At 62.8% G+C, this 53,767-nt stretch carries 52 protein-coding genes and 1 riboswitch (1 of these 53 only partly in view); of the genes, 16 read left to right on the top strand and 36 right to left on the bottom strand.

The annotated features are described in order from the left end of the window. From ACIQTW_RS17155 to ACIQTW_RS17130, 6 genes are all read right to left on the bottom strand, one after another. Positions 1 to 419: serine dehydratase beta chain (locus ACIQTW_RS17155; protein ID WP_402939262.1), on the bottom strand; the 419-nt coding region annotated here is incomplete at its 3' end. A 419-nt stretch (positions 420 to 838) separates the two neighbouring features. Continuing rightward, positions 839 to 2,158, bottom strand: a complete 1,320-nt coding sequence (gene glyA, locus ACIQTW_RS17150) for a serine hydroxymethyltransferase (protein ID WP_402939259.1) — start codon at positions 2,156 to 2,158, stop codon at positions 839 to 841. Further along, complete coding sequence (gene gcvH / locus ACIQTW_RS17145; RefSeq protein WP_090821801.1) at positions 2,155 to 2,538, bottom strand: glycine cleavage system protein GcvH; 384 nt, start codon at positions 2,536 to 2,538, stop codon at positions 2,155 to 2,157. The genes glyA and gcvH overlap by 4 nt, the downstream gene beginning before the upstream one ends. A 432-nt stretch (positions 2,539 to 2,970) precedes the next feature. Next, positions 2,971 to 4,119, bottom strand: a complete 1,149-nt coding sequence (gene gcvT, locus ACIQTW_RS17140; RefSeq protein ID WP_402939256.1) for a glycine cleavage system aminomethyltransferase GcvT — start codon at positions 4,117 to 4,119, stop codon at positions 2,971 to 2,973. 12 nt (positions 4,120 to 4,131) lie between these two features. Beyond that, complete coding sequence (gene gcvP, locus ACIQTW_RS17135; protein ID WP_402939253.1) at positions 4,132 to 7,020, bottom strand: aminomethyl-transferring glycine dehydrogenase; 2,889 nt, start codon at positions 7,018 to 7,020, stop codon at positions 4,132 to 4,134. A gap of 137 nt (positions 7,021 to 7,157) precedes the next feature. Further along, positions 7,158 to 7,256: riboswitch (glycine riboswitch) on the bottom strand. A 74-nt stretch (positions 7,257 to 7,330) separates the two neighbouring features. Continuing rightward, a complete protein-coding gene (locus tag ACIQTW_RS17130; protein WP_402939250.1) occupies positions 7,331 to 8,845 on the bottom strand; it encodes a PucR family transcriptional regulator in 1,515 nt (504 codons plus the stop codon). 188 nt (positions 8,846 to 9,033) lie between these two features. Between ACIQTW_RS17130 and speB the strand changes: the two genes are divergently transcribed. From speB to ACIQTW_RS17100, 6 genes are all read left to right on the top strand, one after another. Continuing rightward, positions 9,034 to 10,038: an agmatinase gene (gene speB, locus ACIQTW_RS17125; RefSeq protein ID WP_402939248.1), complete on the top strand. Its 1,005-nt coding sequence runs from the start codon at positions 9,034 to 9,036 to the stop codon at positions 10,036 to 10,038. Further along, positions 10,035 to 11,489 carry a purine-cytosine permease family protein gene (locus ACIQTW_RS17120; protein WP_402939245.1) on the top strand — a complete coding sequence of 485 codons (1,455 nt, stop codon included), beginning with the start codon at positions 10,035 to 10,037 and terminating at the stop codon, positions 11,487 to 11,489. Before speB ends, ACIQTW_RS17120 begins: the two co-directional genes overlap by 4 nt. 27 nt (positions 11,490 to 11,516) lie before the next feature. Beyond that, the gene (locus tag ACIQTW_RS17115; protein WP_402939242.1) at positions 11,517 to 13,034 is read left to right on the top strand and encodes an aminobutyraldehyde dehydrogenase; all 1,518 of its coding nucleotides are present in this window, start codon (positions 11,517 to 11,519) and stop codon (positions 13,032 to 13,034) included. Next, on the top strand, positions 13,031 to 14,356 hold the full coding sequence (locus tag ACIQTW_RS17110; RefSeq protein ID WP_402939239.1) for a D-arabinono-1,4-lactone oxidase: 1,326 nt from the start codon (positions 13,031 to 13,033) through the stop codon (positions 14,354 to 14,356). Before ACIQTW_RS17115 ends, ACIQTW_RS17110 begins: the two co-directional genes overlap by 4 nt. Positions 14,357 to 14,523: 167 nt before the next feature. After that, complete coding sequence (gene mscL / locus ACIQTW_RS17105) at positions 14,524 to 14,988, top strand: large conductance mechanosensitive channel protein MscL (protein ID WP_402939236.1); 465 nt, start codon at positions 14,524 to 14,526, stop codon at positions 14,986 to 14,988. 154 nt (positions 14,989 to 15,142) lie between these two features. Further along, on the top strand, positions 15,143 to 16,036 hold the full coding sequence (locus tag ACIQTW_RS17100; protein ID WP_402939233.1) for an amino acid-binding protein: 894 nt from the start codon (positions 15,143 to 15,145) through the stop codon (positions 16,034 to 16,036). A gap of 79 nt (positions 16,037 to 16,115) precedes the next feature. On the opposite strand, the gene ACIQTW_RS17095 is transcribed toward ACIQTW_RS17100, so the two are convergent. From ACIQTW_RS17095 to ACIQTW_RS17080, 4 genes are all read right to left on the bottom strand, one after another. Then, positions 16,116 to 16,463, bottom strand: a complete 348-nt coding sequence (locus ACIQTW_RS17095) for a hypothetical protein (protein WP_402939230.1) — start codon at positions 16,461 to 16,463, stop codon at positions 16,116 to 16,118. Positions 16,464 to 16,590: 127 nt separating this feature from the next. Further along, positions 16,591 to 17,964 carry an NAD(P)(+) transhydrogenase (Re/Si-specific) subunit beta gene (locus ACIQTW_RS17090; protein ID WP_402939228.1) on the bottom strand — a complete coding sequence of 458 codons (1,374 nt, stop codon included), beginning with the start codon at positions 17,962 to 17,964 and terminating at the stop codon, positions 16,591 to 16,593. Then, a complete protein-coding gene (locus ACIQTW_RS17085) occupies positions 17,961 to 18,335 on the bottom strand; it encodes an NAD(P) transhydrogenase subunit alpha (RefSeq protein WP_402939223.1) in 375 nt (124 codons plus the stop codon). Before ACIQTW_RS17085 ends, ACIQTW_RS17090 begins: the two co-directional genes overlap by 4 nt. Further along, entirely contained in the window at positions 18,335 to 19,561 is a 1,227-nt protein-coding gene (locus ACIQTW_RS17080) for a Re/Si-specific NAD(P)(+) transhydrogenase subunit alpha (protein ID WP_402939220.1), read from the bottom strand. Before ACIQTW_RS17080 ends, ACIQTW_RS17085 begins: the two co-directional genes overlap by 1 nt. Positions 19,562 to 19,747: 186 nt before the next feature. Here ACIQTW_RS17080 and ACIQTW_RS17075 point away from each other — a divergent pair, with 186 nt between their 5' ends. Both ACIQTW_RS17075 and ACIQTW_RS17070 read left to right on the top strand, forming a co-directional pair. Further along, positions 19,748 to 20,359 carry an NADPH-dependent FMN reductase gene (locus tag ACIQTW_RS17075; protein ID WP_309074245.1) on the top strand — a complete coding sequence of 204 codons (612 nt, stop codon included), beginning with the start codon at positions 19,748 to 19,750 and terminating at the stop codon, positions 20,357 to 20,359. Positions 20,360 to 20,476: 117 nt separating this feature from the next. Next, a complete protein-coding gene (locus ACIQTW_RS17070) occupies positions 20,477 to 20,860 on the top strand; it encodes a hypothetical protein (protein WP_402939216.1) in 384 nt (127 codons plus the stop codon). Positions 20,861 to 20,878: 18 nt separating this feature from the next. Here ACIQTW_RS17070 and ACIQTW_RS17065 read toward each other — a convergent pair whose 3' ends face one another. Together ACIQTW_RS17065 and ACIQTW_RS17060 are read right to left on the bottom strand one after the other, a co-directional pair. Further along, a complete protein-coding gene (locus ACIQTW_RS17065) occupies positions 20,879 to 21,583 on the bottom strand; it encodes an HAD family hydrolase (RefSeq protein WP_402939213.1) in 705 nt (234 codons plus the stop codon). Next, positions 21,573 to 21,896, bottom strand: coding sequence for a hypothetical protein (locus ACIQTW_RS17060; RefSeq protein ID WP_402939211.1), 324 nt, complete (start codon positions 21,894 to 21,896; stop codon positions 21,573 to 21,575). Before ACIQTW_RS17060 ends, ACIQTW_RS17065 begins: the two co-directional genes overlap by 11 nt. A gap of 82 nt (positions 21,897 to 21,978) precedes the next feature. Here ACIQTW_RS17060 and ACIQTW_RS17055 point away from each other — a divergent pair, with 82 nt between their 5' ends. Together ACIQTW_RS17055 and ACIQTW_RS17050 are read left to right on the top strand one after the other, a co-directional pair. Continuing rightward, positions 21,979 to 22,620 carry an NADPH-dependent F420 reductase gene (locus ACIQTW_RS17055; RefSeq protein ID WP_402939208.1) on the top strand — a complete coding sequence of 214 codons (642 nt, stop codon included), beginning with the start codon at positions 21,979 to 21,981 and terminating at the stop codon, positions 22,618 to 22,620. A 242-nt stretch (positions 22,621 to 22,862) separates the two neighbouring features. Next, positions 22,863 to 23,645 carry a VOC family protein gene (locus ACIQTW_RS17050; RefSeq protein ID WP_402939205.1) on the top strand — a complete coding sequence of 261 codons (783 nt, stop codon included), beginning with the start codon at positions 22,863 to 22,865 and terminating at the stop codon, positions 23,643 to 23,645. A 60-nt stretch (positions 23,646 to 23,705) separates the two neighbouring features. Here the strand turns inward: ACIQTW_RS17050 and ACIQTW_RS17045 are convergent, their stop codons facing one another. Then, positions 23,706 to 24,590, bottom strand: coding sequence for a PaaX family transcriptional regulator C-terminal domain-containing protein (locus ACIQTW_RS17045; RefSeq protein WP_402939202.1), 885 nt, complete (start codon positions 24,588 to 24,590; stop codon positions 23,706 to 23,708). 157 nt (positions 24,591 to 24,747) lie between these two features. Continuing rightward, positions 24,748 to 25,128 (bottom strand): hypothetical protein, encoded by a 381-nt coding sequence (locus ACIQTW_RS17040; RefSeq protein ID WP_402939200.1) that lies wholly within the window; start codon positions 25,126 to 25,128, stop codon positions 24,748 to 24,750. Between the two features lie 133 nt (positions 25,129 to 25,261). On the opposite strand from ACIQTW_RS17040, the gene ACIQTW_RS17035 reads away from it, so the two are divergent. Further along, complete coding sequence (locus tag ACIQTW_RS17035) at positions 25,262 to 25,795, top strand: hypothetical protein (RefSeq protein WP_402939197.1); 534 nt, start codon at positions 25,262 to 25,264, stop codon at positions 25,793 to 25,795. Positions 25,796 to 25,874: 79 nt separating this feature from the next. Here the strand turns inward: ACIQTW_RS17035 and ACIQTW_RS17030 are convergent, their stop codons facing one another. The 7 genes from ACIQTW_RS17030 to ACIQTW_RS17000 are packed head-to-tail and all read right to left on the bottom strand — an operon-like array spanning position 25,875 to position 34,074. After that, entirely contained in the window at positions 25,875 to 26,282 is a 408-nt protein-coding gene (locus tag ACIQTW_RS17030; protein ID WP_402939194.1) for an acyl-CoA thioesterase, read from the bottom strand. Positions 26,283 to 26,289: 7 nt separating this feature from the next. Then, positions 26,290 to 27,648, bottom strand: a complete 1,359-nt coding sequence (locus ACIQTW_RS17025) for an MFS transporter (RefSeq protein ID WP_402939192.1) — start codon at positions 27,646 to 27,648, stop codon at positions 26,290 to 26,292. Between the two features lie 2 nt (positions 27,649 to 27,650). Beyond that, a complete protein-coding gene (locus ACIQTW_RS17020) occupies positions 27,651 to 30,041 on the bottom strand; it encodes a bifunctional salicylyl-CoA 5-hydroxylase/oxidoreductase (protein WP_402939190.1) in 2,391 nt (796 codons plus the stop codon). A gap of 15 nt (positions 30,042 to 30,056) precedes the next feature. Continuing rightward, a complete protein-coding gene (locus ACIQTW_RS17015) occupies positions 30,057 to 31,763 on the bottom strand; it encodes an AMP-binding protein (RefSeq protein WP_402939187.1) in 1,707 nt (568 codons plus the stop codon). A 56-nt stretch (positions 31,764 to 31,819) separates the two neighbouring features. Next, complete coding sequence (locus tag ACIQTW_RS17010) at positions 31,820 to 32,692, bottom strand: acyl-CoA thioesterase (protein ID WP_402939184.1); 873 nt, start codon at positions 32,690 to 32,692, stop codon at positions 31,820 to 31,822. 3 nt (positions 32,693 to 32,695) lie between these two features. Continuing rightward, entirely contained in the window at positions 32,696 to 33,178 is a 483-nt protein-coding gene (locus ACIQTW_RS17005; RefSeq protein WP_179017946.1) for a cupin domain-containing protein, read from the bottom strand. 32 nt (positions 33,179 to 33,210) lie between these two features. After that, entirely contained in the window at positions 33,211 to 34,074 is an 864-nt protein-coding gene (locus ACIQTW_RS17000) for a fumarylacetoacetate hydrolase family protein (protein WP_402939180.1), read from the bottom strand. A gap of 137 nt (positions 34,075 to 34,211) precedes the next feature. Here ACIQTW_RS17000 and ACIQTW_RS16995 point away from each other — a divergent pair, with 137 nt between their 5' ends. Together ACIQTW_RS16995 and ACIQTW_RS16990 are read left to right on the top strand one after the other, a co-directional pair. Further along, the gene (locus ACIQTW_RS16995) at positions 34,212 to 34,610 is read left to right on the top strand and encodes a RidA family protein (protein ID WP_091463971.1); all 399 of its coding nucleotides are present in this window, start codon (positions 34,212 to 34,214) and stop codon (positions 34,608 to 34,610) included. A gap of 40 nt (positions 34,611 to 34,650) precedes the next feature. Further along, on the top strand, positions 34,651 to 34,995 hold the full coding sequence (locus ACIQTW_RS16990; protein ID WP_091463973.1) for an iron chaperone: 345 nt from the start codon (positions 34,651 to 34,653) through the stop codon (positions 34,993 to 34,995). An 81-nt stretch (positions 34,996 to 35,076) separates the two neighbouring features. Here the strand turns inward: ACIQTW_RS16990 and ACIQTW_RS16985 are convergent, their stop codons facing one another. From ACIQTW_RS16985 to ACIQTW_RS16930, 12 genes are all read right to left on the bottom strand, one after another. Further along, positions 35,077 to 35,898, bottom strand: a complete 822-nt coding sequence (locus ACIQTW_RS16985) for an IclR family transcriptional regulator C-terminal domain-containing protein (RefSeq protein ID WP_402939176.1) — start codon at positions 35,896 to 35,898, stop codon at positions 35,077 to 35,079. Between the two features lie 74 nt (positions 35,899 to 35,972). Further along, positions 35,973 to 36,671, bottom strand: a complete 699-nt coding sequence (locus tag ACIQTW_RS16980) for a 3-oxoacid CoA-transferase subunit B (RefSeq protein WP_402939173.1) — start codon at positions 36,669 to 36,671, stop codon at positions 35,973 to 35,975. 2 nt (positions 36,672 to 36,673) lie between these two features. Beyond that, positions 36,674 to 37,378, bottom strand: coding sequence for a 3-oxoacid CoA-transferase subunit A (locus tag ACIQTW_RS16975; RefSeq protein WP_402939170.1), 705 nt, complete (start codon positions 37,376 to 37,378; stop codon positions 36,674 to 36,676). A gap of 14 nt (positions 37,379 to 37,392) precedes the next feature. Next, on the bottom strand, positions 37,393 to 38,607 hold the full coding sequence (locus ACIQTW_RS16970) for a thiolase family protein (protein WP_402939167.1): 1,215 nt from the start codon (positions 38,605 to 38,607) through the stop codon (positions 37,393 to 37,395). 78 nt (positions 38,608 to 38,685) lie between these two features. Then, on the bottom strand, positions 38,686 to 39,132 hold the full coding sequence (pcaC, locus tag ACIQTW_RS16965) for a 4-carboxymuconolactone decarboxylase (RefSeq protein WP_402939164.1): 447 nt from the start codon (positions 39,130 to 39,132) through the stop codon (positions 38,686 to 38,688). Next, positions 39,129 to 39,932 (bottom strand): alpha/beta fold hydrolase, encoded by an 804-nt coding sequence (locus ACIQTW_RS16960; protein ID WP_402939161.1) that lies wholly within the window; start codon positions 39,930 to 39,932, stop codon positions 39,129 to 39,131. Before ACIQTW_RS16960 ends, pcaC begins: the two co-directional genes overlap by 4 nt. Next, on the bottom strand, positions 39,925 to 41,337 hold the full coding sequence (locus tag ACIQTW_RS16955) for a lyase family protein (protein WP_402939158.1): 1,413 nt from the start codon (positions 41,335 to 41,337) through the stop codon (positions 39,925 to 39,927). Before ACIQTW_RS16955 ends, ACIQTW_RS16960 begins: the two co-directional genes overlap by 8 nt. Next, a complete protein-coding gene (pcaG, locus tag ACIQTW_RS16950; RefSeq protein ID WP_402939155.1) occupies positions 41,334 to 41,948 on the bottom strand; it encodes a protocatechuate 3,4-dioxygenase subunit alpha in 615 nt (204 codons plus the stop codon). Before pcaG ends, ACIQTW_RS16955 begins: the two co-directional genes overlap by 4 nt. 4 nt (positions 41,949 to 41,952) lie before the next feature. After that, complete coding sequence (gene pcaH, locus ACIQTW_RS16945; protein WP_402939303.1) at positions 41,953 to 42,825, bottom strand: protocatechuate 3,4-dioxygenase subunit beta; 873 nt, start codon at positions 42,823 to 42,825, stop codon at positions 41,953 to 41,955. A 58-nt stretch (positions 42,826 to 42,883) separates the two neighbouring features. Continuing rightward, positions 42,884 to 44,761 carry a bifunctional sugar phosphate isomerase/epimerase/4-hydroxyphenylpyruvate dioxygenase family protein gene (locus ACIQTW_RS16940; RefSeq protein ID WP_402939152.1) on the bottom strand — a complete coding sequence of 626 codons (1,878 nt, stop codon included), beginning with the start codon at positions 44,759 to 44,761 and terminating at the stop codon, positions 42,884 to 42,886. Beyond that, positions 44,761 to 45,675 (bottom strand): shikimate dehydrogenase, encoded by a 915-nt coding sequence (locus ACIQTW_RS16935; RefSeq protein ID WP_402939149.1) that lies wholly within the window; start codon positions 45,673 to 45,675, stop codon positions 44,761 to 44,763. Before ACIQTW_RS16935 ends, ACIQTW_RS16940 begins: the two co-directional genes overlap by 1 nt. Before the next feature lie 281 nt (positions 45,676 to 45,956). Next, the gene (locus ACIQTW_RS16930; protein WP_402939146.1) at positions 45,957 to 46,727 is read right to left on the bottom strand and encodes an IclR family transcriptional regulator; all 771 of its coding nucleotides are present in this window, start codon (positions 46,725 to 46,727) and stop codon (positions 45,957 to 45,959) included. Positions 46,728 to 46,931: 204 nt separating this feature from the next. Between ACIQTW_RS16930 and ACIQTW_RS16925 the strand changes: the two genes are divergently transcribed. Then, positions 46,932 to 48,263, top strand: a complete 1,332-nt coding sequence (locus ACIQTW_RS16925; RefSeq protein WP_402939145.1) for an MFS transporter — start codon at positions 46,932 to 46,934, stop codon at positions 48,261 to 48,263. 137 nt (positions 48,264 to 48,400) lie between these two features. Here ACIQTW_RS16925 and ACIQTW_RS16920 read toward each other — a convergent pair whose 3' ends face one another. Next, complete coding sequence (locus tag ACIQTW_RS16920) at positions 48,401 to 51,121, bottom strand: FG-GAP repeat domain-containing protein (RefSeq protein WP_402939142.1); 2,721 nt, start codon at positions 51,119 to 51,121, stop codon at positions 48,401 to 48,403. A 238-nt stretch (positions 51,122 to 51,359) separates the two neighbouring features. Here ACIQTW_RS16920 and ACIQTW_RS16915 point away from each other — a divergent pair, with 238 nt between their 5' ends. Beyond that, the gene (locus ACIQTW_RS16915; protein ID WP_402939140.1) at positions 51,360 to 51,596 is read left to right on the top strand and encodes a hypothetical protein; all 237 of its coding nucleotides are present in this window, start codon (positions 51,360 to 51,362) and stop codon (positions 51,594 to 51,596) included. A gap of 23 nt (positions 51,597 to 51,619) precedes the next feature. Here ACIQTW_RS16915 and ACIQTW_RS16910 read toward each other — a convergent pair whose 3' ends face one another. Together ACIQTW_RS16910 and ACIQTW_RS16905 are read right to left on the bottom strand one after the other, a co-directional pair. Continuing rightward, positions 51,620 to 51,907, bottom strand: coding sequence for a MoaD/ThiS family protein (locus ACIQTW_RS16910; RefSeq protein ID WP_402939138.1), 288 nt, complete (start codon positions 51,905 to 51,907; stop codon positions 51,620 to 51,622). 7 nt (positions 51,908 to 51,914) lie between these two features. Next, the gene (locus tag ACIQTW_RS16905) at positions 51,915 to 53,063 is read right to left on the bottom strand and encodes a WD40/YVTN/BNR-like repeat-containing protein (RefSeq protein WP_402939136.1); all 1,149 of its coding nucleotides are present in this window, start codon (positions 53,061 to 53,063) and stop codon (positions 51,915 to 51,917) included. 307 nt (positions 53,064 to 53,370) lie between these two features. On the opposite strand from ACIQTW_RS16905, the gene ACIQTW_RS16900 reads away from it, so the two are divergent. Then, positions 53,371 to 53,767, top strand: partial view of a GGDEF domain-containing protein gene (locus tag ACIQTW_RS16900; protein WP_402939134.1) — the beginning only. It continues 809 nt past the right edge of the window; the window shows 397 of its 1,206 coding nt (coding positions 1-397); it begins with the start codon at positions 53,371 to 53,373; the stop codon falls past the right edge of the window.

The following is a 53,767-nucleotide window of genomic DNA, read 5'->3' as shown; positions in this document are numbered from 1 at the left end:
CGCAGCACGTTCCCCTCAGCATCAGAAACAGCAAACTTCATCCCATTCGTATGCCGCGGCAACACCGTCAACGGATGCAGGATCATATCCTCCACGGCGTAGTCCAGGAGCACACCGCCAGCGAGGTTGAGCTTCCCCGTTTCGGCAATGGACGCCAATCGCTCTTCTACCTCGTCAGGCAGAATCGTCTCGGGGTCGAAGCCCTCAAGCCCAAGCAGCACGGCCGTGAATGTCCCGTGTCCCTTGCCGGTTGCAGCCAGCGAGCCGTACAGGTCAACCCGCAACCCGGCAACAGATTCGAGCATTCCGGACTCACGCAACTCACGGGCAAACATCGCCCCGGCGCGCATCGGTCCCACAGTATGAGAACTCGACGGGCCAATACCCACAGAGAACAGATCAAAGACCCCAACGGCCATGTCATTTCCTAACTAAGTAAAACGAAAAAGAACCCGCCCCGCCCCCAACAAACGGAGCGGACCCCCATCCCCAAATCCGAACCCCTCGCCGGTTCGGGGGTTCCCAGCGGAACATGCCGTGCGAACGGCACCTTCCGCAGCCAACCCCCGAACCCGACCAGAACACCCCCCACGCTCCCAAACCAACCCGTCGCCCGAGGAACACCCCCGGCAGCCAGACCTAGTCACAACAAGCGAACCCGGCGGTCCTGTCGCTAACGGCAACCCGAGAGCTGGCCCCTTCGGGTCCGGGCTCCGGCAGCATGCGTCCAAGGGAGCGTCACGTCCGCCCAGCGGGCGTCTACGCGACCGAGCATGCAGAGGAGGTCGGACCCGACGGGCAAACCGAACCCGACGGGCGAACCGAGCTCCGAGGCGACTTACGAGAGCTCCGAAACCCCCGGGTACAGCGGATGCGCCTTCGCCAGCACGTCAACACGGTGCCGCAACCCGGAAAGGTCCGCATCGGCGTCGGCCGTCAACACTTCGGCGATGACGTCCGCAACCTCGCGGAACGCCTCTTCGCCGAATCCGCGCGTAGCCAACGCAGGAGTGCCGATGCGCAGGCCGGAGGTGACCATGGGCGGACGCGGGTCGAAGGGGACGGCGTTGCGGTTGACGGTGATGTCGATCGCGGCGAGGCGGTCTTCGGCTTGCTGGCCGTCGAGTTCGCAGTTGCGGAGGTCGACGAGGACCAGGTGTACATCAGTGCCGCCGGAGACCACGCTGATGCCCTTGGCAGCGACGTCGGGCTGGACGAGTCGCTCGGCGAGGATGCGGGCACCGGCCAGTACCCTTTCCTGACGCTCACGGAACTCCTCGGAAGCGGCGATCTTGAACGCGACGGCCTTCCCGGCAATGACGTGCTCCAGCGGTCCGCCTTGCTGGCCCGGGAACACGGCCGAGTTGATCTTCTTTGCGATGTCGGCGTCGTTGGAGAGGATGATGCCGCCACGCGGACCGGCGAGGGTTTTGTGTGTGGTGGACGTAGTGACGTGAGCGTGCGGGACCGGCGAGGGGTGCAGGCCTGCGGCAACCAAGCCGGCAAAGTGGGCCATGTCCACCATCAAGTAGGCACCCACGGAGTCCGCGATTCGGCGGAACTCGGCGAAGTCCAACTGCCGCGCGTAAGCGGACCAGCCGGCCACGATCAGCGCGGGCTTGTGCTCTTGGGCCAGGCGCTCCACCTCGGCCATGTCCACCGTGTGGGTATCCTCGCGGACACCGTAAGGGACCACGTTGTAGAGCTTGCCGGAGAAGTTTATCCGCATGCCGTGGGTCAGGTGGCCGCCGTGGGCGAGGTTCAGACCCATGATGGTGTCGCCGGGCTTGATGAGTGCGTGCATCACGGACGCGTTTGCCTGGGCACCGGAGTGCGGCTGGACGTTGGCGAACTCTGCGCCGAACAGGGCCTTGATGCGGTCAATCGCGAGCTGTTCGATCACGTCAACATGTTCGCAGCCGCCGTAGTAGCGCTTGCCGGGGTAGCCCTCGGCGTACTTGTTGGTCAGCACGGAACCCTGAGCCTGCATGACTGCAACAGCTGTGTGGTTCTCCGACGCGATCATTTCCAGGCCGTCGCGCTGCCGACCCAGTTCGTCGTCGATCTTTGCAGCGATTTCAGGATCCAGCTCGGACAGTTGGGCGTCCAACGACGCCGACACAACCTGCTGAAAGTCAGTTACAGATACCGGGTTCACAGTTCTCCACCGTTCGTTGCAGCGTATTCTTCGGCCGACATGAGCGGCCCTTCTTCAGTGGCGGCCACCTTGAACAGCCAGCCGGCGCCATAGGGATCGTTGTTGATGAGGGCGGGATCGGTGACGACAGCGTCGTTGATCTCGGTCACCTCGCCCGTCACGGGTGAGTAAAGGTCCGATACCGACTTGGTCGATTCCACCTCGCCACAGGTCTCACCCGCCGTAACAGTGGATCCGACCTCGGGCAGGTCTACGTACACAATGTCGCCCAGGGCGTCAGCGGCAACCGCGGAGATCCCGATACCCACAGGCCCGTCGCCATCGACGGCAACCCACTCGTGTTCGGCCGAGTACTTCAGCTCGGCAACTACTTTGCTCATTCCAATTCCTCACTTCTCGTATGTCTAAAAAATGTTCGTGTTCACGGTGACACTTGGGTTGGGTGCCGGACACCGAATTCCTCCGCGTGCTGCTCCTCCGTCGCTTTGACGCACGCTTCCGGAGTCCGGCTCCCCTCCGCCGGCCGTCACTTTATGGACCGCTCACCTTCAGAAAGGCCCGCGAACCGAGGCTTGGAACCCGCCTTTCAGCAGGTTGCCTCGGTCTCTTGGTTCCGTGCGCAAGGTGAGCCGCCGGTCCCTTTCGGGTTTGGCCTCCGGCAGCATGCGTCTAAGGGAGCGTCGCGTCCGCTCAGCGGGCGCTTTCGCGACCGAGCATGCAGAGGAGGTCAAAGCCGACGGGACCTACTTAACCCGCCGCTCAACGGGCGCTTCTGCGACCGGGCCCGCGGAGGATGTCACTCTCACCGGGACCTACTTTTGGCGCTTGTAGAACGGCAGGCCTACCACTTCGAAGGGTTCCGCTTTGCCGCGAAGATCGACGTCCACGATGGTGCCCGGCTCTGAATGCTCGACGTCGACATACGCCAAGGCGATCGGATAACCGAGCGTGGGGCTCGGCTGGCCGGAGGTGACCTCGCCAATCAGGGAGCCGTCCTTGAGGACTGAGTAGTGTGCGCGGGCGGCACGGCGTCCGGCACCCTTGAGGCCCACGAGCTTCTGTCCAAGGGTGGACCCGACGCCCGCAGCCTTGATGGCGGTGAGCGCGTCGCGGCCGATGAAGCCGCCTTCCTTGGCCAGGGAAACTACCGGGCCAAGCCCTGCCGCGTAGGCGTTGACGTGGCGGGAAAGCTCGTTGCCGTACAAGGGCATTCCGGCTTCGAGGCGCAGGGAGTCGCGGGCAGCGAGGCCGGCAGGGATGAGGCCTTGGTCTTGGCCTGCTTCGAGCAGCGCTTCCCAGAGTCCAGCGGCGTCGACGTTCGGGATGTAAATCTCGAAGCCGTCCTCACCGGTGTATCCGGTGCGGGCCAGCAGCAGGTCCTGGGTGCCGCCGTCGAACGTGATGGAGACTTCCACCGCCGCGTAGTACTTCAGTTCCGTGACCATCGCGTGCTGTTCTGCCGGGACGAGACCCAGCAGGATGGCTTCGGCGTTGGGACCCTGCACTGCGATCAGTGAAGTCTCGGCGGAGGCGTCTGCCACCACGACGTCGAACCCGGATGCGCGCTCCAGGAGCTCCGCAGCAACCACCTTCGCGTTGCCCGCGTTGGGGACCACCAGGTACCTATCCCCGCCTTCTTCGGGCGAGGGGCGACGGTAGGTGATGAGGTCGTCGATGATGCCGCCGTCGGCGTTGCAAATCAGCGAGTACTTGGCCTTGCCCACGGCCACTGCTGACAACTTTCCTACCAGCGCGTAGTCCAGGAAGGCAGCAGCATCGGGCCCGGTAACCCACACTTCGCCCATGTGGGAGAGGTCGAACAGGCCCGCGGTCTTGCGGACTGCATGGTGCTCGGCGAGCTCGGACTCGTACTTGAGAGGCATCTGCCAGCCGCCGAAATCGGTGAATGAAGCGCCGGCCTTTTTGTGCTGCTCGTAAAGGGCTGTGTAGTTCTCAGACATGATCGGGTGTCCTTAGTTTTCGACGTCAGCAGTGTTCTCGAATGCTTCGAGAGGCGGGCAGGAGCACACAAGATTCCGGTCACCGGCGGCGCCGTCGATCCTGCCAACCGGCGGGAAGTACTTGTCCTGCTTGAGGTGATGGACGGGGAACGCGGCCTGCTCCCGCGGGTAGTCGCGATCCCAATCGGAGTTCACGACGGCGGCAGCCGTGTGCGGTGCGTTGCGCAGCGGCGACTTCTCAACAGTGAAATCACCACTGGCCACCTGCTCGATCTCGGCACGGATGGTGATCATGGCTTCGATGAAACGGTCGATCTCCGCCAGGTCCTCGGACTCCGTAGGCTCCACCATCAGGGTCCCGGCAACGGGGAACGCGAGAGTGGGAGCGTGGAAGCCGAAGTCGATCAGGCGCTTGGCAACGTCTTCGGCCGTAACGCCGGTGCGGGCCGTCAGCTCACGGAGATCCAGGATGCACTCATGGGCCACGAGTCCGCCCTCGCCCGTGTACAGGATGGGGAAGTGCTCATCCAAGCGGGAAGCAACGTAGTTGGCTGCCAGCAACGCCGACTTGGTAGCCTCCGTCAGCCCCTGGCCGCCCATGAGCTTCACGTACGCCCAGGAAATCGGGAGCACGCCGGCCGAGCCATATCGCGAAGCCGAAATGGCAACACCGGTGGCAGTGTCCTCAGAAGAAACAGCACTGTTGGCGTCGCCCGGCATAAACGGAGCCAAGTGAGCCTTAGCAGCAACAGGACCAACACCTGGTCCGCCACCGCCGTGCGGGATGCAGAAGGTCTTGTGCAGGTTCAGGTGGGAAACGTCGCCGCCAAACTTACCCGGCTGGGCAAGGCCAACCAACGCGTTCAAGTTGGCACCGTCAACGTACACCTGGCCGCCGGCTGCGTGGATCGCGTCGCACACCTCGCGGACGTCGGCGTCATACACACCGTGAGTGGACGGGTAGGTGATCATGATGCAGGACAGGACGTCCTTGTTGGCTTCGATCTTGGCGGCAAGGTCCGCGTGATCGATGGTGCCGTCGGCAGCCGTAGCCACCACAACTACCTTCATGCCCGCCAACACAGCAGACGCCGCATTGGTGCCGTGAGCCGACGCCGGAATCAGGCAGACGTTGCGCTGTTCATCTCCGCGGGACAGGTGGTAGCCGCGAATCGCGAGCAGGCCCGCGAGCTCGCCCTGGGAGCCTGCATTCGGCTGGATGGAAACCTGGTCGTAGCCCGTGATCTCAGTAAGATCGGCTTCCAGGTCCTCGATCAGTTCGCGCCAACCTGCTGTCTGGTGGTCCGGAGCAAACGGGTGGATGGAGGCGAACTCAGGCCAGGAAATGGCTTCCATCTCCGCTGTGGCATTGAGCTTCATGGTGCAGGAACCCAGCGGGATCATGGTGCGGTCCAGTGCCAGGTCCCGGTCGGACAGCTTGCGGATATAGCGCAACAGCTGCGTCTCGGAACGGTGGGTGTTGAACACCGGGTGCTGCAGGAAATCGGAGCTGCGGACCACGTCTGCGGGAAGCTCGAACCCGGCGGTTTCCCCTACAGGACCGGCGCCGAAGGCTACGGCCACCGCCGAGAGGACCTCCGGCGTCGTGGTTTCATCAATGGAGACGCCAACGGTGTCCGCATTGATGAGGCGCAAGTTGATGCCGCGGGCTTCGGCGGCCGCGATGACTTTATCGGCTTTGCCGGGTACGCGGACGGTGAGGGTATCGAAGAAAGTGTCGGAGACGAGTTCGCGGCCGGCCTTCTGTAGGGTCGCCGCCAAAGCACGGGCGTGACCATGAACGGTTTCGGCGATAGCCTTCAGCCCTTCCGGACCGTGGTAAACGGCGTACATCGAGGCCACGATCGCCAGGAGAGCCTGCGCGGTGCAGATGTTGGACGTCGCCTTTTCGCGACGGATGTGCTGCTCGCGGGTTTGGAGGGCCAGGCGGTAAGCAGGGACGCCGGCGTTGTCCTTGGAAACACCAACAATGCGGCCAGGAAGTGTGCGCTCCATGCCTTCACGCACGGCCATGTAGGCAGCGTGCGGGCCACCGAAGAACAGTGGAACGCCGAAGCGCTGCGCGGTTCCGACGGCGATGTCCGCACCTTGTTCGCCCGGGGGCGTGATGAGCGTGAGCGCCAGCAAATCGGCGGCCACGGTGACCAGCGCACCGCGTTCCTTCGCGGAAGCGATCACGCCGGAGTGGTCGAACACGCGGCCCGAAACGCCGGGCTGCTGAAGGACGACGCCGTTGATGTCGCCGTCGGGAAGCCCTGCCGAAAGGTCGGAAATCTGAACTTCGAAGCCCAACGCCTCGGCGCGACCCTTCACGATCGCGATGGTCTGCGGAAGGAGGTCGGCGTCGAGGACAGTCTTGCCGTCCTTGGCATTCTTGTTCTTGTTGGCGCGGCGCATCAGCAACACGGCCTCGGCCACGGCGGTTGCTTCGTCCAGCAACGAGGCGTTGGCTACGGGAAGTCCCGTGAGGTCCTGCACCATGGTCTGGAAGTTGAGCAGTGCCTCAAGGCGGCCCTGGGAAATTTCCGGCTGGTACGGCGTGTAGGCCGTGTACCAGGCGGGAGCTTCGAGGATATTTCGGCGAATGACCGGAGGCGTGACGGTGTCGTAGTAGCCCTGGCCGATCATCTGGACGGCGGTCTTGTTCTTGGACGCGAGCTTGCGGAGCTCGGCGAGGACCTGCACCTCGGTGAGGGCATCCTGCAACTTCAGGGCAGTTTCCTGGCGGATGGAATCGGGAACCGCGACATCTACCAAGCCGTCGACAGAGTCGTAGCCGATGGCCTTGAGCATGGTGTCAACGTCGGCTTGGCGGCGGGCGCCGATGTGCCGGTCCGCGAAGGCGGTGGGGGTTGATTGAACAGTCAAGAGGAACTCCATGATTCAGGCGCCCAGTGAGCGCCACGATGATGTGGGGTTCCTCCCCGCTCTGTATTGGACCTGAGAGATTCCGCAGCAATTGTTGCCTGCTTGCACCGTCGGTGAGCCCGGTTACCCGGACTGCTTTCCAGAGTTGCCTAACCGCGGCGGTACATGGGCCTGAGAGATTCCTGGGGAGGATTTGCTCCTACGGCGCCTGACTGGATGTACCGGCAGGACTCTCCCGCCGCAGATCAATAGCGTTGCATCACCTGGGTGACACGCTTCACACCATAGCTGGTTGTTTTGAAAATGCGCAAGCAAGGTATGGCTACTGATGCATCGCTTCATGGATCTGCAGCGCAAACCACAATTGGGCGACCGTGGACGTTTCACCCATGTCCAGCCCTGTCAGTTCGCCAATTTTCCGCATTCGATAGATGATCGTCTGCCGGTGGGCGAAGAGCGCCGTCGCAGTCTTTTGCCAAGAGCGTTGCGAGTCCAAATACGTCCTCAAGGTGACAATGAGATCGCCTTCCCGGCCCTGCTCGTAGTCGAAAATCGGCCCCAAAAGACGGCGGACCAAGGCTGTCCCTTCCTCGAAACTGGTGAGTCCAAGCCACGATGGCCCCTCGGCATAGCGGGCCAGCCGCAAGTTGTTGGCACGGGCAGAACCGAGCGCCCAGAGGGACTCCTGTAGTGCACCCTGGATGTTGGCGACAGCTGCCGGCGCACTGATTCCAATGGCGGCGCCTTCCCCGGCGCAGTGCACCAGCACTTCATCAGAAACGTCGGCCGGGACCACCACGTGGAGCCTGTTATTCCGCTTCAACGTGGCCGACGCAACCCCATGCCGCCACAGTTCGATATGAACGTTAGCCAGCCTGTCGCCGTCGTCCGCTGTTTTGTTGCCGGCCGCCTCGGACATGGAGGCGAGCAGGAAACCCTGGGGCGGAACCTCAAAACCGGCCAGCCGGCTCTCCATCTCGGCCGCGCCCAAACGTCCATCCATGGCCTGCAGCAGGAACTCACCTGCCAGTCGGTGGCGGCCTTCCAGCGACAAAACGATGCGCGAAAGTTGCAGCCCCAGCACGGTTGCGGCGTGAAGAAGCACGACGGCGTCCGGGTGCGGTTCGCTGTTGGGCAGCACCACCAGGAGCGCGTTGGCGTGGGTGGGAATATCCATGGTGAGCACGTGCCTGCCGCGGATGCGGTGCCACTGGAAGTTCTTCCCGGCGAGGGATACCTGCCCGGACAAGGGAGCCCATTCCTCGGCGAGGAACACCGGAAGTGACTGCCCGTCAGGATGCCAAGGATGGAGGCAGCGCCTATCCACCACGAACAGGTCCGCGTCGAGCTCGGTGGCGAGCCTTTGGACGAGGCTCTGCCAATGGTCCTCGGAGGCTCCCGCGGTGCGGAGGAGGTCGTAAACACGGGCCGTTTGCCTCAATCGGCGGGACTCCTCCAGCAGCGAGGATTCGGCCACCGAACGGGCAATCGCGATGAACGGCAGCGGATACGGGATGTTGATCAGGGGCAGCGGAAGGCGGTTGCAGGCCTCCAGGAATTCCTCCGTAAGTGGCGGAGCGTGCATCTTCTCACCGATCGCCAACGCGCTGGCGCCACTATCCATCAAAGCTTCGGCGAGCGCTACCTGCCCTTCGGCGTCGGCGGGAATGGAGAGGCCATTGGTCATCATGAGCTCCCCACCGGTCACCCACTCCCACAGCCTGGGCAGGTCCGAGGTATGGGCCCAAGTGATGCGATTACCCAAGCCGGCGGGTCCGGCCATCAGGGTGAGTCCCAGCTGCGGCTCTGCGACGAGTTCAGCCACCGTAATCGCCATGTTTCGCCCCGATTCTTGGTCTGCTTGTTCGGCTTCAGCCGCAGGATATCGCGGCACTTAGACATTCGTCTAAACGACTCGGCCATTTGTAGTCAATGTACCGCTATCCGGGGTGATCCACGTCACCAAGAATGGAACTACTTACTTCCCGCTCAACGGCGAGCACCCCTCAACCCAAGGATCCGTCAATGACAACCCACAAGCCCATCGGTCCTGTCGACGCAACCAAAGTCCCCAGGTATGCAGGCCTCGGCACCTTCGCCCGCCTCCCCCAAATCGACCGCGTCCCGGATTACGACATCGCGATCGTCGGCGTACCGTTCGACGGCGGAACCTCCTTCCGGCCCGGCGCCCGCTTTGGTCCTGCCGCAGTCCGCGAGGCCTCCCGTCTCCTGCGCCCCGGCTACCACCCGGAGCTCGACGTTGAACCGGTGTACGAAGCCCAGGTTGTGGATGCCGGCGACATCGCCTGCACTCCCTATGACATCACCCGGGCCGTCCGTGAGATCGAGGAGCAGGCATTGCCCCTGATCAGCACGGACAAGAGGCTTATTTCCATCGGCGGCGACCACACCATCGCCCTTCCCATGCTGCGGGCCCTGAACAAGGTCCATGGCCCTGTGGCCCTGTTGCATTTCGATGCCCACTTGGACACCTGGGACACCTATTTCGACCAGCCGATCACACACGGAACCATCTTCCGACGGGCGTTCGAGGAAGGCCTGCTGGTGGAGGACAAGTCCATGCACGTGGGTATACGCGGCCCGGTCTATGACCGCAACGACTTCCTTCGCGACCACGAGTTCGGGTTCCAGATCATCCGTTGCTCGGACCTGGACGTGATCGGTGTCCCGGCAGCTATCCAGCGCGTGAAGGACAGGCTCGGCGATACCCCCGTCTACGTCTCCATCGACATTGACGTCCTGGACCCCGCGTTCGCACCCGGCACCGGAACCCCCGAAATGGGCGGGCTCCACTCCCGCGAGCTCCTGGCGTTGCTCCGCGGACTGGACGGCATCAACATCGTGGGCGCCGACGTCGTGGAAGTCGCCCCGGCGTACGACCACGCGGACATCACCACGGTCGCCGCGGCCACCCTGGTGTTCGACCTTCTCGGACTCATGGTGAACCGCAGCAAAGCGGACAACACGGCTGTTCGCGAGCTCGCTTCGGCATCCCGGAGCGCGTCATGAGGACCTCCACCGAGGCACCGCGGCCTGCTGCGGAAGTACCCCGGCTCGAGGACAGAACCATCCAGCCGATCCCCGCCAATGAGCGCCACGGCAAGGCCCGGGACCTCTTCACCATCTGGTTCGGCTCCAACATCATGATCATGACTATCATGACCGGCGGACTCGCCACCACCGTGTTCGGTCTCGGTTTTGTCCCGGCAATTGCGGGAATCATCATCGGCAACGTGGTGGGCGGCATCTTCATGGCGCTGCACTCGGCCCAGGGCCCGCAATTGGGTGTGGCCCAGATGATCCAGACCCGTGGTCAGTTCGGTTCCTTCGGCGCTTTGCTGATCGTGGTCATCGTGGTGATCATGTACGTGGGCTTCTTCGCAGCGAACCTGGTATTCGGCGGGGAAGCAATGGCTGCGGTGAGCCCGGGCATCAGCGTTGACGCGGGAATCATCATCATCGGCATCGTCAGCGTTATCGCCACGATCTTCGGTTACCGGCTCATCCATGCCTATGCACGCGTCCTCAGCGTTGCAGCCGGCCTGGCCTTGTTGCTGGCCTTCGGTTGGATCCTGATGGTCCACGGATTGCCCGGCAACTTCCTGGAGACGGGCAACTTCAACTGGGTCGGCTTCATGGGAACCATCTCCGTCTCCGCCCTGTGGCAACTGGCCTACGCGCCGTACGTCTCTGATTACTCCCGCTACATGCCGCAGGGCACAGGTTCCGCCCCGGCGTTCTGGGCTTCCTATTCAGGCTGCGTGTTGGGAACCCTCTTCCCCATGATCCTTGGCGCTTTGGTGGGCACGCTAGCCGTCTCCATGAGCACCGGCGAGGTCGAAATCGTGGGCAGCCTGGGGGCGATGCTTCAGCCGTGGACCCTGATCATAGTCGGCATCTTCTGCCTGGGCGTCGCGGCATCGAACGCCATGAACCTGTACTGCGGCGTCCTGTGCACCCTCACCATTGGCCAGACGTTCAGGCCGAGCTGGTTGCCTCGCGCCAAGACCCGCAGCATTGCCGCGATCATCCTGTTCGTTGTCGCAGTCTCCATCGCCCTGTTTGCCCGCGACAACTTCATCCTCTTCTACACGAACTTCCTCTCCTTCCTGATGTACGTCCTGGTTCCGTGGACGGCCATCAACCTGGTGGACTACTACCTTCTGCGGCACGGCGAGTACCGGGTTGAAGACTTCTTCAAGCGCGACGGCGGCGTGTACGGCCGGTTCAATTGGGTCGCCATCGGCTCCTATGTAGCAGGCGCCCTGATCCAGGTTCCCTTCTCGGCAACCGCGATCTACACAGGCCCGTTGGCCGCAGCGATGGGCGGCGTGGACATCTCCTGGATCGTCGGCCTCGTCGTCGTCGCTCCCCTCTATTACGTCGCAGCCCGGGTGTTCCGCAAGAACACCGAAGCCGCACCCTTTCCCGCTAGTGCACTCACGCCAGACCTCATCTGACCAGACCTCCTCTGAAAGTGAATCGTCATGACTACCACCCACACTGAACAGTTCACCGTCCGACGCGCATCCCCGGACACCCAAGCCTCGTCGCTCCCGCTGCAACTGCCGCTGCCGCCGGCAGGGCACTTCGTCAACGGGTCCTTCGTCCAAGGCTCCTCTGGCCTGTCCATCGACGTCGTGGATCCCACCACGGAACAGGTCATCGCCTCCGTGCAGGCCGGCACGGCCGATGATGTGGACGCCGCTGTTGCCGCCGCCGTCGTGGCTCAAAAGACCTGGGGTGCCACCACTCCAAAGGAACGCGCTGATGTCCTGAACCTCATCGCGAACATCATTGAGGAGAACCGCAAGGTCTTCGAAGTCCTGGAATCCGCCAACACCGGTAAGCCGCAGGCCGTGTCTGAGGACGACGTCTCCAGCACCATCGACACCTTCCGGTTCATGGCCGGCGCCTCACGGACTTTGACCTCCATGGCCGGCGGCGATTACGCCACGGACCACACGTCCGTGATCCTCCGCGAACCCGTAGGTGTGGTGGGTGTCATCACCCCTTGGAACTACCCGCTGCTGATGGCTGCCTGGAAGATCGCCCCCATCCTCGCTGCCGGCAACAGCATCGTCATCAAGCCCTCCGAGCAAACCCCGCTGTCCACGCTAAAGCTGGTGGAAGTGTTGGCCGGACGCATCCCGGACGGGATCCTCAACGTAGTCACCGGCCGTGGCCGTACCGTGGGACAGCGTCTCTCCGAACACCCGGACATTGCGTTGGTCGCCTTGACCGGCAGCGTCGTCAGTGGCCAGGCCGTGGCTGAAACGGCCGCGAAATCCGTCAAGCGCGTCCACTTGGAACTCGGCGGCAAAGCCCCCGTTGTGGTGTTCCCCGACGCCGACCTCCGCGCTGCCGCTGCCGGTGTGCGGAACGCAGGCTTCTGGAACGCAGGCCAGGACTGCGGTGCCGCCTGCCGCGTGCTGGTCCACGAATCCGTCGCCGAGGAATTCACCGAGCACCTGGTCCGGGAGGTCAGCACGCTGGTCCTCGGGTCGCCGGACGCCGGAGACGACGTCGAAATCGGCCCCATGATCTCCCTCCCGCACTACGAACGAGTCAAAGAGTCGCTCGCGGAAGCCCAGGAGGCAGGCCTCACCGTGGCTATCGGCGGCTCTGCGCTGGAAGGTCCCGGCTACTTCATCGAGCCCACGGTCATCAGCAATGTGCCGGCGGGCGCTCACATCGCCACGCACGAGATCTTCGGCCCGGTGGTCACTGTGGAAACCTTCAGCACCACCGAAGAAGCCGTGACCCGCGCCAACGAGAGCCCGTACGGTTTGTCAGCCTCGGTGTGGACACGCGATTCAAGCCTTTCCCTCCGGATTCCCAAGCAGTTGGACTTCGGCACCGTGTGGGTCAATGCGCACCTTGTCCTCGCGTGCGAGGTACCGTGGGGCGGATTCAAGGGTTCCGGCTACGGCCGAGACCTTTCGCTCTACGCCCTGGACGATTACTCGCGCACCAAGCACGTCATGATCAACCACGGCGCGTGAGCGTTCAGACAAGCAACGGAGCTTTCACCATGACCACCAACGTTTCCCGGCCGGCCTCCTTGCCAAGTGCCGCTACCCCTTCGGCCCCTTTTGCCACGGACGCCACCTGGACCAACTGGGGTGGTAACCAAAGCGCGACGCCTGCCTTCACCGTGCGGCCCAGGAATGAACAAGAAGCGCTCGACGCCGTCCGTTTCGCCATTCACGAAGGCCTGCCTGTTCGGGCAGTCGGCTCAGGACACTCCTCGTCGCCCTTGGTTCAAACCGGCGGCGTCCTGATGGACATGGCTGGCCTTTCGGCCATCACAGGAACTGACCAATCGGGGCGCCGTGCCCGGGCCTTGGCCGGCACAACCATCAACGCTTTCGGGGATGCTTTGTGGGAGAAAGGACTGGCGCTCAGCAATCAAGGGGACATAGACAAGCAGCAGATCGCAGGCGCACTGGCCACCAGCACCCACGGATCCGGCAAGGACCTGGGCAGCTTCTCCTCGAAACTTCGGTGGGTGAAGCTGATCAACGGCTATGGAGAAATCGTGGAAATCGGGGAGAGCCAGCTCCGCGAACTGCGGGCCGCGCAGGTTGCGTTGGGCACGCTGGGGATCTTCCTGGAGGTGGAGTTGGCCGTGGAGGACAGCTACTACCTCCAGGAGCAGATCAGCTACCCCACTTGGGCTGAAACTGCTTCGACATGGCAGGCCGACATCGATGACAACCGGCATTACTCCTTCCTGTGGTGCCCGGAAGATGACTCATGCGAGCTTTTGGACCTTCCAGGTTCGCCGGACCACAGCATGGGAGGCCGCAGCTACACCAAGCGTTACAACGTTGCCTCGGTCCAGGACGAAAGCCAGATATCAAGTGTTGAAGGTGCGCGGCTGGACCGTTCCTACCGGATCTACCCGGGCGGCTTCACCAGCCAGTTCCATGAACTCGAGTACTTCGTCCGCAGCGAGGACGGCTTGGTCGCCGTAGAGGCTATCCAGGACCTTATCCGCAGCAAGTATCCCGAACAGAAGTACCCCGTGGAGGTCCGCTGGGTAAAGTCCGACGACGCCTACATGTCCCAGTTCCAAGGCCGCGACAGCACCGTCATCACACTGACCACCGAGCCTGGAACCGACTACTGGCAGTTCTTCCGCGACGCCGATGCCGTCCTGCAGGAGTTCGAGCCGCGAGCCCACTGGGGGAAGATCCACTTCATGACCCGGAGCCGGCTGGAGCGCCTCTATCCGGAGCTGGACACCTTCATCCAGGTCCGCAAGGAGTTTGATCCCCGCGGAATGTTCCTCAACGACCACACCAGGTCGCTGCTCGCCTGACGGGGAAGGGGCCGGGACCCTCTCTCACATCCCGGCCCCTCCCTCTCTCACATCCCTAGCCCTTCCCCCAACCGTCTCTCACATCCCTGTGACAACTCCCTGAAACCTCGGAGTGGTAGTTTGATCTCTGCTGAGCCAGCCACCCGCACCCAATCGGAGGAACATCCATGCTTAAGGGTTTCAAGGACTTCATACTTCGCGGCAACGTGATCGAGTTGGCCATTGCCGTCGTCATTGGCAGTGCGTTCACCGCCCTCGTTGCTGCCTTCACCACCAACATCATCAATCCCGTGATCGCCGCCGCCGGTGGCATGAACGCTGACGGACTCGGCTTCAAGATCTGGGAAAACAACCCCGCCACGTTCATCAACTTCGGCGCTGTCCTGACCGCGCTCGTGACCTTCGTGATCACCGCAGCCGTGGTCTACTTCATCTTTGTAGCGCCCATGAACAAGATCAATTCCTTGGTCAAGAACCGCCTCTCCACCGAGGAACCCGAGGAAGAGCCGCTCCCCGCAGACACTGCCCTGCTGGCAGAAATCCGGGATCTCCTCAAGGATGCAGCAGCCCATCGCAACGCTGGCCAGGCTTCCGAACTGGATCCGGATTTCGATTCCGACCGCACCCGCTAGGACCGCCAGCTCTCCGCAAGCGCTCCTTCCCACTTGCTTAGCCGAACCCGGCATCCTCACCTGGAGGGTGCCGGGTTTGTTCGTTCACAGGCCTGTCCTCAGAACGTGACGCGAAGGCAACGAGCTCGAAACCGGGGCGGGGCAGCATGAAATCATGAAGCCCAACCCGAGCACTCCCGTCACCGCTGATCTTCTGTGTGAAGCCTGCGGTCAGTTGCCCGAACCGACCAAAGCCCGGCTCACCCTCGCGAACATCGCGGTCATGCTTCCCATCGAATTGCTGGTTCATGCGGCAGTGGTTGGAACCCAACTCCCCTACCTGGCAAAGGTCCTGCTGTTGGCGGTCACCGCCACTGTTTTGGTTATTTGGGTTGCTGAACCGTCCGCAGCCAAGGTCCTGCGGCGCTGGCTGCATGCGCCTGCCCTCCGTCAGCGGCATCAACTGCACCTCGCCCCTGCACTGTGGCGAGCACGAACGGTGCTGATGGATCAACCAGGGTCACTGCAGAAAATTACCCATGCCCTCGCCAAGATTGACGCCAACATCCTCAGCCTGCACGTCCACCCGATGATCGGGACGGCTTCAGCTCCCACAGACGCCGGTGAAAGGGTTATGGATGAGTTCGTTCTCTCCGCGCCGGGCGAGGTCACCGAGCAGGAACTGCAGAAAGCACTGCACGACGGCGGCGGGCAAGAGTCACATGTTTGGTCCACCACTGCTTTGGCCATGGCCGACGGCCAAACCAAGGCGCTGAGTCTCGCCGCCCGCATCGCGGGGAACCCGAACGAGCTTCCGATGGCCGTCGCCGAACTCCTGTCCGCAAAAGTAGTCCCCATCGATCCAGAACGCACCGCGCCCGAGGTTCCCACCGTCGTCGGGCCTTCAACTGACATCCTCAAAATCCCGACGGCGTGGCACGGGCCCCTGGTCTTTTCCCGACCCGGCGAGCCATTTTCTCCCGCCGAATCGGCACGCGCGCACAGGCTGGCCGAGCTCGCGGAAATCCTGGCGCATAGGCCTGCAGTCTGCGTGGTCCCTCCTGGTTAGTGCACCCAAAAACACATAATTCCGCGCGAAACGTCGATGTCACCGCGCCCTTGCATGCAACCAAGTGGGCAGGAGCACTTCAGTCGGCATCGATCTTTTCGAGCAGCTTTCCCAAGGCATCACGAATATCGTCATAGTCGTACTGGCCGGCCCTGCTCTCGGCGGAGATCACCCCGCAGCGGTGGATCTTCTTGAAGTCACCAATCGGGAATTTGTAATGGCCCTTTTGGTCGTCGGGGTGATCGTCGTCCACGCCGAGGAACCACTTGGAGTACTCGGAGTGCCCATTTTTGTCCAAGAATGCATTCTCGTCCTTGGCGCTGGGGGCATGCTCGCTCCAGTCATCGCGGGTGTCCTTGACCACCTTGCCGTCGCGGATCAGATGCTTCGCGTGGTCAAAAGCCTTCTTGTTGAGTTTCACGGTCATGGCGCAACCTCACTTGGATATGGCGGTTCGGCATGGGCAGGGCAGCTCGTACGGTTCAGCATAGGACCACCCCGGATTGTCGGAAAGCCCTTTGAAGCCAGCAAGGATCCGACCACGTTGTTTGTCCTCAGAGCGCCTTGACGGCCCCCAGAACCTTGGTCAGCGAGTCCTTCGCGTCGCCGAACAAGAGGGTGGTTTGAGGTTCGTACAACAGTTCATTCTCAATCCCCGCAAACCCGGGACGCATGGAGCGTTTGAGGAACACCACTTGCCGGGCGTCGGCGACCTCCAGGATGGGCATTCCGTAGATCGGCGATCCCGAGGTGGTTTTTGCTGCGGGATTCACAACATCGTTGGCTCCCACCACCAGGGCCACATCGGTGGTCTTGAACTCGGAGTTGATGTCACTCATTTCCTTCAGCGACTCGTACGGGACGTTGGCCTCTGCGAGCAGTACGTTCATATGGCCGGGCATGCGCCCAGCCACAGGATGGATGGCGAAGTCCACCTCAATACCGCGTGCTTCCAACGCAAGGGCAAGCTCTGCGGCGGTGTGCTGCCCCTGGGCAACCGCGAGCCCATAGCCGGGGACGATGATCACCCGCTGCGCATAGCCGAGAAGTACTGCCACGTCCTCCGCGCTGGAGGAACGCACTGGCCGCTCACTCACGGCAGTGGATCCGGCGGTGGATCCACCCCTGAAGGCCCCGAACATGATGCCGGCAACACTGCGCCCCATCGCGGCAGCCATGGCACGGGTGAGGATGGTGCCGGAAGCCCCCACCAGCGTGCCGGCGACGACAAGGAGGACATTACCCAGTACCAATCCAGATGCCGCGACGGCCAGCCCCGTGAAGGCATTCAGGAGCGAAATGACGATCGGCACATCGGCGCCACCCACAGGGAGCACCAACAGCACTCCGGCAATCAGCCCCAAAAGCAGCAGCCCCAACGCCAGTACCAAAGAGCCGTTCAGGATCACCACGACGCCGGCTCCCACGGCAGCCAGCAGCACCACGGCCATCAGGGCGGGCAGGCCAGGGAACGTCACCGGCCGGGTGGTCATGAGTCCCTGGAGTTTGGCGAAAGTGACACCGGAGCCAGCGAAGGACACCGCACCCACCAGCAACGTGAAGACGATTGCCAATCGAACCCACGGATCGTCCCCGTGGGAGAGTTCCAGCAGAGCGACAAGCGCCGCGGCACCACCACCCACACCATTGAAGAGGGCGACGAGCTGCGGCATCTGAGTCATTTGCACGCGACGGGCCACAGGTGCAGCAACACCCGAGCCCACAGCTATGGCCCCAAGAATCCATGGAATGTTGTCAAGCTTCACCGAAACAAACACCGTCACCACAGCCAGCAGGGCACCAAATGCTCCGATCAGGTTGCCCCGCCGTGCAGTCTTTGGCGAATTCAACCCCTTAAGGGCAAGGATGAAACAGGCCGCGGCGGCCAAGTACAGGAGCGCCGTCCAGGTGGGGTTGAGAAGCGTCATTGCCGGCGCTCCCCTCGGACCGGCTCCACGGCGCCGGAACCTTCAGGACCACCGGAAGCAACGGAACGTCCTGGACGAGCATCCGACGGCGGCCGTTGCCTTCCGCGGAACATCTCCAGCATGCGGTCGGTCACCACGAACCCGCCTACGAGGTTGGCCGTGGCAAGAACTACAGCCAGCAGGGCAACCGCCAACACCCACGGATCAGCAGCCTGCCCGGCCACGATGATGGCGCCCACCAGGATGATGCCGTGGATGGCGTTGGCCCCTGACATGAGCGGCGTGTGCAGGGTGCTGGAGACCTTGGAAACCACTTCAAAGCCCACGAATACGGCCAGGACCGTGATCGTAAGCAGGCTCATGCCATCCATCAGCGCACTCCTTCCCTGCCCGTGTGCGAACTACCCGTTTGGGAACTACCGGCAGGCCCGCTACCAAAGGGGGCGGTCTCCCCTGCGAGCGCCGTTAGTGCTTCCGCAGTTGGTGGGTGCAGGACCTCGCCGTCGTGCGTGAGGCACGTGCCGGCAACAACCTCATCCTCAAAGTCCGGAGCGACTACGCCGTCCTGCGTCATCAGGGCCAAAAGGTTGGACACATTCTTGGCGTACAAGCGGGAGGCATCCGCGGGCATCGCCGAGGCAGGGTCCTTGATTCCCACGAGTGTCACCACACCCTGGCCGTCGCCGGTAGGGACGGGAATATCCTGGCCGGGGATGCTGCCCTCCACGTTCCCGCCGGATTCCGCTGCCAGGTCCACCACCACGGATCCCGGGCGCATGCCTTGGACCATCTCGCGGGTTACCAAAAGCGGCGCACGTCTTCCAGGGACAGCGGCGGTGGTGATCAGGACATCGGATTGGGCCACGTGTGGCGTCAAAAGGGCACGCTGCAGGGCACCTCGGTCCGCGCTGAGTTCCCGCGCGTAACCGCCGGATGCCTCGGCGGTTTCCAGGTCCAGCTTGATGAATGTGCCTCCCATGGATGCCACCTCGTCAGCCGAGGCCGGGCGGATATCGTTGGCGGAAACGCGTGCACCAAGCCTTTTGGCGGTTCCGATAGCCTGCAATCCAGCCACTCCAGCACCGAGGACCAGGACCCGCGCGGGCGGAATGGTCCCTGCTGCCGTCATATAAAGCGGGAAGAACCGTGGGAGCCGCATGGCCGCCTCAAGGACACATCGATAGCCAGCCACCAGGGCTTGGGAAGTGAGTGCATCCATGGACTGGGCACGCGATATACGCGGAACCAGTTCAAGTGCAAAGGAGGTGATTCCTCCAGCGGCGAGCGCCCGCACTGTGGGTAATTCCGAGGACGGCGACCCTAAGCCGACGGTTACCGAACCGCGGCGGAGAGCCCCCGCCGTCGACGGTTCCATGGGACGCACGTGGCAGTAAACATCCAGCGATCCGAGAACCAAGGACTGCACCACAGCGGCGCCAGCCGCCCGGTAGTCGTCGTCGCTGTGTCCGGACGCCAGTCCGGCACCGGACTCGATCTCGACCTCAAGGCCCAAAGCCGCCAGTTGCTTCACCGTTTCCGGCGTTGCGGCAACACGTCGCTCGCCGTCGAGTGTCTCTCGCGCTATGCCTGCTTTCACCCGCCACCCCTCTTCCGGAACTGTCCAGAACTCAGTTGGCATGAGTCTATGACCGCAGAGGTCCCGGCGGGAGTAGGGGCTGCGCTATGTGCATAAGTCAACTAGGGTCGGTGGAAGCTGGGGGCAACCAGCCACCACACCGTCGACGAGCCGGTTCCGGCCGTGCCGTCGGAAAGGAAAGCCACTATGGACACTTTCAAAATCGGTTATTTCGTCGGAAGCCTGGCAAGCAATTCCATCAATCGGGTCCTCTCCAAGGCCCTCATCAGCGTGGCGCCGCCGGAACTCGAGTTCCATGAAATTGCCATCAAGGACCTCCCTCTGTACAGCTCGGACTACGACGCGGACTTTCCGCCGGCAGGCCGGGAATTGAAGGATGCGATCGCCGCATCGGACGGCATCCTTTTCGTCTCCCCCGAGTACAACCGCTCCATTCCGGGCGCGTTGAAGAACGCCATCGACTGGGGTTCGCGCCCTTGGGGCAGCAACTCGTTCGCGCGCAAACCCACCGGAATCATCGGCGCATCACCGGGCGGCATCGGGACCGCGGTGATGCAGTCGTCCATGCGCAGCGTTTTGAGCTTCCTGGACGCGCCGCAGCTGAACGCACCTGAGGCCTATATCCGCTTCGTTGCAGACGCGTACGACGACGACGGTTCAGTTAAGGACGAAGGAACCGCCGGGCTGTTGCGGCACTACATGGAGGAGTACAGTGCGTTCGTCCAGCGCGTCCTCGCTGCCAACGCTCCGGGCCACATTGGCGACCAGGAGCCGGATTCCGCCAAACTCACGCGCTAGTGTTCGCTGGTTGCCTCCGGATCTACTGCCGGAGGCGCCCGCTAAAAGCATCCACAACCAGGGCTTAGTCAGTATGCTTACTATATGAGGAATCATGCTAGTAACCCAGGAGGAACGATGCTTCGCAGATTAGCCATGACCACCCTTGCCTTGACCCTCTTCGCCGGGTCCATGCTTTCCACTGCCGTTGCAGCCAACGCAGCAGTCGGCGCGCAGGGCAGCGTTGCCGCCACCACCACCCCCTCACCCGAACCCAGCAACCCCTCCGGGCCATCCACGGCCACGCCCACCGCGGAGCCGACCACGGACGTCTCGAATCCCGCCGGCACCGGCCCCGCCAACCCAGGCACCAGCGAGACCGAACAGCAGGAGCAGACCCGCACCGACGTCGTTCCATGGATCCTGGCGGGCGTTGCCGCAGTCATCATCATCGCGTTGATCATTTGGACCCTGCGGAACCGGCGCGGGCGGGACAAAGGAATCAGCGACGAACCGCGCTAGACGCACCGGCGACTCCTATTAGGCGTCCCGGGAACCAGCCATCAACTTGCCGATCATGCTGGTCTCCAGGTTCTCCAGCAGGTGCCGCGGATTGTCATAGACTTCCGCGGCACCGGCGGCCCGCAGCTCGGCTTCACTGATTCCACCGCAGGTCAGGGCGATGACAGGAATGCCGATCGCACCGCCTGCCTTCACATCCCATACCGCGTCGCCAACAAACACCACGTCCTCCGGGCGTAGCCCAAGCTTCTCCAAGCACGCCTCAAGGATGTCCGGAGCGGGCTTGCTCTCCTTGGCGTCATTGGAACTGGTCCACGCATCAATGGAAGACGCGGCGTCCAGGAGGTGCCTGCTCACTTCCAGGTCGCGCTCTTGCGCCGAGGATGCCAAGCCCACCGCCAATCCGGCGTCGGAGCACGCAGCCAAAAGGTCCCGTACCGAATCGAAGGTACGCAGAGTCGGCCAAAACGTGGAGAAGACCGCGCCGTGCGCGGACTTCAGATCTTCCTGCATATCCTCGGGGCAGTCCGGGACCAGGCTCTGGACGAGCCGGTCGCCACCCATGCCCACCCGACGATGAATGGCGGACATTTCGATGTCCAACCCTTCGCGACGGAAAGCCTGCCACCAAGCCATGGCATGGAAGTAGCTCGAATCAATCAGCGTTCCATCAACATCGAAAAGAACACCGCGCTTCTTCTGAGCCGTCGCATCAGCTGCCACAGTTAACCACCTTCGTCCGGGCTTGTGCACCATGCACACCCTGCGATGCCAGCGCAGAATCAATCACCGGCTCCTCCAACATCAGCACGGCATATCGTTCTGCAGTTGAGGTGCGAAGGAGTCCGGTCCCCGCCACTTCCCTGATGGCAGCAACTCCCTCAACAGCCTCATCCACGGAGGCGAACCGCTTGGACAGACCCATCAACACGTCGTCGCCGTCCACCATCAAAATCCGAAATTCCCCATCAGGCGTTTCAACCAGTTCCAAATGCCCGGCCATCCCTACCTCCTCGTCTTCGATGCCAACCAGCATAGTAAGACTACTTAGTATAGGCCTCTCAGAAATATTGCGTAACGCGGGAATGAGGCGTCTGCAACTTGTTGTTGGCAAGATCATGACAACAATCGGAATCATCGGTGCAGGACACATTGGCAGCCAAGTAGCCCGCAAAGCGGTGGAACTTGGCTATGACGTCGTCATCAGCAACTCACGGGGTCCCGGGACCCTTGGCGAGCTGGTGACGGAACTGGGGCCGCGCGCCCGGGCCGCGACGGCAGCCGAAGCAGCAGCGGCGGGTGATTTCGCCGTCGTGACTGTTCCCCTCAAGAACTACCGGGACATCCCCACAGAGCCGCTCGAGGGCAAGATCGTCATCGACACCAACAACTATTACTGGGAGCGCGACGGCCGCATTCCCGAGTTGGATAACGGCGAAGCTACCACCTCCGGCCTGCTCCAGAAGCACCTCCCCACTTCCAAGGTGGCCAAGGGTTTCAATCACATCCTCGCCAAGGACATCACCACCGACGGCACGGCCGCAGGCACTGCCAACCGTCGCGCCCTGGCCACCTCAAGTGATTTCCCGGAAGCCGCCGAACTGGTCAGCAAGCTCTACGACGAGTTCGGCTTCGACACCGTCAACATCGGCCCACTGGAGGACAGCTGGCGCGTTGAGCGCGACCGCCCGGCGTATGTCATCCGGCAGAATGCGGACGAACTCCGCGAGAACCTCGCCAAGGCAACCCGCACGGTCTAAACCGGAACGCACGACGGCGGGAACGCGGCTTTCGCTTTCCCGCCGCCTTTGGTGCTGGCTGCTTTGGAGTCGGCGGTTTTGGGGCTGGCGGTTTTTTGGAGCTGGTGCAAATTCCGGGGTCGAAATCGTGTCACGAATCGGGAAATCGACGCACTTTATAGTGGCTGTCTCTCCGGACACTCGGCGCATCGGGTCGTCCGGGGAGTCAGCCACCCCCTAAGAGCCCTACCCCGAGGAGTCCCATGTCCACCAAAATCTCGAGCTGGCCGGCAGCAACGCCCATGTGGGTGGACTTGGGCGTGGACAACCTCGCAGCCGCGAAAGTCTTTTACTCGGATCTCTTCGGCTGGGAATTCGTATCCGGAGGCCAAGACGCGGGCGAGTACCTCCTGGCGCACCTTGGCGGGCGCGCAGTTGCGGGCGTGGGACCGAAGCAGGCACCGGGCATACCCACCGTCTGGACCACGTTCCTGGCGTCGGACGATGTGGACGTCACTGCCAAAAAAATCAGCGCGGCCGGGGGAGAAATGATCGCGCCTCCGTTCGATGTCATGGAATCCGGCCGCATGGCGTTGGCCATGGACACCGTTGGTGCGGCCTTCGGCATCTGGCAAGCCGGCACCCATATCGGAGCGGAACGCGTCAATGAACACGGCGCACTGTGCTGGAACGAGCTCCACACCCGGGACTTCACCGCCGCCAGGTCGTTCTACTCTGAGGTCTTTGATATCAGCTACCAGGACGCAAACGAGGACAGCCTGCCGTACTCCACTATTCGGAGGCCGCTGGACGGGCGGGAAGTGGGAGGAATCCAGCTTGACGCCGACATCCCTGATGCCACCCCTGACCATTGGTTGACCTGGTTTGCCAGCGACTACGTACAAGGCACTGCGGAACGGGCAGTGGAGCTCGGTTCCACCCTCCTCATGCCCGTAACAGAGAGCCCCCTGGGACGCATGGCCATCATTCAAGCGCCGCAAGGTGAAGTGTTCGGCATCATCGACGCACCCCGCATCGACGAGTAACCCAACAGCCCGAGGCAGGGGCCGCCGGTGCAACGCCTTGGTGTTCAAGGCCTCAGGATTCTAGGCGGCGGCCGGGTCCAAGGCTTCAGCAATGACCTCATGTGCGTGGGCTGCTGCAAGGGGCGCCGCCAAGCGGTGTACGGCCAGGAAGGTCTTGCGCACCGCCGGTCCGTGCCACTCGGGCGGAAGGTAGTCGGTGGGAAGGTTCGGGTCCCGGTACGGGAACTTACGCCACATGGTGAGCATGGGAATGTAGAAGCGGAATGCGTCGCGTCGCAGCTCTTCGGTGGACGTAGCCAGGGCAGCTTCCGGATCATCACCCACCCGCTCGGTCCATTGTTGCTCCGCACCCTTGTACACCTCGAGGAACTCAGTGAACTGCTGATCGAGTTCCTTGAGGTCCCACCACTCAGATATTTTCGGCCGCATGGGACCGTCGAACACGTAGTCGCTCCGGAAAAGGTCAACGAACTCGATCAGACCGCTCGCGGTAAGGCGTTCCCGGGCTTGCTCAAGCTTGTGCGCGGGTGCGATCCACACACCGTTGGCAACGGAACCAAAACCAAGCCCCAGCAGAGCAGACCGCAGTTGGTGCCTGCGGTTACGCATCGATTCCGGCACTGAGAAGACGGCAAGCACCCAGGTATCCACCGGCGCAGGCTGCTCCGGGGCGAAAATTCTCCGGTCACCTTCCCGGAACACGTCGCTGACGGACTCGGAAATCTTGTACTTGGCGATTCCGCCCTCACGGACACTCTTCAGTACGCCCTTGGCCTTAAGCCTGGAGACGGACGACCTCACACCCGGAGCGTCGTAACCGAGCGAGCCCAGCATGGAGATCAGCGCAGAAACCGGCAACGCGTCGCCGGCATTCCGGCCGTAAAGACCGAAAATCGTGACGAGCAGTTGCTGGTGGCGCACCGGGGGTGCCGGGACGGCGAACATCTTAGGGCCCTCATTTCCGCGCCACAGTGCCGGCGCCAGTCCAGTTCATCATAGGTGCGGCGTTAGTCCGCGCCGAGTTGGCAGGTAACCCCCATGCTCGGGCCCAACATCGGGGTTAACTGGAGTGTCGCGGGCCGCGTGCGTCCCGGATTCGGGATCAACCCAGCGAAAGAAGCAGGAAGAGGACTGCGAGAACCAGGGCCACCGGGGTCATCACGAAACGCTCGGGCTTGCTGCGGGAGATCGCATTCATGGCAACGCCCAAAATAAAGTAGGCGGTAAGTACCCACATGAAAACGTCGGTGAAGGTTTGGCTTACCAGCACCGGCACCAATCCGGCTTTTGCCAACGCCGTGTAGCCGAACAGGGCATACAGCACGATGGAGACCACACTGCCCACCCGCAGCTTCTGCGGCAGGACGTCGTGCTGCCCACCCCAAGCGAACCGCCCCAGGGGCGCACCAGCCACCAACGCCACCTGGAAAACGGCCAAACAACCAAGAATTATGCACGCGGGAATCGCGTAGAGCTGCTCCACGGGCTAAGCGTAACCGCAAGGCGGCTCTACCGACTGGCCGCACCATAGTAAGCATGCTTAGTATAGAACCACGCTGTTTCGAGGCTGACACGGCCTAAAAGGTACTTTCCGGATCGACGATAGGAAGCACATCATGGCAGGAAATCTCGTAGCCCGCTCCATTCACGACCTCACAGCCGCAGCATGGTTCGGCGGCTCGCTGATGGGAGCCATCGGACTCAACGGTGCTGCAGCAGAAGCCAAAGATCCCACGGAGCGGACCCGCCTCTCAAGCAAGGGCTGGGGTAAGTGGGCTCCGGTCCAGACGGCAGCTTTCGCCGGGCATCTCGCGGCGGACCTGGCCATCGCTTGGGAAAACAAGGGCAGGATCGCCAAGCAGGACAGCGTCGCCGCAAACACCATCTACAAAACAGTGGTGACCTTGGCCGGAGCTGCAGTCACCTTGTATGCAGGTGTTATGGGCAAGAAGGTGGATGAGCTTTCCGACGAAGGCGCCGAGGGTGCCACGGAGCCGCGGGCCGGCGCATCGGATGAATTGAAGGCCGCTCAGACCCAGCTGAAAGCACTCCAGTGGGCCATCCCGGCGTTCGCGGCCTGGGTGATCATCCTGGGTGCCAAGCACGGCGAGATGCAGAGGCCCAAGAACATCCTCAAGGGCCTGCGCTAGTCAACAAACCCCTCGCCGAGATGGCAGTTGACACCAATCCCAGGCTTCAACATTGGTGTCAACTGCCATCTCGGCGGAGCTATTCGGCTGCCGGCGCACCCGTGACGGCCCGGATCAGATGTTCCGGCCAAGGCTGCGCAGCGGTGCTTCCGTGAGGGACGTGCACCGTGGTGACCGTCCCGTACGCGGCGACCTCACCGGCGTCGGACGTTACATCGAAAGCCATGGTCAGCGAGGTCCGGCCGAGCGCCTGAATCTTCACCGTGGCGGTGATGCGCTGGCCGAACCACAGCTTGGCCTTGTAATTGATCACTTGCTGCACCCGCGGAGCGCTGGGAAAGTAGTCCGGCAACTCCAGCGAGCGGAAGAGCTCAGCTTCCGCGGCCTCGACCCAGCGCAGGATTGCCGAGTTGTGCTGGTGTCCGGAGGCATCGGTGTCCACCCACTCCACCGTTCGCTCGACGCATGCCTCCGGAAACCTATCCATGATTCTCCTAGCGCGCGCTGACGGCGACGTCGTCAGGATCAACGTCGACGGCGGCAACCGGCACCTCAGGCTGTGGCTTGGGAATCATTGCCACAGCGCCTGCTGCAAGTACGGCAATACCCGCGAAGATGGCGAAGTTGGCCTCGAAGGGAAGCTTCGAGCCTGCGATCCAGCCGCCGATCAACGGTCCGGAAATGGCACCCAGACGAGCGAAGCTCAGGGCCCAGCCCGTTGCCGTGCCACGAACCTTGGAAGGATAGTAGTCGGCGATGTAGCCGGTCAGGACCAGCGATGTGGAGATGGAACCCACGCCCGCGAAGGCCACGAACAGCAGGTTGACCACCATGGTGTTGGGGAAGACCAGGAGCATGATGCCCAAGCCGCCCAGGATGTAGAACACCACCAGGATGAGCTTCTTCCCGTACTTGTCCGCGGCGCGGCCCAGAAGCAGGCCACCGATCGCGGAAGCAAGGCTGAAGACCAGCAGGAACGTCAAGGACGAGCCGAGGTCGTAGCCGGCCTTCTTCATGATGCTCGGCAGCCACGTGTTCAGGCCATAGACCAGTACCAAACCGCAGAACAGCGAGATCCAGAAGAACACCGTTGACCGCAGGTACTTCCGGGAGAACATGGTGGTGATGGTCTTCCACCAGGGATCGGCCTGACCGCCTTGGACAGGGGCCGCGGGAGCCACGGGGCGGTAGTCCGCGATGTTCAATTTCGCTGCCAAGGCCTTCGCTTCGGACTTCCGGCCCTTTGACTCCAGGAATTCCAATGACTCCGGGAGGAACTTCCAGATGATCGGAATCAGCACCACCGGCGCAGCACCAATAGCGACGACCGCTCGCCAGCCGCCCATGGGCAGGACGAACAATGCGGCAAGAGCGGCGGCGACGATGCCCAACGAGTAGCCGGAGTACATGAGGCCGTAGTTGTAGGAGCGCTTGTTCGGTGCCGAGTATTCAATGGTCAGGGCCGCCGCCACCGGGATGACACCGCCCATGCCCAGACCACCGATTAGCCTGAACAGGCCGAAGAGCTCCGGCGTCGGTGCCCACGCGGCGCCCGCCTGGGTGAGCGTGAAGATTGCCATGGAAGCCAGGAGCATCTTCTTGCGTCCCACAAGGTCGCTGAGAGTGCCAATGAACAGGGCGCCAATAAGCATGCCGATCAAGGCATATGAGCCCAGACCACCGAGTGCCAACGGGCTAAGGTTCCATTCCTTGTACTCAGCAAGGGCAGGAAGGATGGCCCCGAGTACGCCCACGTCATAGCCTTCGGCGAGGATCGCGAGCCAGCAGCAGAACAACACCAGTCCGGTGGTCTTCCTGGGCACATTCCATGTGCTGAGGGGTGCGGTTGCCATGGCTACTTCACCAAAACCGATGCCGCGGCGGACTCAGGAGTCCAGCGAAGGTGGGTGTTGGCCTCTTGGATGTCGGCTTCCTTGAGCAGGGACAGGCGGGGACGAACGGCGTCAGTGCGCGAGCTCGGTGGTTTCCGGCGTCCGGCACGGAATTGCGGAATCCAGTCAGCTCCAGGCCCCTGGTACTCCTGTTCAGCGGCAGCGTGCAGTGTCCATTGGGGATCGTAAAGGTGCGTACGGCCCAGGGCGATCAGGTCCGCGCGGCCTGCCAGGAGAATGGAATTCACGTCGTCGTAGGTTGAGATAGCGCCGACGGCGATCACAGCCACGCCTGCCGGTGCGGCAACTTCCTGACGGATACGGTCGGCAAACGGGGTTTGGTAGCTGCGGCCGAAAGCGGGCTTCTCTTCCTTGGCAACCTGGCCTGTGGAAACATCCAAGCCTGCAGCGCCGTGCTCAACGAACGCCTTGGCGATGGCCACGGAATCATCGGAGGTGTTGCCGCCCTCGATCCAATCAGTGGCGGAAATGCGCACCGTCACCGGCTTGTGGGCAGGCCATGCTGCACGAACGGCGTCGAACACTTCCAGCGGGAACCGCAGCCGGTTCTCCAAGCTGCCACCGTACTCGTCGGTCCGCTTGTTGGACACCGGCGAAAGGAAGGAGGACAGCAGGTAGCCGTGGGCGGCGTGGATTTCCAGGAGATCGAAACCAGCCTCCTCAGCACGGACTGTCGAAGCGACGAACTCCGCCTTGATGGCATCCATGCCTGCACGATCCAACTCCACGGGAGTTTGGTTCTCTGGGCTGTAGGGAAGGGCAGAAGGGCCGACGGCGGTCCAGTTTCCGGAGTCGAGCGGCTGGTCGATGCCTTCCCACATGAGCTTGGTGGAGCCCTTGCGGCCCGAGTGGCCCAGCTGCGCGCCGATCTTGGCGGTGGAGCGGCTGTGAACGAAGTCCACGATCTCCTTCCAGCTGTCACGCTGGCCGTCTGTGTAGAGGCCGCTGCAGCCAGGGGTGATCCGGCCGGCTTCGGAGACACAGACCATCTCAGTCATGACCAGGCCGGCGCCACCGAGTGCTTTGGAGCCGAGGTGCACCTTGTGGAAGTCGCCCGGAATACCGTCCGTGGCCGAGTACATGTCCATCGGCGAGACGACGATGCGGTTCTTCAGTTCCAGTTCGCCGATGCGGAACGGCTGGAACATAGCCGGCGCAACCTCTGTCAGCCCCTGCGACGAAGCGAAGCCACGGTCCACGGTTTCTGCGAACTCGGGATCGCGCAGGCGCAGGTTTTCCTGGGTGATGCGGCGGCTGCGGGTGAGCAGGTTGAACGCGAACTGGGTGGGGTCCTGGTCCTTGTACTGTCCGATCCGTTCGAACCACTCAAGGGAAGCCTGGGCTGCGCGCTGGGTGGAGGCGACCACGGGCCGACGCTCAGCCTCGTAGGCTGCCAACGCTGACTCAATATCGGGGTGTTCGTGCAGGCATGCGGCCAGCGCCAGGGAATCTTCCATGGCCAGCTTGGTGCCGGAACCAATGGAGAAGTGGGCAGTGTGGGCAGCGTCGCCCAGGAGCACTACGTTGTTGTGGCGCCAGTTTTCATTGCGCACGGTGGTGAAGTTGATCCACTTGGAGTTGTTGGTAAGGACCTCATAGCCGTTCAGTTCCTCGGCGAAGATCTCACGGATCTTGGCGATTGCCTTCTCATCCGAGACGCCGGGAGGGAAGACGTCGTTGGCGGTCTCGTCGAAACCTGCCGCGTGCCACACGTCCTGGTGCATTTCCACAATGAACGTGGAACCCTCATCCGAGTAAGGGTAACCGTGGATCTGCATGACACCCCACTCGGTTTCCTTCACGAAGAACTTGAAGGCCTCGAACACCTGGTCCGTGCCAAGCCACATGAACTTGTTGGTCCGCATGTCCAGGTTCGGTTTGAAGGAATCAGCGTACTTTGCGCGGATTTGCGAGTTGATGCCGTCCGCGGCAAGAACCAGGTCGTAATTGGCTTCAAGTTCCTCGACGGCGGGAGCCAAGGTACTGAACCGCGCGTCAACGTTCAGTTCGATGCAGCGGCGCTGCAGCAGCTCCAGCAATTCCTTGCGGCTCATGGCAGCGAAGCCCTGGCCGCCGACTGTCATCATTTCGCCGCGAAAGTGGATGTCGATGTCGGACCAGCGGGCGAAGCGGCGGCTCATGTATTCAGCCACCACGGGGTCCGCGTTGCCGATGCCGCCGAGCGTCTCATCGGAAAACACGACGCCGAAGCCAAAGGTGTCGCTGGCAGCGTTGCGTTCCCACAGGGTGATGTCGTGCGACGGGTCCAGCTGCTTCATCAGTGCTGCGAAGTACAGGCCGCCGGGGCCGCCTCCAACGATTGCGATTTTCATGGGTGTTTCTCCTTCTCAGGCCTGGCTCTGGCCGGCAGGGGTAAGTTGTTCGGTGCTTGCCGCGGCGTTCTCTATTGGGGTGGTCGCAGCATTCTCTGAAAGAAGGCCGTCGCGGAGCTTGAAGTGCTGGAGTTTGCCGCTGGGATTGCGTGGCAGTTCGTTGACGAAGCGGATGTCCCGGGGGTACTTGTACGGGGCGATGGCCTGCTTTACGAAGTCCTGGATTTCCTTGCGCTTCGCGGCATCGCCGGTGATGCCTTCGCGCAACACGACGAAAGCGCAGACGATGCTGCCACGCTCTTCGTCCGGAACTCCGATGACCGCGTTTTCCACCACGTCGGGGTGCTGATCGATGGCCGTTTCAACCTCGGGTGCACCGATGTTGTAACCGGAGGAGACGATCATGTTGTCCGAGCGGGCCTGGTAGGTGAAGTATCCGTCGGCGTCCATGGCGAACGTGTCGCCGGTGACGTTCCAGCCCCCGACTACGTAGTTTGCCTGCCTGGCATCGTCGAGGTAGCGGCACCCTGTAGGGCCGATCACGGCCAGTCGGCCAATGTTGCCCGGGCCAAGTTCGTTGCCGGCGTCGTCCAGGATGGTGGCCCTGAACCCTGGAACAGCGCGCCCCGTGGTTCCAGGACGGATGTCATCGCCGGCAGCGGAAATAAACACATGCAGCAGCTCAGTAGCACCGATTCCGTTGACCAGACGCAGGCCGGTAGCCTCCCGGACAGCTTCCCAGGTCTCCTTGGACAAGTGCTCTCCAGCAGAGACGGCAACGCGGAGGCCGCGGAGGAGGTCGCCGCGCTTCTCCTTCAGGATGGCCCGGTACGCAGTGGGTGCAGTGAAGAGGATCGTGGCACCAACCGCTGCCGCGTGCTCCGCCAGTTCCACTGGTCCGGCCTTCTCAGTCAGGAGCGAAGATGCACCGAAACGGAGCGGGAAGACCACCAGGCCGCCCAGCCCGAAAGTGAAAGCCAGGGGCGGCGAACCGGCGAAGACGTCATCGGCCGTTGGCTCAAGGATGAAGCGTGCGAAGGTGTCCGCGTTGGCCAGGATGTCCCGGTGGAAATGCATGGTCACCTTCGGCACACCGGTGGTGCCCGACGTCGGACCCAGCAGCGCTACGTCGTCGGCTGAAGTATCCACAGCCGTGAACACGCCGCTTTTTTGCCCACAGCGGGAGGTGAGATCGTCGTCGTCGGACCCGTTACCGGACCCGTACGTCAGGACCTTAACCTGGTCCCCCGCCGCGACCCTGAGCTCGTCCACGAAGCGGTGATCAGAGATGGCCACCACCGGCTTGGTGAGCTGGATCAGCGTGGAGACTTCGTTGGAGCGCAGCATGGGCATGGTGGTGACCACCACCGCACCGGCCTTCAGCACGCCGAGCCAGGCAGCGACGATCCATGGGTTGTTGGGCCCACGCAGCAAGACGCGATTGCCCGGCACAACACCGATATCTTCGGTGAGGACCTGGGCCACCTGGTTGGAGCGCTGCTGAAGCTGGCCGTAGGTCCAGACAACGCCGTCCGGGGTCCGCAGGGCCGGGCTGTCCGCGCCGTACTGTTCGACGCCGTCGTCGATCAGTACCGCAGCAGCATTGAGCCGTTCCGGGTAGTTCAGTTCGGGAAGGGTGAATTCAAGCGCAGGCCAGGTATCGGCGGGCGGCAGGTGGTCGCGGGTGAACGTGTCCACGTGGGCCGATGGCATCATGCTCATGGCCGTTCCTTTCAGTGGTGCGTCGTTGAAGCGGATTGGGGTTGGGGTCAAACTGCTTAGGAGCCGGCCCGGATCATGCCTTCTTGGGCGACCGTAGCCAGGAGTCTTCCTTGCCGATCGAAGAAGCGGCCCATGGCGAGGCCCCTGTTGCTTTGACCGGAGATAGCGTCCTGGGCGTAGAGCACCCAGTCGTCGGCGCGGCCGTCGCGGTGGAACCACATCGAGTGGTCCAAGCTGGCGGTGGCGAGTCCCGGGCTGGACCAATTGAGTCCGTTCACCCGGAGCAGCGGCTCCAAAATTGTGTAGTCGCAGACGTAAGCCAGCGCTGTGCGGTGGAGGTCGGCGTCGTCAGGCAGGGCGTCGAAGGCCTTGACCCAGATTGCCTGGTGGGGCACCGATCCGCCCTCGAGTTCGATATATACCGGCCCTGGAATATGACGCATATCGAAGCTGCGGCCCGTGGACCAGTAGTCCGCAGCCGGACCGTCCGTTCCGCTCAACGCTTCGGCAGCGGTGCGCAGCGATTCAGGCTCGACGGCGGCAGGGGCCTGAGGCTGGAAGTCCGGACCGTTTTCGGGCACCTGGAACGAACCCATGGCTGCATAGACGGGCTTGCCGTTCTGGTAACCACGGACCGTACGGGTGGAGTACCCGCGGCCGTCGCGCAGACGCTCCACTTCGTAGCGGACACTGGAACCGATATCCACCGGACGCATGAAGTAGCTGTGCATCGAGTGCAGAGTCCTGTCAGCATCAACGGACCGCATCATTGCGGCCGCAGCCTGTGCCACCATGTCACCACCATAGGCTTTTGGCCACGGCACATACTGGGTGGTTGCTTCATAGGCTTCGTCGAAAACCTCGGCCGTTGCGGGCGTGAGTTCAACGGCCTTGAGGAAGGTTTCGGAGGTCAGGGTTCCAGTAATCATCGCTTAAGCCCGGCGGTAGTCGGCGAGGGTTTCGTCGGCGACGTCTTCGAGGTTGACCACGAGGTTCTCCGGCGTGCGCGCGGTGAGCCAGACGAGCTCTTCGGTGATGGACATGTTGGCCTCCACGTGGGGCATGAACGGCGGAACGAATACCCAGTCGCCGGCCTTCATGTCGATGAACTCTGAGTAGTTCTCACCGAAATAGATCCGGCCGTGACCGCGAAGCACGTAGCCACCGGTCTCTGCCTCGCCGTGGTGGTGCGGGAGTGAGCGGTAGCCCGGGGTGTTGGACACCTGGCCGAACCAGATCTTGGTTGCCGGGGTGTGCTGGATACTCACGCCGGAGACGCGGATGCAATCGCCGGACTGAGCCGTGTTGGTGTCTTCTGCACCGGCGCGGGTGACTACAGGGACAACCTTGCCGTCAGCCTGGGCGTAGATGGAGTTGTCGCCTTCGAGGCGGTATTCGGTGGTGGTCTGGCTCATTGGGTCTCTCCTTTTAGCGAGGTGTGGGGCTCTTAGGCGTTTGCCGGGACTGGTGCGTGGATTCGGAACTGGTTATCAAGCCGGCCGATCCCGTCGATTTCGGTGGTGAGGACGTCGCCGTCCTTGAGGAAGCGCGGCGGAGTCATTCCCATCCCCACTCCCCCAGGCGTTCCGGTGAGGACGAGGTCGCCGGGGCGAAGGGTGGTGAATTGTGAAATGTAGGAGAGCAGCTGCGCCGGACCGAACACCAAAGTGCTGGTGTTCCCCTGCTGCACGAGTTCGCCGTTGACGTAGCCGCGGACATCGAAATGTTCACCGGCTTCATCGGCCGTGACCATCACCGGGCCTACGGGCGTGGTGCCGTCCCAGGCTTTGCCTTGGAACCACTGCAGGGTCCGGTTTTGCCAGTCGCGCATGGAAACGTCATTGGCAATTGTGTAGCCGGCAATGGCCTCACGCGCCTGGGCTTCGTCCGCACGGAACAGTTCAGAACCCACGACGACGGCGAGCTCGGCCTCCCAGTCGACGCGGCCACTGCCATGGACTTCCACGGCGTCGTTTGCTCCCACCAGGGTGTCAGCGTATTTGGCGAAGAGGGTGGGGTACTCGGGAAGCTCGCGTCCCATTTCCTGGATGTGGTCACCGTAGTTCAGTCCGCAGCAGATGACTTTGCCGGCGCGGGGAAGGAGCGGTGCGAGGTGGGCTTCGGCTTCCGCGATGATTTTCTGCTCCTTGGACGCGGCAGCCCCTTTTGCCTTCTCGACGACCGACCGCCACTCCGGCTGAGCCAGGAGGGCCCCCACGTCAGTGGCGGGCAACGTGAGGTAGGAGCCGGCACCAGTGGCGAGTGCCGCCGTCGTACTTCCGCCGGCCGTGCGCAAGGTGGCTAGTTTCATTGCGGGGTTCCCTTCGAGATTTTGTGATGTGTCGACTTTTTTACGATCGTCACATATGCTCAACGTAGCACGGCGGAAATGATCTGCACAGAGGCTTTCCAAAAGTTTTTGCAGCTGCCACAACGAGGAGGAACAGCATGAGCCACCAGACGATCAACCCGGAATCGCTGCCCAAGCCATCGGGCTTCGCGCACGGCATCCTTGCCGGAAACACTGTCTTCCTGGGCGGGCAGACTGCCCTGGACAAGAACATGAACATCGTTCCCGGCGGGATCGTGGAGCAGTTCACGCAGGCGTTCTCCAACGTGATCACCACCCTGCGGGAGGCCGGCGGAGAGCCCGAAGACCTGGTCAACGTGACCATCTACCTCACCGACGTGGACGACTACATGGCGAACGGCCGCGAAATCGGACGAATCTGGCGGGAAATGGCGGGCTCGCAGTACCCCGCAATGGCCGGCATCGGCGTCACGCGCCTCTGGCAGAAAGAGGCCCTGATCGAAATCCAGGGCATCGCGGTGATTCCGGAACGCTAAACCTCTGGCCCTTGCGGTGCCCGTGGTGAAGCATGTCCCTATGGGAACCGTCACCGAATATCTTGAGGGCGTCAGCGAGGCCAACCGCTCGATTCTGGCGCGGATTGTGGGGATCGCCCGCGAGTTGGCCCCCGACGCCGAAGAAGGCATCAGCTACGGAATGCCCGCGCTGCTGGTTGATGGCAAGGGCTTCCTGAGCGTGCAGGAAACCACAAAGCACCTGGCCCTGTACCCGTTCAGCGGGCAGATCCTCCCGGAGATGTCGGAGGAGCTTGGGGGTTATTCGTGGTCGCCGGGAACGCTGCGGTTTTCTGCGGATAATCCCGTGCCGGACTCCATGGTGCGGCGGATCCTGGAGACGCGGTTGGCAGCGATCCGGAAATAGTCCCGTCCGGACCCAACTGAGTCGCAGTTCAGGCCGTTTTGAGCCCTCATAACGGCATGATCTGCGACCTACTTGGGTGGGTTAGTGCTTGGCGGAAACATCCTGCGAGATGGCGTTGGCCGTCGCGACCACTTCCTGGCGCACGGCGTCGAGGTACTTCACCGGGTTCGGCTGGGACGCGACTGCCTGAGCTTGCAGGGACACGTTGATCGCGGCCACGTTGTCCCCATTGTTGTGGTTCCACACCGGCGCTGCAATGGACATCAGCCCGATCTCCAGCTCCTGGTCCAAAAGGCACCACCCTTGCGAACGGACATGCTCGACGGCGGCCCTCAAGTCGGGAACGCTGGCGACGGTTCGCGGCGTGATCGGCGTAAGTTCCGCCGTCGAGAGGTAGGCCTCGAACTTGGCCTGCGGCAAACCGGCCAGCAGGACGCGACCCATGGATGTGGCGTAAGCCGGGAATCGCGTGCCCACGGTGATCCCCACATTCATGATCCGGCGCGTGGCGACGCGGGCCACGTAGAAGATGTCCGGACCGTCCAGGACCGCGGCGGACGTCGACTCCCCCAGCTTCAGGCTCAACTGTTCCAAGTGCGGCTGTGCCAACTGCGGCAGGGACAACGCCGACAAGTACGAGTAACCAAGCTGCAGCACTTTGGCCGTGAGCGCGAAGGTCTTGCCGTCGGTGCGGACGTAGCCGAGCTCAACCAGGGTATGCAGGAACCTCCGGGCTGTGGCGCGCGTCAGGTCCGTGCGGGCTGCGACTTCGCTGAGGGTCATCACCGGGTTATTCGCGTCGAACGCCCGGATCACGGCCAGACCCCGTGCCAACGACTGAACATACTGGTCGCTGGCCTGCGGGGTTACTGGGGAATCTGGGGTAAGTGCGGAATCGGTCATGGTTACCAATCCTAGATTGCGTTGCGGGGCCTACTCTGCAGGCTAAGTTCCCGAAATACCCCGCAAAGCGGGCCTCACAACAAGGAGCGCGTAACTTGCGGGGCCCACTCTGCTTTCTTCAGGGGCAGGGGCACGAGCTCCTGAATTTCCTCGAACGTGCAGCCGAAGGTCTCGCGGACGGTGACGCCGTCGGGTCCTGTGAGGAACACACCTTTGTCCGTGTACACGCGGGTGACGCAACCGACGCCCGTGAGCGGGTAGGTGCACTGTTCCACGAGTTTGGACACACCCTCGCGCGTCAACAAAGTCATCATGACGAACACGTCCTTGGCACCTGTTGCGAGATCCATTGCGCCACCCACTGCGGGGATCGCGTCCGGGGCGCCGGTGTGCCAGTTCGCGAGGTCACCGGTGGCCGAGACCTGGAACGCACCGAGCACGCAGATGTCCAGGTGTCCGCCACGCATGATCGCGAACGAGTCAGCATGGTGGAAGTAGGAGGCTCCGGGCAGTTCGGTCACGGGGATCTTGCCGGCGTTAATTAGATCACCATCGACGTCATCCCCAAGGGCTGCCGGGCCCATGCCGAGCATTCCGTTCTCCGTGTGGAGCGTGATGTTCTGTTCCTCGGTGAGGTAGTTGGACACGAGTGTCGGCTGGCCGATGCCCAGGTTCACGAACGAGCCGGGGACGATGTCGCGGGCCACCAACTGGGCAAGTTCGTCGCGGCCCAGCGGCTTCTCTGACGTCTGGATGCTGGTTTGGGTGCTCATGATCAGGCCACCTTCTTGTTTGAGTCAGCAGAATCGGCTGGCCCGGCAGAATCCACGCGGACCACGCTGTTGACGTAAATTCCGGGGGTCACCACGTTCTCAGGGTCCAAGGAACCGGTGGGCACGATTTCCGAGACCTGCACGATGGTGTGCTTGGCCGCGGCAGCCATGATGGGCCCGAAATTACGGGCGGTCTTGCGGTAGACAAGGTTGCCCTTGCCGTCGGCCTTGAGTGCCTTGATCAGGGCGACGTCAGCGTGAATGGGGGTCTCAAACACCTGCCATTTCCCGTCCAGCAAACGGGTTTCCTTGCCCTCAGCCAACGTGGTGCCGTATCCGGTGGGCGTGAAGAACCCGCCAATACCGGCACCCGCGGCACGGATACGCTCGGCCAGGTTGCCCTGCGGAACGAGTTCCAGCTCGATCTCACCGGCGTGGAACTTGGCGTCGAAATGCCAGGAATCGGACTGCCGCGGGAAGGAACAGATCATTTTGCGCACCCGGCCTTCCTTGATCAGCAACGCGAGCCCCTGATCGCCCTGGCCGGCGTTGTTGTTCACCACGGTGAGGTCCTTCGCCCCGCAGTCCATCAGGGCGTCGATCAGTTCGAACGGCTGCCCGGCGTTGCCGAACCCGCCGATCATCACGGTGGACCCGTCCTTGATGCCGGCGACAGCTTCGCCAACAGTGTCAATGAAATTCAGCATGAGCCTTTACCCTTCTATGCCGACGCGCCGGCAGTGACGTTTTCGAGCACCACGGCCAGGCCTTGGCCCACGCCGATGCAGATCGCTGCGACGCCCCAGCGCTGGCCTGAGGCCTGCAGGGAACGGGCCAGCGTGCCGAGGATGCGCGTACCGGAAGCGCCCAGCGGGTGGCCCATGGCGATCGCGCCGCCATGCTGGTTCACGATTGAGGGGTCGATCCCCCACGCGTCAATGCACGCCAGCGATTGCGCGGCGAACGCTTCGTTAAGTTCGACGGCGCCAACTTGGTCCCAGCCGATGCCCGCCTTCGCGAGGGCCTTGTTCGCGGCCTCCACTGGGGCGAAGCCGAAGAACTGGGGATCATTGCCGTGCGCACCACGACCGGCGATGCGCGCCAACGGGTCCAAGCCCAGAACCCCAGCGGCGTTCTCAGTACCGATCCACGCCGCCGAAGCACCATCAGACAAAGGCGAGGCATTCCCGGCGGTGACCGTGCCGCCGTCGGGCCCCGAAGACTCAGGCCGGAACACCGTCTTCAATCCCGCAAGCTTCTCAGCCGAAGACCCGGCACGGATGCCCTCATCCCGGACCAGGTCAGTGCCCGGAACCTGTGTCACCAACGAATCGTAGAAACCCTCGTTCCACGCCGCATCGGCCAGATTATGCGAATCCGCCGCAAAAGCATCCTGGCGTTCCCGCGTGATGCCGTACTTCTCGCGCAGCCGCTCCGTGGCCTCGCCAAGGGAGATGGTCCAGTCCTTGTTCATGGCCGGGTTCACCAGGCGCCAACCCAGAGTGGTGGACGCGAGTGTCATGTCACCGGCCGGGTAGGGCTTGGACGTCTTCGGCAGCACCCACGGCGCACGCGACATCGACTCGGCACCGCCCACCAGCATGAGTTCGGCATCGCCTGCATTGATTTGGCGGGAGGCAATGATCGCCGCATCCAGGGAGGAACCACAAAGACGGTTCACCGTGGTGCCCGGTATGGAGACCGGGAGACCAGCCAACAGCGTAGCCATGCGGGCGACATTGCGGTTTTCCTCGCCGGCGCCGTTGGCGTTGCCGAACACCACCTCGTCGATCCGCTCAACATCCAGCCCCGGCGCCCGGCGAACGGATTCGCGGACCACGTGAGCGGCAAGGTCATCCGGGCGGACAGCAGCAAGTCCGGAGCCGAACTTGCCAAAGGGCGTGCGCACGGCGTCGTACACGAAAGCCTGATTCATGGGTTTTCCTTGTTCTCTCTGCCCAACCAGGTCGCAGTTCAGGCCGTTCTAAACGCTGAAAACGGCCTTAACTGCGACTCAGTTGGGTTCGTTGGCGTCGATTTCGGCGAATACTTTTTGGGCCGTCTTGAAGGCCGAATTAGCCGACGGCACGCTGCAATAGATGGCGGTCTGCAGCAGGATTTCCTTGATTTCGTCCCTGCTCAGGCCGTTGTTGAGGGCTGCCCGGATATGCATGGCCAGCTCCTCCCAGTGACCGTGCGCCACCAGCGCCGTGAGGGTGACAGCGGAGCGCATTTGCCGGTTCAGGCCGGGCCGCGTCCAGATGCCGCCCCAGGCAATCCTGGTGATCATGTCCTGGTAGTCCTCAGTGAAGGAATCCTTGCCGGCGTTGGCGCGGTCCACGTGAGCGGCGCCCAGCACTTCGCGGCGGACCACCATGCCGGCGTCGTAAATGTCCTGGGCGGTGGCGTCGGGCTGGACTGCGCCATTCCGGGCCAAGCTATCGGGGGAAGAAGTGCTCATCGTCCGTTCTCCTTCATGAAGGTGCGCATCAAATCAGCCACAGCGGCCGGCGCCTCGGCAGGCGCAAGGTGGGCGACGCCGTCGAGTGCCACCGCCTGGGCAGTACCGCCTCCGGCGCTGATGCCAGCGGCAACAGCTTCAGCCATGGACGGCGGCGCTACCGAATCCTCGACGCCGGCAATCACCTGCGTGGGGACGGTGATGCTGTTGAGTTGCTCGCGGACATCGAACACGGCGAGGGCTTCACAGCAGAACGCGTAGCCGAAGCGGTCGGCGTCGCGTAGGGCGTGCAGGAGCCGGCTGCTGATTTCCGGCTGGCGGTCCATGAAACCGGGACCGAACCAGCGCTCGGCGGAGCCTTGGATCATGACAGGGGTGCCGAGTTTGCGCACCGTTTCCGCGCGCTCCAGCCAGCCTTCCGGTGTGCCGAGCTTGGCGCCACTGCACTGGACGGACAGGCTGAGCAGTCGGTCACCGTGCTTGATTCCGAGCTGCAGGCCGGTGGCCCCACCGAGCGAGACGCCCGCGTAATGGAACCTCGCGCCCGGCGAAACAGAGTCAACGAGATCGACGACGGCGTCAGCCAGTTCCGCCACATCGAAACCTTCGGTGACGGTCGGCGAGATGCCGTGGCCGGGGAGGTCCCAGCCGATGACGTCAAAGTCATCGCCAAGAAGTGCCGCGGTTTCGGTCCAGAGAACAGTGGACGTACCCAGCGACGGACCCACCACAAGGAGCGGATTGGTTCCCGGTTCGCGCTGCGGGGAGAGCAGCACGGCCTTCACAGTTGGCTTAGCCACGGGCGGTTCCCTTCGAAGAGGTTCCAGTGAATTGCGGGTAAGAAGCAAGGATCCGTCGGCCGATCTCCTGGGCTTCCCCGAGGTAGCTCGCGGGGTCAAGCAGCGCTTCGAGCTCCGCATCCGAGAGCTTGGCCGCAGGGACGGTTTCGCGCAGCAGCTTGATGTAGATGCGGGACTGTTCCCCTGTGGGCGCCTTGAGGGTTTCGTCGACGACGGCTTGCAGCTTCTGCTTTCCTTCCTCGCCCAGGAGAGGCGCGACGGCGGCCGTCACGCCTTCGCTGAGCAGCAGCGGTCCCGAGATCTCGAGGTTCCGGCGCATGGCATCGGGGAAGACACGGAGGCTCTCCGTGAGTTCACTGAGGTGTCCGGCAGCGCCCAAGGCCAACGCCAGCAACTGCCGGAGAGCGGGCCACTCACTGTGCCAGGCACCGTCCGGCCGCTCATCGTTGAAGGTGGCGGCGGCGAGGTGCAATTGCGATGCGAGTCCGGGCGCCTGCAATGCCGCGCTACGGATCAGTACGGACAGCACAGGGTTTTGCTTCTGCGGCATCGCCGAGGAAACTCCGCGGCCAGCGGCCAGGGGTTCGCCAACTTCCCCAACTTCAGGACGGCTCAGGAACAGCAGGTCCGCGGCGATCTTCCCGAAGGAATCAAGGAGGGCAGCGAGGCCATCCCCCAGGGCTGTGACTGCGAGGCGATTGGTGTGCCAGGGAGCGGGAGCTGGTGCAAGGCCAAGCCGGGAGGCCAGGGAATCAGCCAGATCGAACGGCGTGGAAGCAGATCCCGCAGTCAGCTTGGTCCCCGAAGCCAGAGTTCCTCCGGCTCCGCCGAACTGAACCGGCAACTGAAGCGACTCCAGCCGAGCAGCCGCAGCCGCGACGCCCTGGAACCACTGTGCAGCCCTGAGCCCGAATGTGTACGGAAGGGCGTGCTGCGTCAGGCTCCTGCTCACGCACAGCGTGTCCGCATGCTCTCCGGCCAAGGTGGCGAGCGCCGTCGTCGTGCGCTTCACGTTATCCAGCAACGCAGAGATGGTGCGGCTGGCGAGGAGCATCAAGGCGGAGTCGAGGACGTCCTGGCTGGTCAGCGAGGTGTGGACAGCGGTTACCGCGCCGGCGTCCAAGGATTTCACCCGGGCGCGAAGGTCGCCGAGCAGCGGAATGACCGGGTTGCCGCCACCCTGGGCACGTTCCGCCACAGAAGCTGCGTCATATGAGCCGGCATCGGCGGCTTCGGCCACCGCAGCGGCGGAGCCGGCCGGGACCAGCCCCGCTTCCTCGAGGACGGCAGCCCAGGAGGCTTCGACGTCGAGAATTGCCGCGATGACGGCATGGTCGCCCGTCAGTGCCGCCACAGCGGGCGACGCCGAGACGGGGCTGAGGAGGCCGAAGTCGCCGTCGGTCATGCTTGGTTTTCCGTTGAAGGATGGTCCGCGTTGACGCTGGTTTCCAGCGAGCCGTCCTGCTGGAAGTCCAGGAAGACGGTCTCGTCACCGCCCTGCAGGCGGATATCCCAAGTGAGGCCGCCGTCGGGGTCGCGGCGGGCGATGAGCGTCTTGCGGCGTTCAGGTTCCAGGGAGCGCAGCAGCGGGTCGTTGGCCAATGCTTCCTCGTTTTCCGGCAGGTACACGCGGGTGAAGAGGCGGTTCATGAGTCCCCGGGCGAAGACGGCTACGGAGATGAAGGCTGCAGCGCCGGGAGCCGTGGGGCCGGGGTTTACGGTGGTGAAGGTGTACACGCCGGAGTTGCCCACGGAGCCGCGGCCCCAGCCGGTGAACGTGTAGCCGTCGCGGACCAAGGAGCCGGTGCGCTGAACAATGTTGCCGTCGGAATCCGGCTGCCAGATCTCCAGGATGGCGTCCGGGATAGTGCTGCCAGAGCCGTCATAGACCGTGCCCTGGAGCCGGATGCTGCCAGGGCTGCCCGGTGCCAGCAGCTCATTGTCTTTGTTGAAGGGAAGTGCGTAGCCGTAGAACGGGCCTACGGTTTGGCCCGGTGTGGGTGTCAGCTTGGTCATGCGCTTACTCCTCGTCCCCGGCGTCGCCGTATGCTTCGTTCTCTGTCCAAGTCCGCTTGGAACCGGTCAGGATGATGTCCCACTTGTAGCCGAGCGCCCATTCGGGGCTGGTGAGCTCGTGATCATACTCAGCCACGAGGCGGTCGCGGGCGTCCTGGTCCACTATCGATTGGTAGATCGGATCCAGCGGGAAGAGCTGGTCGCCCGGGAAGTACATCTGGGTGACGATTCGCTGCGTGAACTCGGTGCCGAACATGGAGAAGTGGATGTGCGCGGGACGCCAGGCGTTCAGGTGGTTCTTCCATGGGTACGCGCCGGGTTTGATGGTGGTGAAGCTGTAGGATCCGTCGTCACCGGTGATGCAACGGCCGACGCCGGTGAAGTTCGGGTCCAGCGGCGCGGGGTGCTGATCGCGTTTGTGGATGTAGCGTCCGGCGGCGTTGGCCTGCCAGATTTCCACGAGTTGGCCGGCAACAGGGCGCCCGTCGCCATCAAGGACCCGGCCTGCAACGATGATGCGCTCACCCTGGGGTTCGCCGTTGTGCTGGATAGTCAGGTCGGATTCCAGCGCGTGGACATCCTGGTGGCCGAATGCGGGCGAGTAGAGCTCGATGGTCTCCGGGTCCGCGTGGTGCAGGCTCTTGGTGGGGTGGCGCAGGATGCTGCTGCGGTACGGCGCATAGTCCAGGCGGGGCATGGTCTCCGGCCCCCGGCCGTTCTTCAGGGCCGCGGCGTAGCGGTCGCTAATGCCTTTCATCTCAGCACTGAGGTCCGCTTGGGTTTCCACCTTCTTGGGGGAAACGTGCGCGGCATGCGCCTCTGCAGGCGGCACGAGTTCCTCGGATTCGAGCGCTTGTGCAGTAGTCACTTGCGCGATCTTTTCTTGCGGCACGGCTGGCTCCTTTCGGTTTATGGGTTCTTGTTGGTTTACGGGCCTAAACCCGGTGGAGCGAGTCGTATTGGACGGCGTGGCGCACTGGTGCGTTGGGCGCCCCGTAGCCGTCGTAGTTGCCCCGACGTTCCACCATTTCGAAGAACACACTGCCCACGGTGGCGGTGTAGAAGTGGAGAAATTCGCCGTTGGCGTCCCGGTCATACAAGAGGTTGAACTCCTTGAGGATTGCCAGGAAGCCGGGTTCAAGATCGAATCGGGCGTCCAGGTCCTCGTAGTAGTTGGCCGGAATCTGCAGGAACTCGAGGCCGCGATCTCGGGCAGACCGGGCAGTCGCCACGAGGTCGTCCACAGCGAAGGCGATGTGTTCCTGGTAGGTTTTGCGGGCTGCTTGTGCCTGCTGCGCGGGTGCCAGGTTCAAGACCAGCCTGACCGCTCCGTTGCTGGTCTCCATGACCTGCGAGCGAACCAGCCCACTGGGGCTGGGGACCTCGGCGAACGGCTGCGGTTCAAGGGCAAGGGCACTGGTGTAGAAGAGGACAGCTTCGTCAAAGTGCTGCCAAGGCTGGGCCAGGTTCACGTGGTCAATGACAGCGTTCTGCGGCGCTGCGAAGTGATCCAGCCCTTCGCCGAATTCATGCGTCCACGCAGCTGTGCCATCCGGGCTGCCCTGGCAAAGGAAGATCTCGGTGGAGTCCGGAGCTGAGATGCCTTGGAAGACTTCCTCGTCGGCCTGAACCTTGCGGGCCACCACGGGCGCCTTGAGTTGCTGGGCGCGAGCGGAGGCAATCACTGGCGAATCGACGTCGAACCCCAAAGCGGCGATAGCAGGTTCCGCGTGCGATGCCGCTTGCTCGTTGATGATCACGCGGGCCTGGCCCATGGTCCAGAGCTGGACGTCCTTGGTGCGGTGCCGGCCCTCGAATTCAAAACCGAGCTGGCCCAGCAGCTTCTCCAGCTGAGCGGTGTCGTCCGCCTTGACCTCGGCGAAGTTGAAACCTGCGGGTTCGTTCACCTTGGGCAGCGTGGCCAGTTCCATGGGATAACGACGCCGGGACGCACCGCCGTTGCCGGCTGCGGCATCCGCTTCTGTGGGGCTGCTTGCGAGCCACTTGGCGCTCTGCTCCTCCAGCCAGATCAGGGAGCGCATCGCATCCACGGCGGTACGCTCGGTGTCCGACTGGCGGAAGACGTCGTTGAAAACCTCGAGGGATACAGGACCCGTGTAGCCTGCCCGGACCACGTGGCCCATGAACTTTGCGAGCTCAAACTGGCCCTCACCCGGGAAAACGCGGTAGTGGCGGCTCCAGGAGAGCACATCCATGGACAGTTTAGGGGCGTCGGCGACCTGGACGAAGAAGATCTTGTCCGCGTTGATGTTCTCGATCGGGGCAGTGTCCCAGTCGCGGGAAAGGATGTGGAAGGAGTCCAGGCAGGTGCCGAGGTTGGGATGGTCAACCATTTCGACCAAGCGGTACGCGTGCTCGTAGTCGTTGACGTGCTTGCCCCAGGCGAGGGCTTCGTAAGCAACCTTGACGCCGTGGTCCCCCGCCAATTCAGCGAGTTCTGCCAGCTGCCCGGCCCTGAGGTCGTCGTCGTCGATGGTGGCCGTGGCGACGTTGGAGCAGACCAGGATAGTGTCCATGCCAAGGCGTTCCATCAGGTTGAACTTGGCCTCGGCCCGGCGAAGGTTGGCCTTCAGCAGCTCAGGAGTGACGCCGTCGAAATCGCGGAACGGCTGATAGAGGTCCAATCCCAGGCCGAGGTCCGCGGCCATTTTCCGGACGTCTTCAGGGCTGTGCGGGGACGTGACGAGGTCCTGCTCGAAGATCTCGATTCCGTCGAAGCCCGCGATTGCACAGGCCTGCATCTTCTCCTTCAGTGTGCCGGACAGGCAGACCGTGGCGATTCCGGTGCGCATCAGTTGCCCGCCTTCGTCAGCTCGGGGGTCCGCGCAGCCGCAGCGTCCTCCACTGCGATCAACTCCAGGAAGTGCGCCCGCATCCGTTCACGATCAGCTTCGCGTCCGGTGATGAGTTGGAAGGCGTCGGCCGCCTGGCCGATTGCCATCCGGCCTCCGTCGAGGACGTCGCAGCCCTTGGCACGTGCCTCGCGGACCAGTTGCGTTTCGATAGGGCGGTACACGATGTCCGCCACCCAGTGGCTCGGTTCCAGGAGATCCACGTCGAGGGGCAGGCCCGGGTGCGCGGCCATGCCCATCGGCGTGCAGTGCACCAGGCCGTCGGCCAGGGGCATGATCTCGCTTAGCTCCGCGGGAGTGCGCGGCGTGACTGTGGCCGCCGGGAAAAGTCCGCCGAGTTCGGCCGCACGTTCCGCGGCGCGGGATGGCTCCATGTCCACCAGGTCCAGCGTGTTGACGCCGGCTTTGAGGAGCGCGTACGCGACGGCCGAACCAGCTCCTCCTGCGCCGAGTTGGACCACGCGGTCCAGTTTCGCATCCGGGAGGCCGTTGCTGAGGGCTGCGCCAAAACCGGAGAAGTCTGTGTTGTGGCCGATGAACCGACCGTCTTGGATGAGGACCGTATTGACGGCACCCAGCCTGCGGGCGTCGTCGGAAATTTCATCCAGGTGCTCAAGCACCAGTTGCTTGCAAGGGTGCGTGATGTTCAGGCCGTTGAAGCCCATGCGCTGGGCTGCGGTGAGGAGGTCCCCGACGGCGGTGGCCGGCAATGCGAGTTCCAGCAGGTCGAGGGGGCGGTACAGCAAGCGAAGGCCCTGCACGTCGGCTTCGCGTTCGTGCATGGGCGGCGTGAGCGAGGGCGTGACGCCTTCGCCTATGAGGCCCACCAGAACGGACTCGGCTCGGTTGCTCATCCTAAAGCTCCTTTGACTTCAGCACCTCGGGTCTTTGGCGCTAGCTGAGGCGCCGCCCGACCGGGTGTTATTTAGATTACTACAAGTGTTCATATTCCGCACGCCTGTTCTTATCGCGAACAATTCCGACGGGCGGTGCGTTGTGAGGCCCGCTCTACACCCTCCGGCGCCCATTTGGCACGCAGAGCGGGCCTCACAACGAAGGCGGCGGAAGTTGCGGGGCCTACTCTGCAGTGCACCCCAGGGGTCTGCCGCGCATGTCAGGCCCCGCAACGAGGAGGTCATCGCTGGGGCAGTCGTGCCGCGAGCTCAGCCGCGGCTTCCTGCAGGGTGGGTACGTGCGCAATGAGTTCCTCCATGGTGAGGCGGAAGACCGGCACCGCAGTGGCGAGCGATGCGAAGGCGTGGCCCTGCGAGTTGAGGACGGGCACCGCGACCGCGCGCATGCCGATCTCGTTTTCTTCATCCATCACGGCATACCCCTGACGGCGCACCTGCTCGATTTCTTCCCGGAACTTGTCGCGGTCGGTGATGGAGTGTTCGGTGAGCGGATCCAAGGGAAGCTCCTCGAGAAGCCGCTTACGCTCGACCTCCTCCTCGAACGCGACGATCGCTTTCCCCACAGAGGTGGTGTGGAGTGCGCCAAGATGGCCCGGGTCACTCGTGACGCGGAAGGTCTTGGGGCCATCCACCTTGTTCACAGTGAGGTGGTGATTACCGTCGCGCACGGACAAGATGGTTGCCTCATTAGTGCGCTCGGTGACGCGTTGGAGGACGGGCAGCGCGGTGGCAGCAAAGCCATGGTGGTTGGAGACCCTCTGGCCAAGCTGGAACACGCGCAGGCCCAGGTGGTACCGGCGCCCATCGGGCTCGTAATCCACAAAGCCGTCACGGGTCAACGAACCCAGGAGTCGGTAGGTGGTGCTGAACGGAAGGTTCGCACTCCTCGCCAAGTCCGCAGCACTTGCCCCGCGGGGCTCATTACCCAGCAATACCAACAGGCTCAAGGCCTTGCCGACCATATCGGTCTTTGTGTCCTCTTTCACACTCATAACTCGATGCTCTCACATAGTGAGAGCTATTTCTAGATGGTGGAGACTTCTCTTGACAAGTGACCCCACTCACAGCCACTATTGCTGTATTACACAAGTAGCTCTCACCATGTGGTTACTTGTGAGGGATCGACCGGCCGCACCTCGCTTGGGTCTCCCCACAGAAGCCAGATCCGCGACATCGTCGTCACAGAAGGAACACCCATGAGCCAAACAATGCCGTCAGCGACGCCAGGCACTGAAACCACCGCCGGAACACCCAAAAAAGCCGCGCTTGCCAGCTTCCTGGGCAGCGCCGTCGAGTACTACGACTTCTTCATCTTCGGTTCTGCCGCGGCCCTGATCTTCCCCCACGTGTTCTTCCCCTCCGCGGATGCCAATGCGGCCATCATGTCGTTCGCGACCTTCGGCTTCGCCTATATCGCCCGCCCCGTGGGCGCCGTGATTCTGGGTCACTTCGGTGACCGGATCGGCCGGCAAAAGGTTCTCATGTTTACGCTGGTCCTCATGGGTGCAGCAACCTTCGTGATTGGCTGCCTCCCCGACTTCAAGACCATCGGCTGGTGGGCCCCGGTCCTGTTGGTCGTCGCCCGTCTTTGCCAAGGACTTTCTGCCGCTGGTGAGCAGGCCGGCGCTTCGTCCATGACTTTGGAGCACGCCCCGGACAACCGCCGTTCCTTCTTCACCTCCTGGACCCTCACCGGCACCCAGGGCGGCCAGATCCTCGCTGCCTTGGTGTTCATCCCGGTGGTGGCGCTGCCCGACGACATCAAGTACGGCATCGGTTGGCGTATTCCGTTCTGGTTGAGCGCCGTGGTTGTCCTGGTGGCCTTCTTCATCCGCCGCACCCTCCACGAGCCGCCGGCCTTCGCAGAAGCCAAGAAGAACAATGAGATTTCCAAGCTCCCCGTTGCCGATCTCCTGAGGCTGCACTGGCGCGACGTTCTCCGCGTAGTCTGCTGCGCCTTCATCGCCGCAGTGAGTACGGTCTTTGGAACACTGGCCATCAAGTACGCCCAGGATGTTGCCGGCGTCAACAGCACCATCACACTCTGGCTGGTGGTTGCAGCCAACGTTGTTGCCCTGGGAACGCAGCCGCTGTTCGGCATGCTCTCGGACAGGATCGGACGAAAGCCCGTGTTTATCTACGGAGCCCTTTCCAGCGCGATCATGACGCCGGTGTTCCTGCTGACCCTGGAAGGCGGCAACGTGCCGCTGATGTTCCTGGTCTCCGTGGTGTTCTTCTCCTTCGGCTACGCCGCCGCCAACGCCGTATGGCCGTCCTTCTACGGCGAAATGTTCAGCACCAAGGTCCGTTTTTCCGGTTTGGCCATTGGCACCCAGTTGGGCTTCCTCATGGCGGGCTTCGCACCGGCCATCGTCACAGCTTTGGGTGGCACCAAGCCCGGTGGATGGGTCCAGATCTCAATCTTCACCGCGGTGATCTGCGTGATCGCAGCTGTGTCGGCCATGACCGCCCGCGAATCAGCCAAAACTCCCACCACGGAGCTCGGCCTGCACAAGCAAGTTCACTAAGAACCCAGCACTAAGAAATCCCTGAGCTCCTTCCCGGTTACCGGGCCTGGGGCGCGGAATGCCCGGCACGTCTTCCTGACCTGCCGGGCATTTCGTTGTCCCGAGGCTTTTGCTGCGTGGACAACGGAAATCAGGACCTATCGAGGGTCCAGTACCACCGTTTGGAACGCTCCCCGGCCCGTACCGGCGTACAGGAATAGTGTCCCGTCGCCGGTCACGCCAACTACGGAAGGATTGCCCGCGCCGGTAAAGGCATTACCCAAGGCTGCGAAGGAAGTGAACATGTTCCATCCAGCGCCCATGCCCACCCGGGCCAGGAAGCCTCCGTTGCCGTTGCCCGGGTATAGCCAGAGCGCGCCATCAGTTCCGCGCGCCATGATGTCTTCCCGGCCATCGCCGTTAAAGTCGCCACCCTGCATCACCGAATTGAAGATGTTCCAGCCCGTGCCAATCTGCCGCCACGGCTGGAAACCTCCAACGCCGTTACCCGGGTAGAGCCACAAGCTTCCATCGGCAGCCCGCGCGACGAGATCCGCTTTGCCGTCACCGGAGAAATCACCCGGCGCGAGCAGTTGAGTGAACCCCTGCCATCCTGTTCCGATCTGCTTACGGGCCAGGAACTGACCACGACCATCCGTCGGATACAGCCACAACACTCCGTCAGCAGCCCGCGCCACAAGGTCCGGGTGGCCATCGCCGTCGAAATCGCCTGCAGTGAGGACCGAATTAAACGCACCCCAGCCCGACCCCACCTGCACTCGCGGCAGGAAAGCGCCGGAACCATTGCCGGGGTAAAGCCACAGGACGCCGTCGTTGCCGCGGGCCAGGATGTCGGCGACCGCATCGCCGTCGAAGTCACCCGCCTCCCACACCTGGCTGAACTGGTTCCACCCGGCCCCGATGGCCAGGCGTTCGGCAAAACCTGAGCCGCTGCCCGGGTAGAGGCGCATGGTTCCCGCCGATGTCACCGTCAGGACGTCGGAGCGTGTGTCACCCGTGAAGTCTTGCCCGCCAACGATGTCACCCACGGTATTCCAGCCGCTTCCGACGGCGGTGCGCGGCGCGAAACCACCCCAACCATTGCCGGGGTACAGGTAGAGAGTGCCGTCGCTTGCCCGTGCGAGCAGTCCGGCTCCGGCGCCGCCAAAGGAACCGTCGGAGGTGATGCTGGTGAAGCCGTTCCAACCCGTACCGACCTGCGACCATGCCCGGAAGCCGCCCTGGCCATCGCTGGGGTAGAGCCAGAGCGTGCCGTCCGGCTTGGTGGCCATGACGTCGGGCCGGGCATCGCCGTCGAAATCCCCCACGCCAATGAGGTTCGAGAAGCCCTGCCAACCGGATCCCACCTGCCGTTTAGCGAGGAAGCCACTGTTCCCGTCCCCTGGATACAGCCACAGGACACCGTCGCTTGAGCGCGCCAGGATGTCGCCTCGACCGTCGCCATTAAAATCCGCGATACCCGTGATGGCGTCAAAGATGTTCCACCCGGAGCCGATCTTGCGGGGGTTATCGAGCCTGTTGCCGGGCAGGCCGGCGTAGAGCATCAACGAGCCGTCAGCCTCGCGGGAGAGGACATCGGCGAGCCTGTCGCCGTCGAAGTCGCCCGCCGAGAAGCGGATCTTCGCCGTGAGCTTGGGATCGGCAAAGATAGTGACCGACGCCGACGTAGTGGACACCGAATTGATGGTCACCTGGGTGCCGGTATAGGTGGTGAAAGTGCTGCCGGCCTGCCATGCGTGCTTGCTGGCGTACCAGGGTTCCTGGAACGGCTTGGTGGAAGGCATGAGGATCAGGGACGAAGCAATGGTGGCTCCGCCGCGCTGGACAATCTTGACGCCCCTGTTTCCGGCTGGCCGGCCGGAGTCATCGAGGTAGCTGTCATAGCCGGCTGCCTGCCGCAGCTCCAGGTAGTAGACCTCTTTGCTGATGGGATCCGTGAACTTGACGGCACGCTGGGCTTCGGTTCCGCCCCAAGGTTTGAGCGTGTAGGTCTTGGCGCCCGTGGCAACACCAACATCGCGGATTTCATCCCCACGGCCCAGCCCCGCGAAGTCCCACAGCGAGCTGCTGATCACGGGCGATGCGAATTGGGCTGCCCCCATGATGTCCGTGGTGTCGCCGTACTCCCGGATGTAGCAGGAAGGATCCGTGAACCGTCCGTTGACGTCAACTCCGACGTCCGATGCTCCACTGCCACACTGCAACGCGTCTGCATGCATGAGACCAATGACGTGCCCGAACTCGTGGCTCATCACGTTGTTCGTGAAACCGCTGATCTGCGGAAGGAGGACGCGGCCACTGTAGCTGCCGCTGCTGTATCCGGCTCCGAGGGCGTTGCCGGACAGAGTGGACGTAGGAATGAAAATCACCAGCGCCGTATACGGGCTCGCCGTCCACTTCAGTTCGCTGGTGATGGTGGACATGATGGTGCTGTAGCTATCCGTGGACTTCGCCTTGGATTGATGGCCGGCAACCTTGGTGTTCACCGTCATGGAAAGTTTGTTGGCTGTCATCGCTTTCCAGTAGTTGCTGGACGCGGCAACTGCCTGTTCGGCCCCGGTCATGGACACCGTATTAGTGTTGTCCGCCAGCTTGGCCGTGACCAGCCGAACGCGGATATCGCCGTTTGGTCCGGCAGCGGCCGGGCCTGCGTCTGGGGAGGTGTTGAACGGTGTGGCGAGCTCGGGCGGCTGCTCGAACGTATGCTCCGAGTGCGGGGTTCCCTCCACGAACTGGACATTTGGGTTGTCCGGCCCGGGCAACGGCACCGCCGTCGCGGGTGTTTGTACAAAAAACAGGCCGGTAGCAAACACCACCAAGCCTGTAGCCAACGCGATTGATCGCCGAAGCGCACCCATTTGATCTCCCCGGGACGGAGCCTGCGGTTCCTGTGAGTCTCAAGAACCGAGATCAGGCTACAGCCGGGTGGGCAGCGAGCCCGGCAGGCGTGGCTGGCAAAGTCGCCAACAAAGTGGAAACCGAACCATCCCGGAATGCTAACGGGACCCTAACCAGGCCGAAATACCGTGGCAACATTGCCGCGCCACACTGGAGTAGCCGGCAAGTGCAGGCACCAGCTCCAGCCAGGAGGAAACCATGCTGAAGGAAGCCACCACTCACAAAACACGTATACGTGCTATCAGTCAGCTCCACCGTGGAGACGAGATCGAAGCCCGCCTGTCCGTAGGGCCCGCTTACGATGACGTAGTGATCCGCCGCGGACGCGTCCAGGAAACGGCACCGGGAATCGGCGTGGTGTGGATCATGGACCACGCCTCCGGAGTGCGGAAAGCAATCAACACTGACGAATGCAGTGTTTGGCGCGTCGCCTGATCCGGCTTGACCCCAAACCCCTCTCAGCCGCCGGCCACGGATTGAATAATCAAAACCTCCTGGCCAGCCGCAACCTCCGTATCAAGACCGTTCACACGCCGGATCTCATCACCGTTCACGTAAATATTCACGTAGCGGCGCAGCGCCCCGGTTTCATCACGCAAACGCCTGGCAAGCACCGGATAATCTCCGGTTACCGAGTCCAGCAACTGTCCTACGGTCACAGCCCCGTCGGCGGACGCAGTCAGATAGGACTGTCCGCCCACAAGGGGCTGCAGGACACCAGGCAGCAGGACCGTATAGTCAGCCACTAGCGACCTACCCAAGCACCGGGGCGCTGGCTTTTTCTTCAGCGCCTGCCGGTATGCCAACCACGACGGCGGCGCGCACGCACAGCACGTCCGGCAAGTGCGCCGCCACTTCAGTAAATGTCTCGCCTTCGTCAGCACTGGCATACACCGCCCCACCGCGGGTTCCGAAATACACGCCGGTAGGTTCAGCGGTGTCCACAGAAGCGGCGTCCCTGAGCACGGCGTTGTATTCGTGGTCCGGGAGGCCCGTGTGCAGTTCTTTCCACGTTCCACCGGCATCGTCCGTGCGGTGGACGCTGAGCTTGCTGTCCGGCGGGATGCGTTCGCCGTCCGCTTTCAACGGGATCACCCAAGCGGTGCCCTCACGGCGCGGATGGGTCAGCATGACGAACCCAAAATCCGCCGGCAGCCCGTCCGCGATTGAGTCCCAGTTCTCGCCGCCATCGTCCGTGCGGTACACCCCGTGATGGTTCTGCGCGTACAAACGGTTCTCGACGGCGGCGTCCGCCGCGATCTTGTGGACGCACTGGCCGAACTCGGGGTTGGGATCAGGCATGAAGTAGGCCGAAATTCCCTTGTTGCGGGGCTCCCAGGAGGCACCGCCGTCGAGCGATCTGTAAACGCCGCCCGTACTCATGGCGATGTGGACCTTCTCCCCTGACGGATCAACCACAATGGAGTGCGCGGCCGCTCCGCCGTAGCCGGCGCCCCACTCGCTGCGGTGGGGGTGGTCCCAAAGTCCGCGGTTCAGCTCAAAGTGTTCACCGCCGTCGGTTGATTTCCACACCGAAATGGGCTCACAACCGGCCCACACAACGCCTGGTCGGGAGTCGGCGTCGGGGTATATCTGCCAGATGCGTTCAAGCGCGGCGTCCGTGCCGTCCGGAAATTTAATGGCGCCCTGCTCGGGCTCGGTCCATGTGGCGCCAAGATCATCGGAGTGGGCCACTGTGGGACCCCAGTGCTCGGATCGTACGCCAACCATGATTCGTGTATTGCCGTTCCTCGTGTCTATCCCGATGCTGGGAATCTCGCTCATCAGGAAGTGCGGGCCGGAGAGGGACCATTCCTTGCGGTCCGGGCTGGTTGCCAGCCACAGGCCTTTCTTGGTCCCGATCGCGATGACGTAACTCTCTGCAGTAGCCATGAACCCCATCGAACCATCAGTGCGTATGGGGGGCAACGGTTTTTTGGGCCTATGTGGATAGCCCGCATTCCGAACAAAACCCTCCTTACGGTTACAGTGCGCCCAAACCCCAAATCGTGACGCGAAAAACTGAAAAAACTTTTTCCGCCTGATCTGGCGTCCGTTGTCCACTGAGTGGCGAAAACGTGCTTGACTGTGGTTCGCGGTCAAGAGGCCGCAGCAACTTACTGGGGGAATACATGTTTTGCGAGGTCAAAGAGCCATGAGACCAACAAAAGGGAATTCCGCGGTGGTCGGCCGGTAGCGGAACCGAGCCATGATTGCAGTCTCTATGCAAGAGGGTTCGATAGTCCTGGACCCTTTCTCCGTAAGAGTGGTCCTCGGGGCCGTTATCCTAACCCTGATAGTTCTCTCCTGCGTCTCCTCCCGACGTCTCCGGTCACCGTTCACCGTTTGGTGGAGGGTAGCCCTGTACCTCTTCTTTGCCGGAAATTGCGCCTTCTTGCTGAACGGAACCTCTTTCCTGGCATGGGCCAATCCGCTGGGCAAAGCGTTGGTGGTCGCCGGAGCTTTCAGCATCTGGGCAGGAGCACGAAAGCTTCGGGACCGTAAAGTCAGCGCTTGGCAGTTGCTCCCGGCACCACTGATCACCTACGTTGCGTCGGTGACGGACAATGCGGAGTCCAGCCTCTGGTCCGGTGGTTTGGTCTATC

The sequence above is a fragment of the Paenarthrobacter sp. NPDC090517 genome (assembly GCF_044769165.1).
GTDB lineage: Bacteria > Actinomycetota > Actinomycetes > Actinomycetales > Micrococcaceae > Arthrobacter.
The sequence above is the reverse complement of the archived record's forward strand: the minus strand, read 5'-3'. Positions and strand labels throughout refer to the sequence as shown.

Bases quoted from the DNA above. Each gene is read 5' to 3' on its own strand.
- gcvH (WP_090821801.1), bottom strand. From the start codon at position 2,538: ATGAGCAAAGTAGTTGCCGAGCTGAAGTACTCGGCCGAACACGAGTGG.
- gcvT (WP_402939256.1), bottom strand. From the start codon at position 4,119: ATGTCTGAGAACTACACAGCCCTTTACGAGCAGCACAAAAAGGCCGGC.
- gcvP (WP_402939253.1), bottom strand. From the start codon at position 7,020: ATGGAGTTCCTCTTGACTGTTCAATCAACCCCCACCGCCTTCGCGGAC.
- ACIQTW_RS17130 (WP_402939250.1), bottom strand. From the start codon at position 8,845: ATGGCGATTACGGTGGCTGAACTCGTCGCAGAGCCGCAGCTGGGACTC.
- speB (WP_402939248.1), top strand. From the start codon at position 9,034: ATGACAACCCACAAGCCCATCGGTCCTGTCGACGCAACCAAAGTCCCC.
- ACIQTW_RS17120 (WP_402939245.1), top strand. From the start codon at position 10,035: ATGAGGACCTCCACCGAGGCACCGCGGCCTGCTGCGGAAGTACCCCGG.
- ACIQTW_RS17115 (WP_402939242.1), top strand. From the start codon at position 11,517: ATGACTACCACCCACACTGAACAGTTCACCGTCCGACGCGCATCCCCG.
- mscL (WP_402939236.1), top strand. From the start codon at position 14,524: ATGCTTAAGGGTTTCAAGGACTTCATACTTCGCGGCAACGTGATCGAG.
- ACIQTW_RS17100 (WP_402939233.1), top strand. From the start codon at position 15,143: ATGAAGCCCAACCCGAGCACTCCCGTCACCGCTGATCTTCTGTGTGAA.
- ACIQTW_RS17095 (WP_402939230.1), bottom strand. From the start codon at position 16,463: ATGACCGTGAAACTCAACAAGAAGGCTTTTGACCACGCGAAGCATCTG.
- ACIQTW_RS17090 (WP_402939228.1), bottom strand. From the start codon at position 17,964: ATGACGCTTCTCAACCCCACCTGGACGGCGCTCCTGTACTTGGCCGCC.
- ACIQTW_RS17085 (WP_402939223.1), bottom strand. From the start codon at position 18,335: ATGGATGGCATGAGCCTGCTTACGATCACGGTCCTGGCCGTATTCGTG.
- ACIQTW_RS17075 (WP_309074245.1), top strand. From the start codon at position 19,748: ATGGACACTTTCAAAATCGGTTATTTCGTCGGAAGCCTGGCAAGCAAT.
- ACIQTW_RS17070 (WP_402939216.1), top strand. From the start codon at position 20,477: ATGCTTCGCAGATTAGCCATGACCACCCTTGCCTTGACCCTCTTCGCC.
- ACIQTW_RS17060 (WP_402939211.1), bottom strand. From the start codon at position 21,896: ATGCTGGTTGGCATCGAAGACGAGGAGGTAGGGATGGCCGGGCATTTG.
- ACIQTW_RS17055 (WP_402939208.1), top strand. From the start codon at position 21,979: ATGACAACAATCGGAATCATCGGTGCAGGACACATTGGCAGCCAAGTA.
- ACIQTW_RS17050 (WP_402939205.1), top strand. From the start codon at position 22,863: ATGTCCACCAAAATCTCGAGCTGGCCGGCAGCAACGCCCATGTGGGTG.
- ACIQTW_RS17045 (WP_402939202.1), bottom strand. From the start codon at position 24,590: ATGTTCGCCGTCCCGGCACCCCCGGTGCGCCACCAGCAACTGCTCGTC.
- ACIQTW_RS17035 (WP_402939197.1), top strand. From the start codon at position 25,262: ATGGCAGGAAATCTCGTAGCCCGCTCCATTCACGACCTCACAGCCGCA.
- ACIQTW_RS17030 (WP_402939194.1), bottom strand. From the start codon at position 26,282: ATGGATAGGTTTCCGGAGGCATGCGTCGAGCGAACGGTGGAGTGGGTG.
- ACIQTW_RS17025 (WP_402939192.1), bottom strand. From the start codon at position 27,648: ATGGCAACCGCACCCCTCAGCACATGGAATGTGCCCAGGAAGACCACC.
- ACIQTW_RS17020 (WP_402939190.1), bottom strand. From the start codon at position 30,041: ATGAAAATCGCAATCGTTGGAGGCGGCCCCGGCGGCCTGTACTTCGCA.
- ACIQTW_RS17015 (WP_402939187.1), bottom strand. From the start codon at position 31,763: ATGAGCATGATGCCATCGGCCCACGTGGACACGTTCACCCGCGACCAC.
- ACIQTW_RS17010 (WP_402939184.1), bottom strand. From the start codon at position 32,692: ATGATTACTGGAACCCTGACCTCCGAAACCTTCCTCAAGGCCGTTGAA.
- ACIQTW_RS17005 (WP_179017946.1), bottom strand. From the start codon at position 33,178: ATGAGCCAGACCACCACCGAATACCGCCTCGAAGGCGACAACTCCATC.
- ACIQTW_RS17000 (WP_402939180.1), bottom strand. From the start codon at position 34,074: ATGAAACTAGCCACCTTGCGCACGGCCGGCGGAAGTACGACGGCGGCA.
- ACIQTW_RS16995 (WP_091463971.1), top strand. From the start codon at position 34,212: ATGAGCCACCAGACGATCAACCCGGAATCGCTGCCCAAGCCATCGGGC.
- ACIQTW_RS16990 (WP_091463973.1), top strand. From the start codon at position 34,651: ATGGGAACCGTCACCGAATATCTTGAGGGCGTCAGCGAGGCCAACCGC.
- ACIQTW_RS16985 (WP_402939176.1), bottom strand. From the start codon at position 35,898: ATGACCGATTCCGCACTTACCCCAGATTCCCCAGTAACCCCGCAGGCC.
- ACIQTW_RS16980 (WP_402939173.1), bottom strand. From the start codon at position 36,671: ATGAGCACCCAAACCAGCATCCAGACGTCAGAGAAGCCGCTGGGCCGC.
- ACIQTW_RS16975 (WP_402939170.1), bottom strand. From the start codon at position 37,378: ATGCTGAATTTCATTGACACTGTTGGCGAAGCTGTCGCCGGCATCAAG.
- ACIQTW_RS16970 (WP_402939167.1), bottom strand. From the start codon at position 38,607: ATGAATCAGGCTTTCGTGTACGACGCCGTGCGCACGCCCTTTGGCAAG.
- pcaC (WP_402939164.1), bottom strand. From the start codon at position 39,132: ATGAGCACTTCTTCCCCCGATAGCTTGGCCCGGAATGGCGCAGTCCAG.
- ACIQTW_RS16955 (WP_402939158.1), bottom strand. From the start codon at position 41,337: ATGACCGACGGCGACTTCGGCCTCCTCAGCCCCGTCTCGGCGTCGCCC.
- pcaG (WP_402939155.1), bottom strand. From the start codon at position 41,948: ATGACCAAGCTGACACCCACACCGGGCCAAACCGTAGGCCCGTTCTAC.
- ACIQTW_RS16940 (WP_402939152.1), bottom strand. From the start codon at position 44,761: ATGCGCACCGGAATCGCCACGGTCTGCCTGTCCGGCACACTGAAGGAG.
- ACIQTW_RS16935 (WP_402939149.1), bottom strand. From the start codon at position 45,675: ATGAGCAACCGAGCCGAGTCCGTTCTGGTGGGCCTCATAGGCGAAGGC.
- ACIQTW_RS16930 (WP_402939146.1), bottom strand. From the start codon at position 46,727: ATGAGTGTGAAAGAGGACACAAAGACCGATATGGTCGGCAAGGCCTTG.
- ACIQTW_RS16925 (WP_402939145.1), top strand. From the start codon at position 46,932: ATGAGCCAAACAATGCCGTCAGCGACGCCAGGCACTGAAACCACCGCC.
- ACIQTW_RS16920 (WP_402939142.1), bottom strand. From the start codon at position 51,121: ATGGGTGCGCTTCGGCGATCAATCGCGTTGGCTACAGGCTTGGTGGTG.
- ACIQTW_RS16915 (WP_402939140.1), top strand. From the start codon at position 51,360: ATGCTGAAGGAAGCCACCACTCACAAAACACGTATACGTGCTATCAGT.
- ACIQTW_RS16905 (WP_402939136.1), bottom strand. From the start codon at position 53,063: ATGGGGTTCATGGCTACTGCAGAGAGTTACGTCATCGCGATCGGGACC.